Source organism: Variovorax sp. W2I14, from assembly GCF_050435205.1.
Taxonomy (GTDB): domain Bacteria; phylum Pseudomonadota; class Gammaproteobacteria; order Burkholderiales; family Burkholderiaceae_C; genus Variovorax; species Variovorax paradoxus_C.
This window is the reverse complement of the sequence record NZ_JBNDJX010000001.1, coordinates 4,280,548-4,335,908: the sequence shown is the minus strand read 5'-3', so window position 1 is coordinate 4,335,908 and position 55,361 is coordinate 4,280,548. Positions and strand designations below refer to the sequence as shown.

Genomic DNA, 55,361 nt, shown 5'->3' with positions numbered 1-55,361 from the left:
CTGCCGGTGTTCATCGCGGTGTGGGCGCTCGGTGGCCTTTATCTGTCGCTCGCACCATCGCTGATGCTGCATGTGTTCCACATCGACAACGGCGTGGTCAACGGTCTCACGGTGGCGGTGCTCTCGGGCTTCGGCGCGCTCGCGCCGACCTTGCTCGGCCGGTTCCCTGCGCCGCGTACCGTCGTCTTCGGTGCGGCCAGCATCGCGGTCGGCCTCGTGCTGCTGCTGGCGTCGCTGGCGACGAAGTCGCTCGCGCTGTTCTTCGTCGGCACCGCGATTGCGGGTTTGGGCTTCGGCGGTGCGTTCTCGGCGCTGGTGCAGACGCTGGCGCCGCTCGCTGATTCGCACGAGCGCGGCGAGCTCTTTGCCGCCATCTTCGTGGTCTGCTACCTCGCGTTCAGCCTGCCGGCGATGCTCGCGGGCTTCCTGGTGAAGCCGCTCGGCCTGCTGAACACGGTGGAAGGCTACGCGGCCGTGCTGCTGCTGATCGCGGCCTTCGGCATCTGGCGGCAATGGGCGGCGCTGCGCGGCAACGCGCGCAGCCTGCCGGTCAGCGAGTAGCGCGCGCGGAAAGAATCGCGCGCGCCGCTTCGGCAAAGCCCACGCCGCGCTCACCGGCCGTCACGTAGCGCGGCAGGTGCTCCAGCTGCGGCACGAAGCGCGCGACGTTCGCCACGCCGATGCTGCCGGCGAAGGTGCGGAACATCAGCTGGTCATTGGTGGAATCACCCACGTAGGCCCAGTGATCGAGTTCGTCGTCGAGCGCGCGGCCCCAGAGCTCGCGCACGATCCAGCGGGCGCCCTCGAGCTTGTCGTTGTCGCCGTACCAGCCGTTGATGTGGATGCTGCTCACCGTGGCGTGCATGCCTTCGCTGCGCATCAGCGCGACGACGTGCGCGATGGTCTCCTCGCTCAGCTGCACGAACTCGCTGTGGTCAATCGCGATGTCGGTCTCGCGGCCCGCCGAATCGGTGGCGCGCTGCGCACCCGGAATCTCGCGCTCGATGCGTGCGAGCACCGCCTGCATGCGCGCGAAGTTGGCGGCGCGCGTGGGCGCATCCTGCTGGTAGCGCTTTTCGATCTGCCCATCGGCCGTGGGCAGCAGCGCCACCGCGCCGTTCTCCGCCACGATCGCATCGAGCGGCCAGGTGTTGACGAAGGGCAGGCTCCAGCCGACCGGCCGGCCCGTGATCGCCACGATGGCGAAGCCGGCCGCCTTCAGGTCGCCGAGCGCCTGCAGTGCATCGGCCGTGATCGCGCCGTCGGTGGTGAGCGTGTCGTCGATGTCCGTGAACACGCCGACGAGTGCACTTCGCGCCGATGCTGCCCAGCGGTCGAGCGGCAGCAGGTGAGTGGGCGAGGCGGGCAGGGGAGGCGGAGACGACGAAGGCGACATGAGGGATGAATCTCTGGAGAGCCCGAGATCGTACCGGCGCTTTCGTGTAGCATCCCGCCCCCGCCGCGCCTTCCCCGCCGGCGCGGCTCTTTCCCATGCCCCACATCCTCGTCGACCGACTCCTCAAGACCTACCGTATTTCCGAGCGCGACCCGGGCGTGATGGGCGCGCTGCGCGGCCTCGTGCAGCGCCGGCATCGCACGGTGGAGGCGCTGTCGGGCGTGTCCTTCGAGTTGCAGCGCGGCGAGCTGCTCGGCTTCATCGGGCCGAACGGCGCGGGCAAGTCGACCATCATCAAGATCCTCGCGGGCATCCTGCGGCCCGACGGCGGGCGTGTGGAGGTCGACGGCCGCGATCCCTTCGCCGACCGCGAGCGCCACGTCGGGCGCATCGGCGTTGTCTTCGGCCAGCGCACGCAGCTGTGGTGGGACCTGCCCGTGGGCGATGGCTTCGACCTCTTGCGCGACATCTACCGCGTCGATCCGCAGCGCTATCGCAAGACGCGGGACGAACTCGTCGCGCTGCTGCACCTGGAGCGCGTGCTCGACCAGCCGGTGCGCCAGCTCTCGCTGGGCCAGCGCATGCGCGCCGAAATCGCGGCGGCGCTGCTGCACGAGCCCGACATCCTCTTCCTCGACGAGCCGACCATCGGCCTGGATGCGCCATCGAAGCTCGCGGTCCGCGACTTCGTGCGCCGTGCCAACCGCGAGCGCGGCACGACGGTGCTGCTCACCACGCACGACATGCACGACATCGAGGCGCTGGCCCAGCGCGTGATCGTCATCGGCCACGGCCGCGTGTTGGCCGACAGCCCGGTCGAGGCATTGCGCGCACAGGTGATGGCCGAGCGCCGGTTGATCGTCGACTTCGCGCAGGACGCCGCATTGCCCGCGCAGGTGCCCGGCGCCACGGTGCGCGCACGCGAGGGGCAGACGCTGGTGCTCGACTTCGATCCTTCGGTGACCACCGCGCCGGCGCTGATCGCGCGCATCGCCGCCGAGCATGCGGTGGAAGACATCCGCCTCGAAGGCATGGCGATCGAGGCGGTGATCGCGCGCTTCTATGCGATGCACGGAGCGGCCGAAACGTGACGATGAAGCTGCGGACCCTCGCACGCCCCTACATCGCGGCCTTCGCCTCGCGCTTCCTGCAGATGCTGCAGTACCGCACGGCCGCGCTCGCGGGTTTCGCGACGCAGTGCTGGTGGGGCGGCATCAAGGTGATGGTGTTCGCTGCCTTCTATGGCGGCACGGCCATCGCGGGCGCGAGTTCGCCGATGTCGCTCGCGGATGCCATCACCTACACGTGGCTCGCGCAGGGGCTGCTCGTGCTGCTGCCCTGGCTCAGCGACCCGGAAGTGGCGCAGGCCGTGCGCACCGGCGCGGTCGCCTACGACCGGCTCCGCCCGGTGGACGCCTATGGGCTGTGGTTCGCGCGCAGCGCCGGATGGATCGCCGCGCGCGTGCTGCCGCGGGTGGCGCTGATGGCTGCGTTCGCCGCGGTCGCGTTGCCGCTGGCGGGGTTGGGCGAGTGGGCCTGGCAACTTCCAGCGAGCGCGGCGGCGGGGCTCGCGTTCCTCGTGTCCACGGTGCTGGCGCTGCTTCTGTCGGCATCGATGGTGATGCTGCTCAACGTGGCGGCCACCGCTGCGCTCAACGAGCGCGGCATCAGCGCGGTGGCGACGCCCGTGGTCATCGTGCTGTCGGGCAACCTGCTGCCGCTCGCCTTGCTGCCGGACGCCTGGCAGACGGTGCTGTTGGTCCAGCCGCTGGCCGGGCTGATGGACATTCCCGCGCGGCTCTACTTCGGTCAGTTGAGTGGCTGGCATGCGATGGCCGCGCTGGCGCTGCAGTGCTTCTGGATTGCAGTGCTCGTCGCCGCGGGACGCTTCGCGATGGGCCGCACGATGCGCAGCCTTCAGATCCAGGGCGGCTGACCGAGATATGGGCTCGCTTCCACTTTTCTTCCGCCTCGTGCGCGCCTCCATCGGCGGCCAGGCGCGCTATCCCGCCTCGGCGCTGATGCTGACCGTCGGCCAGTTCCTCGGCACCGGCATCGAGGTGGTCGCCGTCTGGGCGCTGTTCCACCGCTTCGGCGAAGTGCAGGGTTGGCGGATCGGCGAGGTGGCGCTGTTCTATGGACTGGTCAACTGCATGTTCGCGCTGGCCGACGCCCTGGGCCGCGGCTTCGACGTGCTCGGCACCGAGTTCCTGCGCACCGGCGCCTTCGACCGCTTGCTGCTGCGTCCGCGCCCGCTGACGCTGCAGTTGATGGGCAACGACTTCCGCATCAGTCGCGCGGGCCGCCTGCTGCAGGGCCTGGCCGTCGTGACGTTTGCGACGCAGCAGGCGGACATCGAATGGAGGTCAGCCACGGTGGCGATCGCGCTGTTCGCGCTGGCCGGCGGCGTCGCGCTCTTCCTCGGCATCCTGGTGCTGCAGGGCACGCTCTCGTTCTGGACCGTCGAGAGCCTGGAGATCGCCAACGTGCTCACCTACGGCGGCGTGCAGGCGGCGCAGTACCCGCTGGCGCTGTATGCGCGGTGGTTCCGCCGGGTGCTGACTTTTGTGGTGCCGCTGGCCTGCGTGGCTTATTACCCGGCGCTGGTGATCCTGGGGAAGGCCGACCCGCTCGGCGCACCGGGGTGGGTCGGCATCGTCTCGCCGGCCACGGGCTTCGTGTTCCTGGCGGCTGCCTTCGGCGTGTGGCGGTTGGGGTTGCGCCGCTACGCGTCGACGGGCAGCTAGGTCTCTTTTTCGCAGCCTTCTTTTTCAATCCACCAGGTTGAGCTGGATGTAGCCCTGCGTGTTGATGTTGGTACGCGCGCCGACCAGCACGCTGAGGCTGGTCGAACGGGCCTCGAAGTACCTGTTGGTTCCGTCGCCGTTCACGGCGCGCAGTGCCATCGGGCCGGCGATCATGCTCACGGGTAAGCTCAGCGTTCCGGTGACGCCATTCCCGCTGGTGATCGTGCGCTGGTTCAGGTTGGCATTCAGCACGGAAGAACCCCATGCGCCATCGGTGGAGTGGCCGTGCGCCGTGACCGAGGGCCACGATGCGGACTCGGGCAATCCGATGCGGAAGATCGCGCTGGCGCCGAATGCACCGCGCAGCTGGATGTTCTGGCCGCCGATGCGGGCCATATGGAAGATCTGGCCCTGGTTCGGATCCGGGTTGTCGAGCCGGATCGCCTGCCAGCGCGCATTGGCGGCGTCCCAGTTGACCGAATACGCGATCTGGGATCCGCTGGGGCACGCATCGATGGCCGAGATGGCGTTGCTGTAGCACAGGACCATGCCCGTGCCCGCACCCTGGAGCTTGAGCGTCGTGATGGAGGAGTCCGCGCCGGCGGCGTTGCGCGTCACGGCCAACTGGTTGTAGGTGCCGTCCAGATCTGCGGCGCGGGTCACGAAGGTCCGGGCCGCAATGAACGGCTGCGCCGCGTAGGTCACCGGATTCGAGAGCGTCACCGCGAACGGGAACCCACCGACGACCGCATCGCCGGAGACCCGGAAACGTGCCGTGTTGTAGGGAGTGTTGGCGACCCGGCCTGTTGCGAAGATATACGTGCCCGCTTCCGCGGCGTCGTCCGCAATCGCCCCGGCCACGGTCGCGCCCGCGTTGTCGATCATTTCGTAGCGCTTCGTGTCCAGGTTGATACGCAACGTCTGCTGCGTGCCATTGGTGGTGAAGACCTTGTAGCGACCATTGCGCGAGTCGCCGGGCGCCCGGCTGTCGACGAGGCCGAGGGCGATGTAGCCCACGGTGCTCTCGATGGTGCGGAAACCGGTCACGATCGCCAGCCCGGCGCCCTGCACGACGTGGTACTTCTCGGTGCCGTTGGTCAACACCCGGATGCCTGCGGGGCCCGATGCCAGCGGGCTGACGGGCACGTTCAGCGTCTTGTAGTTGTCGTCCGCATACGAGGCTGCGCGCAGGTAGGTGGTAGTGTTCAGGGTCGTCGTGCCCCAGGTGCCTACCGTGGAGCCCCCGCGCGTTGTGACGGCCGGCCAGTTGGACGACTCCGGCACGGCCAGGCGGAAGACCTGGGTGTCGGGATCGGCCGTGGTGGCGCCGGCCGACAGGTAGACGTTCTGACCATTGATGCGGGTCACGCGGAACCCGAGCTTGTCGTCGGGGTTGGTGACGTTGGTGCCGGTCCACTTCGAGCTGGCGTCGACGGCCAGCGAATAGGCGCGCTTCGACCCCGTGGGACAGGCGTCGATCGTGTAGATCGTGTTGTCAAAGCACATCTCGAGCAGCGTGCCCGTGCCGGAGATGCGCAGCGGCACGGCTTGCGAGTCGGTGGTGCCGTTGCGGTTATGGCTGATTCCCAGGCGGTTGTAGACGCCATCCAGCGCCGCGCCGGCCGTCACGAAAGTCCGCGCCGCGACAAAGGGCTGCACCGCGTAGGTTGCGGGGGTCGAATAAGCGTTCGCAAACGGAAACTGGCCGACCGCGGCATCGGCGGTGATGCGAAAACGCGCCATATTCACGGCGGAGGGCGCGCGCGTGGTGTCGAAGACGTAGGTGCCGGGCTCGGTGAAATCCTCGGCAAACGCGCCCGATGCCGATTGACCTTCCGGATCGGTCATCACATAACGCTTCGCGTTCATGTCCACGGACAGGGTCAGCTGTGTCCCGTTGGCCGCATAGACCACGTAGCTGCCATTTCGAGGATCCGGGGCATCGAGCCGGGCTTGGGCACCGGACAGATCGGGGCCGGCGTTGTCGCCGATCTGCGCCGAGAACGAAGGAGCCGGCTCGTCACTCAGCGCCTGGAGCGCCGGCGAGGAAAACTCCGCATCGGCCCCGGTCACCTTGCCAAGGCCACCTCCTCCGGAGGAAATTCCAACCGAACCGCCTGAGCCCCCACCGCCGCCACCGCAGCCCGAAAGAACCAGACACATCAGCGCTGCACTCGACAGCGACTTCGACCAACCGATAGCGAACATCAGTCTCCCCCCGCGTGTAAATCGACGAAATCTGCTGCAGCCTCCGCGGGGCCGCGTTGTTTGTGTCGCCGATCGTAACCGGGATGGCCTACTGCTGGCAGGGACTATGCGAATTCACAGTCGGGTTCGCCGTCCTGTTCGACGTTCGCTCAGCCCGCGCTCTGCAGCGCCAGCCCCGCGTGCTCCCGCAGCGGATGGAAGTGGATCTTCGGAAACCGCTCCTGTGCCAGCCGCACGTCGTACGGCGAGGTGCACAGGAAGGCCAGCGTGTCGGCCGCATCCTTGGCCATGCGCACCGGGTAGGCGTTGACGAACTCGCGCAGCTCGGCCGGGGTGTCGGCCGTGATCCAGCGCGCGCCCGTGTACTGGCAGCCTTCGAGCCGCACGTCGGCGTCGTACTCCGCCTTCAGGCGGTGCTGCACCACTTCGAACTGCAACTGGCCGACCGCGCCCAGCAGCATCGGTCCGCCGACTTCGGGGCGGAAGACCTGAATCGCGCCTTCTTCGCCGAGCTGGGCCAGGCCCTGCTGCAGTTGCTTGGTGCGCAGCGGGTTCTTCAGGATCACCGTCATGAACAGCTCGGGCGCGAAGAAGGGCAGCCCGGTGAACTGCAGGCTCGCGCCATCGGTGATGGTGTCGCCCAACTGCACGCCGCCGTGGGTGGTGAAGCCCACGATGTCGCCCGCGTAGGCCTCTTCGACGGCTTCGCGGCGCTGGCTCATGAAGGTCACGACGCTGGTGGGGCGCAGCTCCTTCGACGTGCGCTGCACCTTGAGCTTCATGCCCGGCGTGTACTTGCCCGAGGCCATGCGCACGAAGGCGATGCGGTCGCGGTGGTTGGCGTCCATGTTGGCCTGCACCTTGAAGACCACGCCTGCGAAGTCCTTGTCCTCGGGCTGGATCTCTTTCACTACCGGCTGGCGGTTGACCATGGTGGTGCTGGTGCGCGACTGCGGCGAAGGCGCCAGGTCGACCAGCGCGTCGAGCACTTCCATCACCCCGAAGTTGTTCACGCCGGAGCCGAAGAACACGGGCGTCTGCTTGCCGGCCAGGAAGGCCTCGCGGTCCCAGGTGGGCGAGGCGCCGGTGGCTAGCTCCATGCTGTCCATGGCCGATTCGAAATCGGCGCCGAAGCGCTTGGTGAGCGTGTCGCGCTCGGTCAGCGCGATGGTCTCGAAGTCGTGCGGCAACCGCTCGCTGCCCGACTCGAACACCGTCATCGTCTGCGTGCGCAGGTTCATGATCCCTCGGAAGCTCTTGCCCTGGCCCACGGGCCAGGTCATCGGCACGCAGGGCATGCCGAGCTCCCGCTCCACTTCGTCCAGGAGGTCCAGCGGCTCGCGCACTTCGCGGTCCATCTTGTTGACGAAGGTGATGATGGGCGTGTCGCGCTGACGGCAGACCTCGATCAGGCGGCGCGTCTGCGCTTCCACGCCGTTGGCCGCGTCGATCACCATCAGCGCCGAGTCGACGGCGGTGAGCACGCGGTAGGTGTCTTCCGAGAAGTCCTTGTGGCCGGGTGTGTCGAGCAGGTTGATCACGTGGTCGCGGTACAGCATCTGCATGACCGACGACGCCACCGAGATGCCGCGCTGCTTTTCGATTTCCATCCAGTCGGAGGTCGCATGACGCGAAGCCTTGCGCGCCTTCACCGAGCCTGCGATCTGGATCGCGCCGGAGAAAAGCAGCAGCTTTTCGGTCAGCGTGGTCTTGCCGGCGTCAGGGTGGGAAATGATCGCGAAGGTGCGGCGGCGGCGGGTTTCGGCTACGAAAGGTGATGACACGGGGGACTCCAAGAACCCGCGATTTTCGCAGACTGGATTCCGCAGGCCTCGGTGAGGCCCTCAAATCGTCCCTTGTCAGTCGTTTGGCCAAGGCAACCGCATCAATCGGCAAGTCCGATATGCAGGTACGTGGTGGCTGGATACTCAGGTGCCATGAACAGGATTGCACCGTTCTGCAGGAGGAAGTACTTGTTTCCACTGCTGTCGAGCCCCTGCCGCATCTGGGGATTGCCTGGGACGGGTTGAAGCGTCAATGTCAGTTCAGTCGATGGACCGCCGGGCAGAACATAGCGAGTCGCATAGCTTGTCGTATCAGTCACGGCTGTACCGAAAGACGACATTGTTGAGGCACTGTGCATTTTCAATGCAGGCCAGTTCGCATCACTGGATCCAGATAGCGACTGAGCGAGCCCCGTCAATAGCATGGACGCAGGCATGACATGAGGTGGCCCGATGATGGGAACACTTGTTTCTTTGGACTCCAGCAGAATCTGTTTACCGCCGATTTTTGCGATGCGGATGGCGAAGGATGGCTTTTCTTTGTCGCCGAGAAGCCAGACTCCTGAGGATGCGCCAGGAGATATCGACAAGTCGTAGGAAAGGGGCGGTGTGCCGGGCTGTTGGCAGTTGGACGAGGCGCCTGAGTAGCATTGGGTCGCGAGCGTGCCCGATGCATCGATCTTCAACTGCCAGGCGGCCGCGAGCTGCAAAGGGGTGTCAGGCGTTGCCAGCTTGCTGGTCACCAGTACGTCATACAAGCCTGCCAACTGGCTCCTCTCCGTCACGAAAGAGCGCGCCGCAATGAATGGCTGCATCGCGTAAACAATCGGCTCCGATTTGAAGACGGCAAAGGGGAAGGCGCCGACGATGGCGTCTGTCGTGGTCCTGAAGCGCGCCGTGTTCGTGACCGCGGCGATGCGGCCGCTCGCGAAGATGTAGGTCCCCCGATCGTTCGCATCTTCGCTGAAGGTTCCCGTCACGGCATTGCCACCGGGCAGTGCCATCGAATAACGTTGTGTCTCGAAATCGATGTCCAACGTCTGTTCGGTGCCATTGGCGGCGAACACCGTGTACTGCCCGCTGCGCGCGTCCAGCACGTCCTTGAACAGGTTGACCTGGATATAGCCCTGCGTGTCGGGATTGCGCGTTCCGACGATGACGGAGAGCACGCCGTTCTGTATCGCGTAGTACTTCTTCTGCCCCGTCGCATTCAGGCTTCGGATGCCCTGCGGTCCACCTATCGCGGCAAAGGGAAGGGTGAGCTCGCCGGTGGCGCCTTCCGGGGTGACCGCGGTGCGCATAGAGGTCGCGGCATCGAAGACATTGGTGCCCCAGCTGCCTTCGGTCGATGCGCCGACGTACCTGATCTTCGGCCAGCTGGCAGTGTCTTTCAGTCCGACCCGGAACACGTGGACGTTGGGTGCCGCATCGGTGTAGCCGCCCGACAGCCAGACGTTTTCTCCGCCGATGCGGGCCATGCGGAACTGCAGGAGATCGCTGGGTGTGGCGATGTTGATGGCGGTCCAGACGAAGTCAGGCGAGGCCGTGACGGCATACGTCCGCTTCGAACCGACAGGACACGACTCGATCCGGTAGATCGCGTTGTCGAAGCACATCTCCAATGTTTGACCACCTCCCGAAATCCGCATGGGGAGGATCTGCGAGTCCGACGTGCCGTCGCTGTTGCGGCTGACGCCGAAGCGGTTGTAGGTGCCGTCGAGCTGCGACGGATCGGCGACGAAGGCGCGTGCCGCAACGAACGGCATCACTTGGTAGCCAACAGGATTCGACCACGGCTTTTCGAATGGAAAGGCGCCGACGATGGCATCGGGGGTGAGGCGAAAGCGTGCCGTGTTGACGGTGCTCGTGATGCGATCGCTCGCAAAGACGTAGGTGCCGGGTTCCGCCGCATCCTCGCTGAAGGTGCCGGACGTGGCTCGACCCTGGCTGTCCGTCAACGTATAGCTCTTGGTGTCGAAATTGACGCCGAGCTTTTGCCGCGTGCCGTTGGTGCCGTCGGCGGCGTAGACGTAGTAGACGCCGTTGCGCGGGTCCGCGGCATTCAGGCGCGCGGTGATGGCTTGTGCGTTCAAGGCTGCGCTCGTTGCCGTCTGGGCCGTCAGCGACGGCGCCTCTTCGGCGTCCGCGGCCCGGAGCGCCGGCGAATCTGAAAGGGCGAACCCGCTGGCATCGGCGGCCACTGGCGCGGCGATGCCGTTCCCGCCGTCACTTCCTCCGCCCCCGCCGCAAGCCGTCAGGCCCAGGCACAAAACAACCGCGCTCCACAGCGCAGCGAATGTCGTCTTCATTGTTTTTCTCCGATCTGCTCAACGGTGCAATGCGCACCGACCTCGCGCCCCCTCCGGGGCACCGGCGGATCGTAGCTTTGGATGCGTATTTATTGGATGCTTTTTATTACAAAATTGCCGAACCTCTAAAAAGCCTCCGTCATCCCATACGCCCGCATCTGCGCCTCGAACTGCGCCACGTCGTGGCTCAACACCACGAGGTCGTGCGTCACGCCCTGCTTATCTTTCACATGCTTGCTCAGCAGCGCCTCGGGACGAAAGCCCAGCGCCTGGAAGACGGCGATGGCGCTGCGCTGGTCGACGGTCATGCGCGCGACGAGTTTCTCGGCACCGCGCTCGATGGCCAGCGCGCAGGCCTCCCGCGCGAGCCGATGGCCAAGGCCGCTGCCGCGCAGTTCGGGCGCGGCCAGGAGGCGCAGCTCGGCCACGTGGCTGGACCACGAGTGCGGATCGCGGATCACCGCCGCACAGCCCAGCACCGCGGTGCCGCGCACCGCGAGCACGCTGTCGATGTCGCCGCGCTCGATGGCGCGGACCCAGGCGTTCATCACCTTGGGCTCGGTGATGTCGCGCGGCAGGAAGAGCAGGTCGTGCGCCGGCAGGCCCTGCGCGAAAGCCAGCACGGCAGCCGCGTCGTCCGCGTTCATCAGGCGCAGGACGATGTTGCCTTCGCTGCTCGTCACGGTGCGCGGATAGGTCCGCGAGAAAGAGTCGGAGACAGCGGTGATGGTCATGTCGAGCGCACTCCAAGCCAGTCGTCGAGTTTGGGCCACAGCCGGCGGACTGCATTGGCGCCCGCGGCCAGGCTGACGTGGCCGCCCTTGAGCACCACCTCTTCCTTGTCGGCCGAGCCGATGTTGGCGATCAGCGGCTGGCCAGCCTCGTAGGGAACGATGTGGTCGTGCTGCGCGAGCGCGTGGAGCACCGGCACCTTGATGTTCGCAAGCAGAACCTTGCGGCCGCCGAGCACCAGCTCGCCCTTGAAGAGCTTGTTGTCCCACATCAGCTCCTTGACGGTCTGGCGGAAGTACTCGCCGGCCAGCGGCAGCATCTCGGTGCCCCAGCGGTCGAACATGCGATACGACTTGACGAATTCGTCGTTGGCCATGTTGTCCCAGAGCTGCACCACGCCGGCGCTGCGGCCCGCGGGACGCAGCATGTCGAACGAAGCGAACAGCATCTCTGGCGGCACGTTGCCGATCGTGTCGATGAGCCGGTCGACGTCGAAATAACGCCGGTCCGACCACGCATGGAAGAGCTTCATGCGGCTGAAATCGACGGGCGTGGTGAAGAGCGCGAGGTTCTTGATCGGGCCGTCGGGATGCAGCGCGGCGTAGAGCGTGGAAAGCACGCCGCCCATGCAGTAGCCGACGAGCGTGACGTCTTCCTCGCCCGAGCGCGCCTGCACGCGCCGCAGCGAATCGGGGATGAAGTCGAGCACGTAGTCCTCGATGCGCAACTGCTTTTCCTGCGGGCGCGGCGCGTTCCAATCCATCATGTAGACGTCGTAGCCCTGGAGCAGCAGGTGCTCGACCATGCTCTGGCCCGGCGCGAGGTCGAGGATGTAGCCCCGGTTCGTCGTCGCCATGACGATCAGCAACGGCACGCGGTAGATCTCGTCGACCAGCGGGCGGTAGTGGTACAGGCTCAGCGTGCCGCGGCGGTGGATTTCGTCCCTGGCCGTCTGCCCCATGGCCGGCGCGGCCGAGGTGAGAAAGTCCAGGCCCTTGAGGTTGCGCTGGATCGCGCGCTCGATCTCGGCGCCGATGTCGGGCAGCGCGAACGCGTCCGCGGTGGCGCTCATCGCGCACGCTTTCTGGCAGTGCGCTTCGGGGCGGCCGGAGCCGGGGCGGCTGCCTCAGCCTGCGGGGGCTTCCTGGTGCGGCGCGGCTGGGGCGGCGCATGGGCGGCCGCAGATGCCGCCGGCCCGCGTCCGCTTTCCATCGCGCGGCTGATGTTCGCCAGGTGATCGTCGATGCTTTGCAACTGCTCGCCCAGCGCCTGGATGTCCGCGCGCGTGGGCAGGTTCAGCATCGTGAGGGTAGCGCGCCATCAGGTCGCCCAGTGCTTTCTGCCCGGTGAGCGAGGCGTTCATCCCGCCGTGCATGCCCTGGCGGAACGGATCGGAGGCCATGGTCTCGTTGGCGAATTCGTTGGTGCTCTTTTCCCATTGAGCCGTGAGCTCGCGCCACATGGCCATCGGGTCGAGGGGGGAGAACTTGTTCATGGACAGAGGCCCCGTCGTCCATCGGTCGTTCAATGGTCGCGAAGCTGCCCGGTGTGCGCGGCGATGGCGTCGATGATCTGCGGCCACATCGAAATCGGCAGCGCGTGGCCCATGCGCGGAATGCGCAGCAGCTTCGCGCCGGCGATCGCATCGGCCACGTCCACGCCGCAGGCCACCGGCACGAGCGGGTCGGCATCGCCATGGATCACCAGCGTCGGCACGTGCACATCGCGCAGCGCCGGTTTGCGGTTGCCCGATGCGAAGACCGCCGCGAGTTGGCGCGCCACGCCGCCCGGGTTGAGCCCGCGCAGGAAGATGAGCTGCGCGCGCTCGGCATCGCGGGCCTCGTCGAGCGGGAAGCCGGGGCCGCGCAGCACGCGCCAGATCTTCTTGTAGTGCGCGAGGTAGGCATCGAAGGTCAGCGGCGTCGGCGAGAACAGCACCGCCAGCGCCTCGGGCGTGGGCGGCGGCAGCGCGGGATCGCCGGTGGTCGACATGATGCTGGTGAAGGAGCGCATGCGCTGCGGATGATGGATGGCCATCTCCTGTCCGATGGCGCCGCCCATCGAGGCGCCGACGATGTGCGCGCGCTCGATGCCGAGCGCATCGAGCAGGCCGATGCAGTCGTCGGCCATGTCGCGCAGCGTGTAGGGCACGGAGAGCGGCTTGCCCGCCATGGCCTGCAGCATCAGCGCCTGGATGTCGGGCACGCCCAGGTGCGACAGGTGCGTCGAATGGCCGATGTCGCGGTTGTCGAAGCGGATCACGCGGTGCCCGCCGGCTTCCGCGAGGCGGGCGCAGAACGCGTCGTCCCAGGCCACCATCTGGGCGCCGAGGCCCATGATCAGGACGAGTGGCGATGCCGCGGGATCGCCGAAGCTGTCCCACGCGATTTCAACGCCATTGACCGGCCTGCGCCGCTCGATGGAGGGTGGGGCGGCGGTCATTGCGGCGAGGCCTTTTCTGTTGACTTATTTGCGCTGCAGCATCTTGGTCACTTCGTCCACGTTGGACTGGATGCGCTGGCGCACGACGTCGAAGGCATCGGCCTGCGACTTGGCCGCGAGGTTGGCCAGTTCCTTGATGTCGTCGATGGCGCGCTGGAACGACTGGCGGCCGAGCTCGTCGAGCTTGGCGAGGTTGGCCTTGGCGTCCTTGCCCGGCATTTCCTTGGCGGCCGTCTGCCATTCGGCAATGGCGCTCTTGATCATCTCGGTCTGGCGCTGCACCACGGTCTGCAGGCCCTGGTAGGACTTTTCGTTGGCCTGCATCAGCGCCTCGAGGTCCTTGCGGCCGCTGTCGAGCAGCTTGCCCGCGCCGCCGGTCAGGTTCAGTTCCTGCAGGCGATCGGCCATGCCCTTGAGGTTCTTCATCGGATTGAGCATGTCGGCGGCGCTGGGGGCGGCCGCCTTGGCGCTGCTGGTGCTGCTGCTGGCAGCGGTCTTCTTGGCGGCGGCTTTCTTGGCAGTGGCCATGGTGCGGTATCTCCTGTGTCGGGTGAACGGGTGAATGGCAAACAAGGACCGGCCGGACGGCAAAAGTCCCTCGCCACGATACGCCGCACCGACGCGCCCGCGGTCCCCGCAGCGACAAATTTGCCTGCGGGATTTCCCTTGGGTGACTTGCCTTACATCGGCGCTTACATCGGCGGCGCGAAGCCGTTGCGCCCGGCCGTCACGCGCAGCGCCGTGGGCGTGCCGTTCTTTTCCTGCGCATTGACCAGCACCTTGGCGCCGGGCACCAGCAGCGCCTCGGTGCCGGCGCGGAAGGTCACGACCGGCACATCGGGCGGCACGATGACGGTCTTCTCGCCGCCCTTGTAGGTCAGGCGCAGCTGCTGTCCGCCCTTCACCGACTTCGGCGCCGCGGCCAGGTCGGCGACGGTGGCGTTGGTCATGGTGCTCTCCGGCAGCAGGTCCCACGGGCGATGGCCTTCGCCGGTGCCGCGCGCGGCTTCGGGGAACACCACCACTTCGAGCGCCTTTTGCGAGCCGTCGGCCTGCGGCATGGCGGCGGTGCCGATGAAGCTGCCTTTCTTGATGTCGGCCAGCTTGATTTGGTAGACCTCCGACAGCTGCATGTCGGCAGGCCGCGCGAGGCTGACCACTTCGCCGCCGCGGTCCTGCACGACGAGGGTCTTGGCGTCGACGCGGACGATGGTGCCGCGGATGCGGACTTGTTCGGAAGGGGCTTGCGCGGAAGCGGTGATCGGCAGCGCAGCGGCTGCCAGGCAAAGTGTTGTGGCGGCAAGCAGGGCGCGGTGAGTGCTGGACAGAAGAATCGGCATGTCGGCTTTCGGAGTGCTGGGGATGCGGGCAATGTACGTCGCACCGGCAGAACGTGCAGGGCGCCGAATTAGCTGGAGATGAGGAAGCAAAAAAGGCCACATGCCGCGCGCTGCGGCATGTGGCCCTCATTCATGCGAACCGTGGCGAGGCGATCAGTCGATCAGGTCGATCTCCAGCGTGCCGGCCGTGGCAGGAGCGCGAGAACCGACCATCGCGAAGAGCTTTCCGCTCTGGGTCGCGAAGTGGAACTCGGGTCCGCTGAACGACGCCGAGCGCATGCCGTAGGGGCCGAAGGAGCCCATCGGCGCCAACGTCGCGTTGCGGCTCGCTGTCGTGCCATTGGGAAGCACCTGGGTCCGTGCGTAGCTGGACGTGCCCACGGTCACGACGCCCCAGCTGCCATTGGTTGCGCCGCCGCGCGAGGCGGTGGCCGGCCAGGTCACGCGCTCGGGCAGGCCGATGCGAAACACCGAGGTGGTGGGTGCTGAAGGCAGGGAGCCCGCCGACAGGTAGACGTTGTCGTCACCGATGCGGGCCATCGCGAAGCCGCCGTTGTCCAAAGGATTGGCGACGTTCGTGATCTGCCATGTGTCGACGGTCGCGCCGGCCGTTACCGAGTACGTCCTGACAGAGGCAGCCGGGCAGTTGTCGATGCGGTAGATCGTGTTGTCGTTGCACAGGTAGAGCGTGGTGCCGCCGTTGGTGATCTGGAACTGCGTGATCGTCGAATCGGCGGCAGTGGCGGTCACGTTGATGCCCAGGCGGTTGTAGGTCCCGTCGAGGTCAGCCTGCGTCTTCATGAGCGCACGCGATGCAACGAAGGGGCGCACGCCGTAGCTCGCCGGCGTGACCTGCGCCACCGCGAACGGGAACGCGCCGACGACGGTGTCTTTCGCGAGACGGAAGCGCGCCGTGTTCGTGGAGCTCGTGATCCGGCTGCTGCCGAAAACGAAACTGCCGGCCTCTGCCGGGTCCTCGGCGAAGCTGCCGGTATCCGTCGTGCCGGCGCCGTCGGTCATCTCGTAGCGCTTGCTGTCGAGGTTGAGCGCCAGCGTCTGGCGCGAGCCATTGGTGGCGTAGACCTTGTAGCGGCCGTTGCGTGCATCGGGCGCTGCGCCGGTGTCGATCAGGTTGATCTGGATGTAGCCCTGCGTGTTCGGGTTGCGCGAGCCGACGACGATCGACAGTGGGCCGTTCTGCATCACGAAGTACCTGCGCGTCCCTGTGGCATTCAAGGAGCGGATGCCTGCCGGCTGCGACGAGAAAGTGCCTCCCACCGGCAACGTCAGGCTGCCGTAGCTGCTGTCCGGGTTGGTGGCGGTGCGTACCGAGTTCGCGGCGTCGATGAGGTTGCTGCCCCAGCTCCCCTCAGTCGATGCGCCCAGGCCGCGGGTGGTGGGCCAGCTCGACGATTCGGGCAGGCCGATCCTCAGGAACTGCACAGCCGGCGAGGCATTCACGCCGCCAGCCAGGTAGACGTTCTGCCCGCCGATGCGCGCGACGCGGAAGTTCGCGACCTCGCCGGGGTTGGCCACGTTCGTGCCCACCCAGGTGCTGTCGATGCCTGCGGCGACCGCGTAGGTACGCTTCGATGCGGCAGGGCAGAGGTCGATCCGGTAGACGATGTTGTCGTTGCAGATCTCCAGCACGGTGCCGCTGCCCGACAGGCGCATCGCGAGGATCGTGGAGTCCGACACGCTGCCCGGGCTGCGCGTGACGCTGAAGCGGTTATAGGTGCCGTCCAGCTGCGCCGCGGTCGCGACGAAATCACGCGCCGCCACGAAAGGCTGGGCGGCGTACGCGGCCGGGTTCGAGTAAGCCACCTGGAACGGGAACGCGCCCACGATGGCGTCGGTTGTCACCCGAAAGCGCGACGTGTTGGCCGGCGTGGTGATGCGGCTGCTGGCGAATACGTAGGTGCCCGGTTCGGTGAAGTCTTCGGCAAAGGCGCCGGACTCGGCCTGTCCCAGGTTGTCCGTCATCGTGTAGCTGCCGGCATCGAAGTCGACCGCCAGTTGCTGCTGCGTGCCGTTGGCCGCGTAGACGCGGTAGGTGCCGTTGCGCGCATCGGCAGTGTTTGCTGTCTTGGCCACGGCGACTTCGGGCTTGGCGTTGCCGCCTGACACCGGAAATCCGGCGCCTCCCGACCCCGATCCTCCGCCCCCTCCGCATGCGGCCAGCAGTATGGCCAGCCCCCAACCCACAAGATGTCCTGTCATCTTCATGTTGTGCCCTCTTCTTTTTGAAATGAGGCCCGGCAGCAAGCCGATTGGCTCCTGAACCGAACCGGGGCCGATCGTAACCAGAGGTCATTGCAGCCATGAGGACGGCGAATGACAGCCAAAACCCGCGGATTGGCGCCGGCTTTCGCCCCGTCTACAATCCGCCGTTCCGAGGAGCGTTGCAGCGCCATCAAGGCGTGAGGCTCGGACCACATCGCAACCACGCTCACCCGCTGTTCTCGCGGTGAGTCCCTTTTCCGTCAGACCCCCGTACGCAGTGGCATCTTTCAAACCAGTTTTGGAGTTCTCATGAGCGCCGTTCTCAAGCCCACCCCCGTTTCAACTGCCGACCAGGCGATTGCCGACCTGTCCCTCGCCGCCTGGGGCCGCAAGGAAATCCGCATTGCGGAAACCGAGATGCCCGGCCTGATGGCCATCCGCGAAGAGTTCTCGAAGGCGCAGCCGCTCAAGGGCGCGCGCATCACGGGCTCGCTGCACATGACCATTCAAACGGCCGTGCTGATCGAGACGCTGCAGGCCCTCGGCGCTACCGTGCGCTGGGCCTCGTGCAACATCTTCTCGACGCAGGACCACGCCGCCGCAGCGATTGCCGCTTCGGGCACCCCGGTCTTCGCGATCAAGGGCGAGTCGCTGGAAGACTACTGGGGCTACACCCACAGCATCTTCGACTTCGGCCCTAAGGGCTCGAAGGGCGAAGGCCCCAACATGATCCTGGACGACGGCGGCGATGCCACGCTGCTGATGCACCTGGGCCAACGCGCCGAGAAGGACCAGAGCGTGCTGGCCAATCCGACCAGCGAAGAAGAACGCATCCTGTACGCCGCGATCAAGGCCAAGCTGGCGGTCGATTCGACCTGGTACACCCGCAAGTCCGCCGAGATCATCGGCGTGACCGAAGAGACCACCACCGGCGTGCACCGCCTGAACGAAATGAGCGCCAAGGGCACGCTGCTGTTCCGCGCGATCAACGTGAACGACTCGGTCACCAAGAGCAAGTTCGACAACCTGTACGGCTGCCGCGAATCGCTGGTGGACGGCATCAAGCGCGCGACCGACGTGATGATCGCCGGCAAGGTGGCCTGCGTGGCCGGCTACGGCGACGTGGGCAAGGGCTCGGCCCAGGCCCTGCGCGCACTGTCGGCGCAAGTGTGGGTGACTGAAATCGACCCGATCAACGCCCTGCAGGCCGCGATGGAAGGCTACAAGGTCGTGACGATGGAATACGCCGCCGACAAGGCCGACATCTTCGTGACGACCACGGGCAACAAGGACGTCATCACGCACGACACCATGGTCAAGATGAAGGACCAGGCGATCGTCTGCAACATCGGCCACTTCGACAACGAGATCGACGTCGCGTCGATCGAGAAGTACGAGTGGGAAGAAATCAAGCCGCAGGTCGACCACATTACCTTCCCGGACGGCAAGAAGATCATCCTGCTGGCCAAGGGCCGCCTGGTGAACCTGGGCTGCGGCACGGGCCACCCGAGCTTCGTGATGTCGTCGTCGTTCGCGAACCAGACCATCGCGCAGATCGAGCTCTTCACCAAGCCCGACGCCTACCAGGCCGGCAAGGTCTACGTGCTGCCCAAGCACCTGGACGAGAAGGTCGCGCGCCTGCACCTGAAGAAGGTCGGCGCCATGCTGACCGAACTGACCGACGCGCAAGCCGCCTACATCGGCGTGAGCAAGAACGGCCCGTACAAGCCCGACACGTACCGCTACTAAGCGTCCATGCGCGCTGATCAACTGTTGGTGGAGCGCGGCCTTGCCGCGTCGCGTTCGCAGGCCGTGCGGCTCATCGCCGGCGGCATGCGCTGGCGCGATGCGGGCACGAGCGACGCATGGCGTTCGGTCGTCAAGAACAAGGACGAAGTGCCTGCATCCGCCGAGCTCGAGCTCGACGATGCGGCCGAGGCGCGCTACGTCTCGCGCGGCGGGCTCAAGCTCGAAGGCGCGCTGAATGTGAGCGGTGTCGATCCCGCCGGCAAGCTGTGCTTCGATGTGGGCCAGTCGACCGGCGGCTTCACCGATTGCCTGCTGCAACGCGGTGCGGCGAAGGTCGTGGGCGTCGATGTCGGCCATGGGCAACTGCATGCGAAGTTGCGCGAGGACGAGCGCGTGGTCGCCATCGAAGGCGTCAATGCGCGGGCGTTGTCGCCGGCCGATCTGCAAGTGGACGATGACGAGGACGCCGAGGCGCAGGATGCCGCAGAGGTCGACGAAGCAGCCGAGGCCCCGGCCGAGCCGCGCTTCGACCTCATCGTCGGCGACCTGTCGTTCATCTCGCTCACGCTGGTGCTGCCGGCGGTGGTGCAGTTTCTGGCCGACGACGGCCAGCTGCTGATGCTGGTCAAGCCTCAGTTCGAACTGCAGCCCGGCCAGGTCGGCAAGGGCGGCATCGTGCGCGACGACGCGATGTACCCCGTCGTCGAAAAGCGCCTGCACGATGCCTGCGCAGCGCTCGACCTGAAGGTGCTGCGCTGGTTCGACAGCCCGATCGCCGGTGGCGACGGCAACCGCGAGTTTTTCATTCACGCCGTGCGCGCGTCCGGCGCGAACGGTTCCTAAGGAGACGCAGGTGCGCCTTCCGCTGAGTTTCGAATTCTTCCCGACCAAGACGCCCGAAGGCGCGGTCAAGCTGCGCGCGGTGCGCCAGCAGCTGTATGCGCGCAAGCCGCAGTTCTGCTCGGTCACTTATGGCGCAGGCGGCTCCACGCACCAGGGCACCTTCGGTGCGGTGCAGGAGATACTGAACGAGGGCGTCGATGCCGCCAGCCACTTCTCTTGCATCGGCGCCACGCGCGCCACGGTGCGGGAGCAATTGGCCGAACTGAAGGCAATGGGCGTCAAGCGCCTCGTGGCGTTGCGCGGCGACCTGCCGAGCGGCTACGGCATCGGCGGCGAGTTCCACTATGCGAGCGATCTCGTGGCCTTCATTCGCGAGGAAACGGGCAGCGACTTTCACATCGAGGTGGCGTGCTACCCCGAAGTGCACCCGCAGGCCCGCTCGCCCGAAGCCGACCTGCAGGCTTTCGCCGCCAAGGTGAAGGCGGGCGCCGACTCGGCCATCACGCAGTATTTCTTCAGCCCCGAGGCCTACTTCCGCTTCGTCGACGACGTGCGCAAGCTCGGCATCGACACGCCGATCGTGCCGGGCATCATGCCCATCACGAGTTCGACGCAGCTCATGCGTTTCTCGGACGCCTGCGGCGCTGAAATTCCTCGCTGGATCCGCCTGCGCCTGCAGGGCTTTGGCGACGACATCGCATCGATCAAGGCCTTCGGCCTGGACGTGGTGACCGACCTCTGCGCGCGACTGCGTGACGGCGGCGCACCCGCGATCCACTTCTACACAATGAACCAGTCGACGGCGACGCTGGCCCTGCTGGAGCGCCTCGATTGAGAGGGCGCACCGCAGGTTCGCCGCTGCGCACGGGGTTTCGCCTCGTGCTTGTCGCGGCCACCTGCGTGCTGGCGGGCTGCGCCATGCCGCCCGCCACCGAAGGGGGCGCCGATCCGGGCGCGGCGGCGGGCTCGCGCCTGCGGCCGCTGTCCTCCGGGCTGGCGATTCCGCCAGGGGTCTCGGCGCGATCGAACGTGCCTTCGGTGCGCTATGACCTCGCGGTCTCGGGCACCGGCGAACTGACGCCCGACGACGGCGTGCCCGGCGACAGCGGCCCGCGCGAGATCTTCGAACGCGGCGGGGCGTCCTGGTACGGCATCCAGTTCCACCAGCGCAAGACGGCGAGCGGCGAACGCTTCGACATGTCGGCCCTGACGGCCGCCCACAAGACCCTGCCGTTCAACACGCGCGTCTGCGTGCGCAGCCTCGTCAACGGCAGCGAGGTGCTGGTGCGCATCAACGATCGCGGGCCCTATGCGCAAGGCCGCGTGATCGACCTGAGCCGGGCCGCGGCCGAGCGGATCGGACTGATCGGGCTTGGAATCAAGCAGGTGGCGCTGTCGGTCGTCGGCCCCGAGGGCATGCGCTGCGGCGGTGTCGATGTGGAACCGGGCGATGCGGCTGCACCGGTGGCGCCTGGGGCCGATCGCACCAAGGCCACGGTGCCGGCGCGCCGCAAGGTGGTCGTGCCGCAGCGCCGCCGCCGCTGAAAAAAGAGCGGGTCAGCCGCCGCTGTCGAGCGAGAAGGTCGCGTTCCGGTCCTGCGCCAGCTTCTCGGCCCAGTTGCGGCAGCGCCGCCGCGAGCAGCGGCTTCAGGGTGTAGGGCGGGTTGATCAGGAACATGCCGCTGGCCGGCAGCCCGGGCCGCTTGGTCTCGCCGGTCGGCGTGGCCGTCAGCTTGCTCGACTTGACCGTCAGCGTGGCATGCAGCCACGGCTTGCCGGCCTTGGTCGCCATGGTCTTGAGCCGGCGCGGCAGGTCGTGCGCCTCGGGCCGCGGAATGATCGGATACCAGACGGCGTAGGTGCCCGTGGCAAAGCGCTTGAGCGCCTCGGCCGCGAAGTCGAGCACGCGGCCGTAGTCGCTCTTGATTTCGTAGCTGGGGTCCATCAGCACCAGCGCGCGGCGCGACGGCGGCGGCAGGAACTTGGTGGCGCTGCCGAAGCCGTCTTCGCGCAGCACGGCGATCTGGCGGCCGGCTTCCAACTGGGCGATGTTGGCGTCGAGCGTGCGGGCGTCGGTCGGATGCAGTTCGAACAGCTTGAGCTTGTCGTGGTCGCGCAGCAGGTGCTGCACGATGAATGGCGAACCCGGGTAGACGCGGGCGCCGCCCTTGGGGTTGAAGTCGTGGATGACGCTGAGGTAACGCGCGATCGCGTCCGCCAGAGGCGCATCGGCTTCCGGCGCCACTTTCTTGGCTGCCGACTTCGCGGCGGGCGCGGCGGTGGCGGGCTCCTTGGGAGGGGCGAGCAGGCGCAGGATGCCGTCGGCCGCTTCGCCGCTGGTGTCGGCGTAGTCGCCGTCGAGCCGGTACAGGCCCGCGCCGGCGTGGGTGTCGACGACCGTGAGGGCGGCGTCTTTTTCCAGCAGGTGGTCGAGCGTGGCAATCAGCACCGTGTGCTTGAGCACGTCGGCGTGGTTGCCGGCATGGAAGGCGTGGCGGTAACTGAACATGAGGGATTCCGGGATAGGTGGCAGATGCGCAACAGCCTCTTCAATGAAGCCGCGGTAACATCAAATTACAAAACTAGAGGGAAACAGGATGAGTCCGTCGAACTGGAGATTTTGGGGCCTCGCGGCCACGATGGGAATTTTGTCGATCCTGGGCGGCTGCGCCGCCGTCAGCCAGGGGCTCGATCAGCCGATGCGCGTCGACGTCCTGTCGCAGACCGGGGAGGTCATTCCCGATGCGAGATGCAGGGCCGTCAACGACAAGGCCAAGGTGAGGATGAGGTCCGGCCGCGTCATCGGTGTGCGCCGCTCGCGGGCCGACCTGATGATCCAGTGCACCGTCGACGGGCAGGGTGTGGCCACCGGCCAAGCCATCTCGCGCCCCAACATCGGTTTCCTGGGCAACTTCGTCGTGGCCGGTGGCGTGATCGGCGCGGCGGTCGACGACAGCGCCGGTACTGCCTACACCTACCCGACCTGGATCCAGATGGTCATCGGCGAAGAACGCCTGTACGACCGCAGCGGGCACCGCGATGAAAGCCTGGACACGGGCATGCTGGTGCGCAAGCTCGATGTCCCGGCGACAAAGGCCGCGGTGCTGACGGGACCGGTGGCAGCTCCGGTGCGCTGAACGGCTCGGCCGGCCCTCTGCCGAGGCCCGGAATTGGCCAGATCGGCCAATACTTCATATAATCGCGGGCTTCGCAGCGTTTTTGTGGCCCCGCGGCGAAGGCACGCAATCCGTCCGTCATTGGGCGGGAGGCGCGTGAACCCCACCTAAGAGATTCCCATCAGAGGAACGCCGACCGTGGAAAAGGGCTCGCCAAACCCTCTTTTCAAGAGAAAAACTCATGACCAAAACGTTCAGCGCCAAGCCCGCTGACGTGACGCACGAGTGGTTTGTGATTGACGCGACCGACAAGGTCCTCGGACGAGTAGCCAGCGAAGTTGCTCTCCGTTTGCGCGGCAAACACAAGGCCATTTACACGCCTCACGTCGATACCGGTGACTTCATCGTCATCATCAATGCCGCGCAACTGCGCGTCACCGGCGCCAAGTCGATCGACAAGGTGTACTACCGTCACTCGGGCTACCCGGGCGGCATCAGTGCCACCAACTTCCGCGACATGCAATCCAAGTTCCCGGGCCGCGCCCTGGAAAAGGCCGTCAAGGGCATGCTGCCCAAGGGTCCGCTTGGCTACGCGATGATCAAGAAACTCAAGGTCTACGGTGGCGCAGAGCACCCGCATACCGCCCAACAGCCCAAAGTGCTGGAACTGTAAGGAGCCTTGAGAATGATTGGTGAATGGAACAATGGCACCGGCCGTCGCAAATCCAGCGTCGCCCGTGTGTTTCTGAAAAAAGGCACCGGCAAGATCACGGTCAACGGCAAGGACATCCAAGAGTTCTTCGGCCGCGAAACCTCGATCATGATTGCCAAGCAGCCCCTGGCGCTGACCAACAACCTCGAAGCTTTCGACGTGATGGTCAACGTGAATGGCGGCGGCGAATCGGGTCAAGCCGGCGCCACGCGCCACGGCATCACCCGTGCCCTGATCGATTACGACGCAACGCTCAAGCCCGTCCTGAGCCAAGCCGGCTTCGTGACGCGCGATGCGCGTGAAGTCGAACGTAAGAAGGTCGGTCTGCACTCCGCCCGTCGCCGCAAGCAGTTCAGCAAGCGCTGATCCTGTTCGTTGCGAACCAAAGCCGCCTTCGGGCGGCTTTTTCGTTGCCAGTACTTGGCGAGCGCGGCATTCGACCCCACTTGCGTTGGGGTGCACGCCACAGTCCGTCTGCCGGAAATGCGGCATTGCAGTAGCATTCGTTCCCTTGGCCGCATGTCCGGCCACCTCCCAAGGAGTTACCTCTCATGAGCGCCGTAGCCGAAAACATCCAGACCCAGATGCCCGAGCCGATCGTCTTCACCGACAGCGCGGCAGCCAAGGTGGCCGACCTGATCGCCGAAGAAGGCAACCCCGAGCTGAAGCTGCGCGTGTTCGTGCAGGGCGGCGGTTGCTCCGGCTTCCAGTACGGTTTCACCTTCGATGAAATCACCAATGAAGACGACACCACCATGACCAAGAACGGCGTGTCGCTGCTGATCGATGCCATGAGCTACCAGTACCTGGTCGGCGCCGAAATCGACTACAAGGAAGACCTCCAGGGCGCCCAGTTCGTGATCAAGAACCCGAACGCCACCAGCACCTGCGGCTGCGGATCGAGCTTCTCGGCCTGATGCCTGGATGCCGCTGACAAGGCTCCTACAAGAAAGCCGCCTCCGGGCGGCTTTTTGCTGCCCGTCGTTTTCCGCTTTCCTTTTCCTTCTTCCATGACGTCCGAAGCCGCCGCCGCCGTCGACCCCTCCCGCAAGAGCCTGCTGTGGCTCGTGGCCGTCGGCTTCTTCATGCAGACGCTGGACGCCACCATCATCAACACCGCATTGCCGGCCATGGCCGCGAGCCTGAACGTGAGTCCGCTGCGCATGCAGTCGGTGGTGGTGGCCTATGCGCTCACGATGGCGATGCTGATCCCCGCCTCGGGCTGGATCGCCGACCGCTTCGGCACGCGGCGCATCTTCTTCGCCGCCATCGTGCTGTTTGCCGCCGGGTCGGTGCTCTGCGCGCTGTCTCAGGGGCTAGGGCAGCTCGTGGCCGCGCGGGTGGTGCAGGGCCTGGGCGGCGCGTTGCTGCTGCCTGTGGGGCGCCTGGCGCTGCTGCGCACGGTGCCGCGCGGCGAATTCCTGCAGGCGATGAGCTTCGTCGCGATCCCGGGGCTCATAGGCCCCTTGCTGGGGCCCACGCTGGGCGGTTGGCTGGTGCAGTACGCCTCCTGGCACTGGATCTTCCTGATCAACGTGCCGGTAGGGCTGGCGGGCTGCATCGCCACGCTCAAGTACATGCCGGACCTGCGCGGCGCCACCCAGAAGCGCTTCGACAGCGTGGGCTACGCGATGCTGGCCTTCGGCATGGTGGCGATTTCGCTCGCGCTCGACGGGGTGTCTGAACTCGGCTTGCGTCAGGGCGGCGTGATGGTCGTGCTGATCTTCGGCTTTGCGAGCGTGGTGGCCTACTGGCTGCGCGCCGCGCGCACACCGGAACCCCTGTTCGCGCCGTCGCTGTTCGGCGTGCCCACGCTCAGCATCGGCCTGATCGGCAACCTGTTTTCGCGCCTCGGCAGCAGCTGCATGCCCTTTCTCGTGCCGTTGCTGCTGCAGGTGTCGATGGGCTATTCGCCGGTGCGGGCCGGCTTGATGATGTTGCCGATCGCGCTCGCCGGCATGGCCATGAAGCGCTTTGCCACGCCGCTGATCACCCGCCACGGCTACCGCAAGGTGCTGGTCGTCAACACGGTGCTGGTGGGCTGCACGATGGCCAGCTTCGGGCTGACAGCGCCCGGCCAGCCCATCGCGTTGCATGTGCTGCAGCTGCTGGCCTTCGGCGCGGTCAACTCTCTGCAGTTCACTGCAATGAACACCATCACCCTCAAGGATCTGGACGGCAGCATGGCCAGCAGCGGCAACAGCCTGCTGTCGATGGTGCAGATGCTGGCGATGAGCCTGGGTGTGGCAGCCGCGGGCGCTGTGCTGGCGGGCTACAACGGAATCTTCGGCACCGAGACGGCCGCCCACACGCTCGATGCCTTCCAAGCCACTTTTGCGAGCATGGGGTTGATCACGGTGGCATCTGCGCTGATCTTCTGGCATTTGCCCGCGGAAGTGCGCGCGGCACAACCTGCCCAGCCGGAAGTTTCCGGCCAGGGTTGAGGCTCAGGCCGGGTAGATCGCGCCCAGCACCCGTGCGCCGCGCGCCCCGGTTACGCTGGCCAGATTGCCCGCTTCGCGCCGCACGGTGCAGCGCGCGAGCCAGGCAAAAGCCGCGGCTTCGACCTGCTGCGGCGGCAAGCCCTGGTCGGTCGATGCCACCACCTTCACACGGGGAAGCAGCGCGCGGAGGCGTCCGAGGAGGTGATCGTTCAGCGCACCGCCGCCACACACGATCAGCAGCTTGCTATCTTTTCCGTAGCTGAGGAGGTCGGCGGCGCAGGTGCTGGCCGTCAGTTCGGTCAGCGTGGCCTGTACATCGGCTGGCGCCATGGCCGTGGTGCCGAGTTGCGAAGCCAGCCAGGTTGGATTGAACAGGTCCCGGCCCGTGCTCTTTGGCGGCGCCTTGGCGAAATAGGGATCGGCCCGCAGCTGAGCGAGCAACTGGGGCAGCACCTGCCCGCTCGCCGCCCATTGGCCGCCTCGATCGAAGGGCTGGCCCTGGTAGGTCTGGCACCAGTGGTCCATCAGCGCATTGCCGGGGCCGCAGTCGAAGCCCAGCACGACGGCGCCGTCGAGGGCATCGGTGGCCGGAAGCAGGCTCAGGTTGGAAATGCCGCCGATATTCAGCACCGCGACGGTCTCGTCGGCGCGCGCGAACAGGGCGCGGTGAAACGCCGGCACCAGCGGTGCGCCCTGGCCGCCTGCGGCAAGGTCGCGGCTGCGAAAGTCGCCGACCACATCGATGCCGGTCAGTTCGGCCAGCAGCGACGGGTTGTTGATCTGAAGGGTGTAGCCGACGTCGTCGAATTCGAGTGGCCGGTGGCGCACCGTCTGCCCGTGTGCGCCGATGGCGGTGACCGCACCGGCGTCGATGCCGCTGTCCGCCAGCAACTGCTGCACCACGCCGGCATAGGCCCGGGCGAGCCCGTTGCCGGCCAGTGCCGCGCGGTGCAATTCGTTGTCGCCGGGGGTGTTGAGCGCCAGGAGCTCCGTGCGCAAGGCCACGGGAAACTCCGCGGTCGCGTAGGCCTTCACCGCGATCCGGCCGTCGGAAAAGTCGGCGAGCACCCCATCGACGCCGTCGAGCGAGGTGCCCGACATCAGGCCGATGAAAAGTTCGGCGGCCATCTCAGGATCGGTGTCTGGAGAAGACCGCCGCGATCGTGATCAGTCGGCGCTGGCCTGGATGACGGAGAAGGCGGCTGCCAGTTCGGTGCGGGCGCCGACGGCGATTCGTTCGAACGCCGGGCGCAGGGCCGCGGTGATCGGGGCGCCGCCTTCTTGCGCGATGGTGGCGGGGTCTTGATAGACGCCGCCCACGCGGAATTCGAAGTGCAGGTGCGGACCGGTCGCCCAGCCCGTGGAGCCCACCGCGCCGATCGCCTGGCCCTGGCTCACGCTCTGGCCGGCCTTGACGTCGATGCGGCTCAGGTGCGCATACGCCGTCTGCTGGTTGTTGCGGTGGGTGATGATGACGATGTTGCCGTAGCCGCTCTGCGTGCCGGCGAAATCGACCGTGCCGTCGCCGACCGTGCGCACCGCGGTGCCGGTGGGCGCTGCGTAGTCGATGCCGTTGTGCTGGCGCCAGCTGTTCAGGATCGGGTGCATGCGCATTGCGAAGCCGCTGGACACGCGCGAGAACTCGACCGGCGTCGCCAGATAGGCCTTGCGCAGGCTGTCGCCGTTCGGGCGGTAGTAGCTGCCCTTCTGGTTTGGGCCCGGGGGCTGGAACCAGACGGCCTGGTGGATCCTGCCGTTGTTCTCGAACTCGGCTGAGAGCACACGGCCGCTGCGCAGCGCCTGGCCGTCGGCTTCGAAAGTCTCGTAGACCACGGCGAAACGATCGCCCTTGCGCAGAGCGCGCACGTCGACGTCGCCTGCAAAGATGTCGGCCAACTGGCTCGCCACCGCGTCGGGAATGCGCGCGTCGTCGGTGGCGGCGAACAGCGAGGTGCGGATGGTGCCGCTTGCCAGGCGCGTGCCCGGCGTCAGCGTGTCGCGCTCGGTGAGGGCGACGAAGCCGACCGGCGTGCGCTCGATCACGAAGCGCTTGAAGCCGCCGTCGCCATCGGGAATCCAGCGGGCGCTGAGCTTCTTGAGCTGGTTTTCCTGGGTGGCTTCGGCCGTGACCGTGCGGCCGACGCGGGCGAACAGCGCGCCGCGGGCTTCGCCGCTGCTGCGCACGAAGGCGGTGGCGGCGGGGTCCGAAATGCCCAGGCGCCGGAGCAGGGCCTCGGCCGTGTCGCTGGCGCGGGTGGTGTCGGTGCGGAACAGCGTGAAGCTGAAGCCTTCGAGCGACGCGCTCTGGTCCACGAAAGACTGCGGCGCGGCAGTGGCTTCGAGGATCTGGTGGACCGGAAGGTCGGAAGCGTCCGGACCCAGCGAGGCCACCGCGAGGGTGCCGGCGCTCAACATCGCCGCGGCGATGATCGCGGTGATCTGCTTGGGGTAGGTACGGAACGTATAGGCCACGCGAGAAGCGAGAAGCTCCTCGGCGGCAAGAATGCCGTTGATCAAACTATGAATTCCAGCTCAGGTTCTGCAAATCCGTGCTGCAAGGCCCAGTGCGTTCAGGGCGGCAGGAGACGGTGCGGAAAAAGCGCCGCTTAGAATTCGGCGCTTGAAAAGTCGGGCTGAGTATAGCTTCGGCATCCCAAAAGTCAGCCAAAAAAGCCCGTAAAGGCCGAATCTGTTACATCCATGAGCCTCTCAAATAGTGTAGGACGCGCGCTCGAAATATCCCTCCGTGGGGCTGACGAGCTGCTGCCGCAGGACGAGTGGGTGCGCAAGCTGCAGCGCTCCGAAGCCACCGGCACCCCCCTGCGCATCAAGCTCGGGCTCGACCCGACCGCCCCGGACATCCACATTGGCCACACCGTGGTGCTCAACAAGATGCGCCAGCTCCAGGACCTGGGGCACCGGGTGATCTTCCTGATCGGCGACTTCACCAGCACGATCGGCGACCCCTCCGGCCGGAACAACACTCGCCCGCCGCTGACCCGGGAGCAGATCGAGGCCAACGCCCAGACTTACTACAAGCAGGCCAGCCTGGTGCTGGACCCCGAGAAGACCGAGATTCGCTACAACTCCGAATGGAGCGACCCGCTGGGCGCCCGCGGGATGATCCAGCTGGCGGCCAAGTACACGGTCGCCCGGATGATGGAGCGGGACGACTTCAACAAGCGCTTCAAGACCGGCCAGTCGATTTCGGTGCACGAATTCCTCTACCCGCTGATGCAGGGCTACGACTCGGTGGCGCTCAAGAGCGACCTCGAACTGGGCGGCACGGACCAGAAGTTCAACCTGCTCGTCGGCCGTCATCTCCAGCAGGAATACGGGCAAGAGCCGCAGTGCATCCTCACTATGCCGCTGCTTGAAGGGCTCGACGGCGTCGAGAAGATGTCCAAGAGCAAGAACAACTACATCGGCATCAGCGAAGACGCCAACACCATGTTCGCCAAGGTGCTGTCGATTTCCGACGACCTGATGTGGCGCTGGTACACGCTCTTGAGCTTCCAGTCGCTGGAGCAGATCGAGGCGCTGAAGGCGGAGATCGCAGGCGGCCGCAATCCGAAGGACGCGAAGGTCGCGCTGGCCAAGGAAATCACCGCGCGCTTCCACAGCGCGGCGGCGGCCGAAACTGCGGAGCAGGATTTCATCAACCGCAGCAAGGGCGGCGTGCCGGACGAGATTCCCGAGGTGTCGCTGGTTGGCGCGCCGCTGGGCATTGCCCAACTCCTGAAACAGGCGAACCTGGCGGCATCGGCGTCGGAGGGTAGCCGCCTGATCGACGGCGGCGGTGTGCGCGTTGATTCGGTCGTGATCAGCGACAAAGCACTGAAACTGCCGATGGGCACCTACGTTGTGCAGGTGGGGCGGCGCAAGTTCGCCCGCGTGACCCTGAGCTGACCCCAAAGAAAAAGGCCCCTCGGGGCCTTTTCTCTTGGTCAGCGGACTTCGATGGTGACCCGCCTGTTGCGCGGCTCGTCCACCTCGTCGGCGGTCGGCACGGCCAGATCGCGCTCGCCGCGGCCCACAGCCTCGACGCGGTTGGCCGGGAACTGCCGCTCGACGAACAGCTGAACCACTTCCTGCGCCCGGCGGCGCGACAACTGGTCGTTCGATTCGCCGGTGCCCTTGGTGTCGGTGTGGCCCGTCACCACGATGTCGCCGCCGCTGCGTGCCAGCGCCGCGGCGAGTGCCTCGGTCATGATCTGCTGCGAAGCCGGCGTCAGCGTGGTGCCGCCGACTTCGAAGAACACGGTGTAGCGCTGCGGCGGAGGCGGACGCATGTCGAAAAGCGGCTTGTTTTCCGCCTGGACCTTGGCCGCATCGGCTTGGTCGACCACCGGCGCGCCGCTGGCGCCCACCGCGGCCGTTGCACGCTGGTAGGGCTTGGAAAGGACTTCTTCCCCGTCCTTGGCGCGCACCACGACGGCGGAGGGCTTGCCGTCGGCCTGCGGCAGCAGCACCACGCGCGTGCCCGGCGTCGAGCAGGCGGCGAGCCATGCGGTGATCAGTGCGGTGGAGAGAAGAAGGAGCGGGCGGGGCGACATGCTCGTCGGCATCATGGCTTTCCGTCGGTTTGAACGATGAAATCGGTGCCGCGAATGCCGATGGTCGCGGTCTGCGTCTCGACCCGAACCGCGTCGGGGTTGGTCTTGCCGATGAGGCCCGTGATCATGCGCATCGAGCCGCGCAGCAGCGAGACCAGCAGGCCGCCGTCGCGGGTGGTGGCGTCGAAGTGGAATTCCTTCAGGTCCAGCCGCGAGGAGGGACCGACCACCAGCGTCGTGTCGTCCCGCAGGACCACGGCGGCCGAAGAGTCGGGGCCGGTCACGATGCGGTCTACGGACCCGAGGGCATCGCCAGCGGCAGCGGTTCGGGTGGTGCCGGCGGCACTGAGCAGCTGCACATTGCCGCGCACCGATTTCACGAAACCCGCCTGGAGGTCGGCAACCGCAGCGGCCGGCGTGGCCGGCTGCTGCTGCGGAGGTGTTTGGGCTTGGGCGATCGCGGTGGCGCCCAGCAGGGCGAGGCCGCCCAGAATGTTCAAAAAGGTTTTCATCGTCCCGACTCTCTGCGAAGAATGTTTCGCAATAGCCAAAATATTAAGCCCAAGGTGTTACATATAGACACTACGTCGATAATTCAGCGCCATCTTGCGGCCTTTTGCCGTTTTTTGCGTCGTCTTTTGTCGATTCAGCTCCCGCTTGCCCATGACGCTCACTCCCAAAACACTGCTCCGCGTTTCTGTGGCCGTTGCCCTGGCCACCATCGTGCTCAAGGGGCTGGCGGGCTACATGACGAATTCGATGGGCCTGATCTCCGATGCGATGGAGTCGTTCGTCAATCTTGCCAGCGCCATGTTCGCCTTGGCAATGGTGACCATCGCCGAGCGGCCGGCCGACGACGACCACCCCTACGGCCACCACAAGGCCGAGTATTTCTCCTCCGGCTTCGAAGGCATCCTGATCGTCGGCGCCGCGGTGGCGATCCTCTGGGTGTCGGTGCAGCGGCTGCTGTCGCCCCAGCCGCTCGAGCAACTGGGCTGGGGCCTGGCGCTGTCGGTGGTCAGCTCGGGCCTCAATGCGGCACTGGCGGTGGTGCTGTTCCGCGCGGCGCGCACCCATCGCTCCATCGCGCTGGAGGCCGACGGCCGACACCTGATGACCGACGTGTGGACCTCCGCCGCCGTGGTCGTCGGCATCGTCGCCGTGCACTTCACCGGCTGGCTCTGGCTCGATCCGGTGCTGGCCGTCGGCGTGGCGCTGAACATCGTGCGCGAGGGCGTCAAGCTGGTGTGGCGCTCCTCGCAGGGCCTGATGGACGAAGCGCTCGATGCCGAAACGCTCGCCACCGTGCGCGCCACGCTCGACGCCTTCGCTGCGCGCCAGCCCGACGGCGGCCGGCTGCGCTTCGACGACATGGTGACCCGCGGCGCCGGCCAGCGCCGCTTTGCCGACCTGCACATGCACGTGCCCGGCGACTGGACCCTGCAGCGCGCGGCCAGCCTCCGCGACGAGCTCGAGCAGGCCCTGATGGACGCCGTGCCCGGCCTGCGCGTCACCATCCAGCTCTTGCCGCTGACCATGGAAGCGCGCGCCACCCAGATCGTGAAAGAACACGAACACCCATGAAAGCCATCCTTCAGCGCGTCGCTAACGCCCGCGTCGACATTGCCGGCCAGACCGTCGGCGCCATCGATGCCGGCCTCTTGATCCTCTTGTGCGCGGAACGCGGCGACGTCGATGCGCTCGCCGACCGCATGCTCGCCAAGATCCTCAAGCTGCGCATCTTCTCGGACGACGCCGGCAAGATGAACCGCAGCGTGCAGGACATCGGCGGCGGGCTGCTGGTGGTGAGCCAGTTCACGTTGGCGGCCGACGTGAGCGGCGGCAACCGCCCCAGCTTCACGCTCGCGGCGCCGCCCGACGAGGGCCGGCGCCTCTACGAGTACTTCGTGGCGCAGGCGCGCGCCGCGCACCCGGTGGTGGCGACCGGCGAGTTCGGCGCCGACATGCAGGTGCACCTCGTCAACGACGGGCCGGTCACGATCCCGCTGCAGATGTCGGCGTAGCAGCAGCTACTTGCCGTACGGATCGCGGATGCCCAGCTCCGCGAGGATCTGGATTTCGTACGCCTCCATCTCGTCGGCGTCGGCTTCGCTGGTCTCGTGGTCCCAGCCCTGCGCGTGCAGCGTGCCGTGCACCAGCAGGTGTGCGTAGTGCGCGGCCAGCGTCTTGCGCTGCTCCTTCGCTTCGCGCGCGACCACCGGCGCGCACAGCACCAGGTCGGCCATGGCGACCGGGCTCTGCGCATAGTCGAAGGTCAGCACGTTGGTCGCGTAGTCCTTGCCGCGAAACTCGCGGTTCAGGCGCTGGCCTTCGTCGGCATCGACGATGCGCACCGTGATCTCGCCGTCGATGTCCAGCGCATGGCGGATGCAGCGCGCAACGCGGTGGCGCGGCAGCGCGATGCGGTGCCGCTCGACGCCCTTGAAACGACCGAACTGCAGCGAAAGAGAAAGTGCCGGCAGCGCCATCTCAATTCGCGCCGCTGCGCTTGCGCTGCCCGTCGTAGGCGTCGACGATCTTCGCCACCAGCGGATGCCGCACCACGTCGGCACTCGTGAAGTGCGTGATCGCGATGCCGCTCACGCGCCGGAGCACGCGCTCGGCGTCGATCAGGCCGCTCAGTTGCTGCTTGGGCAGGTCGATCTGGCTCACGTCGCCGGTCACCACCGCCTTCGCGCCGAACCCGATGCGCGTGAGGAACATCTTCATCTGCTCGACCGTGGTGTTCTGCGCTTCGTCGAGGATCACGAATGCGTTGTTCAGCGTGCGCCCGCGCATGAAGGCCAGCGGCGCGATTTCGAGCGCATTGCGTTCGAAGGCCTTCTGCACCTTCTCGTACCCCATGAGGTCGTAGAGCGCGTCGTACAGCGGACGCAGGTACGGGTCGACCTTCTGCGTCAGGTCACCCGGCAAAAAGCCGAGCCGCTCGCCCGCTTCCACGGCCGGCCGCGTGAGCACGATGCGCTGCACCGCCGCGCGCTCCAGCGCATCGACCGCGCAGGCCACCGCGAGGTAGGTCTTGCCGGTGCCGGCCGGGCCGATGCCGAAGGTGATGTCGTGCTTGGCGATGTTGTCCAGGTACAGCGCCTGTGTCGGCGTGCGCGCACGCAGGTCGGCGCGGCGGGTGACGAGCATGGCCGCGTCCTCGTCGCTCATCGAGCCGTCGCCGGCCAGCGTGAGCTGCACCACGGCCGGATCGATCGGGCGCTGGGCAATTTCGTACAGCGCCTGCAGCACGTCCATCGCGCGCTGCGCCGAGGCCTTGGGGCCGTCGACCTTGAACTGCTCGTGGCGATGCGCGATCTTCACGCCCAGTGCTTCCTCGATGCGGCGCAGATGGGCATCGAGCGGGCCGCACAGGTGTCCGAGGCGCGAGTTGTTCGGTGGGGTAAAGGTGTGTCGCAGAATCACGCCGGACATTTCAAGGAAAAAGGGCACCCATGATAGGCAAACTCACCGGCATCCTGGCCGAGCGCAACCCACCGCAGGTGGTGGTCGATTGCAACGGCGTCGGCTACGAGGTCGATGTGCCGATGAGCACGTTCTACAACCTGCCCGGCACCGGAGAGCGCGTTTCGCTGCTCACGCACTTCGTGGTGCGCGAGGACGCGCAGATTCTCTACGGTTTCGGCACCGCCGAGGAGCGTGCGGCTTTCCGCCAGCTCATCAAGATCACCGGCGTGGGCCCGCGCACCGCGCTCGGGCTGCTCTCGGGCATGAGCGTGGGCGAGCTGTCGCAGGCGATCACCACGCAGGAGCTCGGCCGGCTCGTGAAGATCCCGGGCATCGGCAAGAAGACAGCCGAGCGGCTGCTGCTCGAACTCAAGGGCAAGCTGGGCGCCGACATCGGCCTGCCGACGCATGCGGCCTCCGACGCGCAGGCCGACATCCTGCAGGCCCTGATCGCGCTGGGCTACAGCGACAAGGAAGCCGCACTCGCGCTCAAGGCGCTGCCGAAGGACGCGACGGTGAGCGAAGGCATCAAGCTGGCGCTGAAAGCCCTGGCCAGGTGAACCTGCGAGCAGCGTGGTCGCGCGTCGAGGCGCTGCGCCACGAGTCGGTCCACAGCGACTCGCTGCTCATGCGCGCGGCGCTGATCGGCTGCGTGCCGATTCTCCTGGCCTACGGATGCGCAGGCGTCGTCTACGGCAACCTGCCGATGATGACGCCGGTCGGCCTCATCGACATGCCGGGCGCCTGCGCATGGCTCAACGCCGCGATGGCGTTCGCACTGGCGATCCTTGCGGTCGACTGGCTGGTCCGCGGCGACCTGACACCGCCGCAGCCGCAGGCCATCGTCGTCACCAAGCGCTGGAGCCGCGGCAGCTACACGCAGGCCGTCATGCCGCCGCATGTCTTCCCCGAGCCTCGTTCGTCCCTGCTGCGCATCGGCTGCCTTGGCGTTGCGGCGGTCGCCTGCGCATCCGCGCTGGTGGGCCGCGCCACGCTGGCGCTGGGGTGGCAGGCCTTTGCGCGGCCGGGCGGCCTCGCGCCGCAGGCGGAGTGGCCGCTCTATCCGCTGCAATGGGTCTGGCCCTGGCTGCTGCCGCTGGCCCGGCGGCCCATCGTGCTCGGATTGATCGGGGCGGGCGCCGTGCTGCTGGCGGCCGCCTACTTCATGAACTGGCGCAAGGTGCGCGGTGCGTGGTTTCCGTTCCTGACCGTGCTGCCAATGCTGCTGACGCTGAACTACCTGGGCGATGCGGGCTTTGATTTCGCGGCCGCGCGAAGCCTGGGCGGGCTGGTCGAGCCGGAGTTGGCGAGAGAACTGGCGCAGCAGCCGGGCCGCTACAACGTCTTCAATTTCCTGAGCCTCTGGGGCGCCATCGGCTTCGGCACGGTGGGCTTGATCCTGGGCTTCTGGTTGGGCCGCTCGCGGGTGATGGACGAAGACTAGGACCGCCTTCGCCTCAAGGGTGGATCTTCTCGCCCTTTGCCAGCATCTCCACGAACTGCGCAATGCGCCGCGCACGCGTCTCGGCCTTCTTCGCGCCCTGCGTGCGGAACAGCACCGCATAGCGATTGCGCGAATCCAGCGTGGCGAAGAACTTCGCGGCCTTCTTGTTCGCATCGAGCGCAGCCTGCAGGTCGGGCGGCACTGTCGCCACGCTCGCGGCGTCGTAGGCGGCCTCCCAGCGGCCATCGGCCTTCGCGCGTTCGACCTCGGCCAGCCCGGCGGTCTGCATGCGCTCTTCGTCGATCAGCTTCAGCGCCTTGTCGCGGTTGATCTTCGACCAGGTGCTGCGCGCGGTGCGCGGCGTGAAGCGCTGCAGAAAATACTGTTCGCCATCGCTCTTGTCACTCTTGCGCTGCCCGTCGATCCAGCCGAAGCACAGTGCGATCTCGAGCGCCTCGGGGTGGTCGACAGAGGCGATGCCGCTGGCCTTCTTCGCGATGCGCAGCCACACGCCGGCATGCGTGCCGTGATGGTGCTTGTACCAGCGCGTGAGCGCCGCAGCGTTCGCGAATTCGACAGGCACGTCATCGACGATGCGCTCTGCTTTCGCTGCCGGTTTTGCAGCCTTTTTGGCAGCCGCCGCGCTCACGGCACCCACCAATAGCGCAGCGCGTGGAAGTAGATCGGTGCCGCGAAGATCACCGAGTCGAGCCGGTCGAGCATGCCGCCGTGGCCTTCGATCATCGAGCCCCAGTCCTTCACACCGCGGTCGCGCTTGATGGCCGACATGACCAGCCCGCCGAAGAAGCCCATCAGGCAGATCGTGAGCGCCATCAGCGCGGCCTGCCACGGGTTGAACGGCGTGGCCCAGTAGAGCGCGGCGCCCAGCGCGGTGGCGCTCGCCACACCGCCGATCAGGCCTTCCCAGGTCTTGGAAGGCGAGAGTTCCGGCGCCACCTTGCGCTTGCCGAGCAACTTGCCCCACACGTACTGCAGCACGTCGCTGCCCTGCACCACGATCACCAGGAAGGCGATCAGCAGCAGGTTGCGGCCCTCGAAGCCCGGAATCTGCAGCGTGAGCAGCGCGGGCACGTGGCTGATGCAGAACACGCACACCATCAGGCCCCACTGGATTTTCGAGGTGCGCTCCAGAAAGCGCTGCGTGTCGCCCCCCATCGTCGCCAGGATGGGCAGGAGCAGGAAGGCGTAGACCGGGATGTAGATCGAATAGAGCCCGTACCAGTCGATCCAGATCAGGAAGTACTGGCCCGGCAATGCGACGAAGAAGGCCAGTGCGATGGCCCCGTGGTCGCCGCGCCGCGTATAGGCCAGGCTGATGAACTCGCGCAGCGCGTAGAACGAGATCAGGTAGAACAGCACGATCACGCCGCCCTTGCCGAGCGCGAAGGCCACGCCGATCACCGCCACCATCACCCACCACGCATTGACGCGCGAGTTGAGGTTGTCGATCACCGAATGCGGTTGGCCGTGCGCCACGCGCCACTTGAGCAGGGCGCCGATGGCCGAGGCCAGCACCAGCACACCGAAGACGCCGCCGAAGAGCTTGAGCGTGGTCCAAGCGAAAGGAGACAGTTCGATCATGATGCGGCGCCCTCGGCCTTGTCGTTGCGGTCGTATTCAGGGCGCAGGTCGAGCATGGCTGTTCGCGCGCGGGCGATGAAGGTGTTCTTGTCTTCGCCTTCTTCCAGCTTGATCGGCGTGCCGAAGCGCACCGTGCAGGCCAGCGGAATCGGCACCAGCGTGCCCTTGGGCAGCACGCGCTTGAGGTTCTCGATCCACACCGGCACCAGCCGCACGTTGGGGCAGGCGCGGGCCAGGTGAAAGAGACCGCTTTTCAGCGGCAGCAGGATCTCGTCGCCGGTGTTGCGCGTGCCTTCGGGGAACATGATGAGCGAGTCGCCGCCTTCCAGCGCGTCCTTCATCTGGTCGACCGGGTTGCCGCCCTGGCCCGAGCCGTCGCGCCGGATCATCAGCGCGTTGAACACGTCCTTGCCGATGAAGTTGCGCAGCTTCGAGGCTTCCCAGTAGTCCTGCCCCGCAACCGGCCGCGTGAGCGCGCGCAGGTCGGGCGGAAGGGTCGCCCACAGCAGCACGAAGTCGCCGTGGCTCGTGTGGTTGGCGAAGTACAGCGTCTGCTCGGCCTTGGGGCTGGTGCCCGACCAGATCGCGCGCACCCCGGTCAGCAGCCCGGCCGCGCCGATGATCAGCTTGCCCGCGACGATGGCCAGCCCGCGCCGCAGCGCCGTGCTTTCGGGCGCCTGGGCGGGCGCGCTGTCGTTCTTGTTGTTGTCTTCTTCGTTCAAGAGATGTCCTGTGTCATCAAGGCAAGGAGAAACATGGCGCTCTGGCACGCGACCACGATGGCATGGCGCTGCATGAGCTGGCGGGTGCCCTGCACGCGATCGTCGAGCGGCCGTGTGGACGGCGGCGGCGACGCATTGCGAAGGCCCAGGCGGTCCAGCGCGCGGTCCAGGGCGTCCAGCGAGGCGATGGTGCCGCGCGCCAGGTCGCCGAACAGCGTCTGGTCCAGCCGCAGCCGGAACGCGAAATAGCGCTCGAGCACGCCGAGGATCACGACTGCGCCGAAGCCCATGGCGGGCGTGGTCGGGAGCGAGCGCAGCGTGAGCGCGAGCACCAGCGCCGCGATGCATGTCAGCGCGAAGCCCCAGATCGCCAGCACCGTGAAGGCGCGCAGCAGTCCGGCGAGTGCGGCGCAGGTGGCGCGGTCGTTGTCAGTCATGGGGCGGCGCCTTCGGTATGACTTCCAGGGTTTTCAGCGGCGCGAGCGACAACCGCCATGCGGGCCGCAGCACGATCTGCGGCCGGGCGCGGCGCACCGCGTCCTCGGCCTGCGCTATTCCGCCGGTCGACCCGTAGCGGCCCAGCCAGGCGATCACCGCCGCGGCGCTGCGCGAAAAGCCGAGCGCGCAACAAACCCACACCGGCGCACCATCGGCGTTGCGGCGCTGGCCTTCGATGACCGCGGCCGCGCGCTGCAGGCGAACCGTCGGCGGCACCGTCAGGTCGAGCAGGGGCACGCAGCGCGCGTGCGGCACATCGGCCGGCATCTGCAGCTCGGCGCAAAGACTCACGAGCCGCGGCTTGCCGGCAGCGAGCCATTCGGCGTGCGTGGGCCGCCGGCCGAGCCGCAGGCCGGGCACCACCTCGACCGAAGCGGGCAGCTTGCGCGTCCAGAGCCAGGCGTTGATCGCGGCGCCGAGCCGGTAGGGCGCGAAGATCCAGCGCGCCGCCCAGCCCATGCGGCCGCGTCCATTCATCTGGAAGCCGCGCGCGCCGAAGCCGATGTAGTTGAGCGCCACGAAGGCGAACGATGCGGCTGGCCATGCGAGCCACAGCCACACGCCGCCGCCGTACAAGGCCGCGGCGAGAAACAGCACCGCACCCACCGCATAGAACCCGGCGAGCTTCCATCGCTGTGCATCGCGTGTGACCTGCCAGGCGCGCCGCATCGACACCACGCGCTCCAAAGGCCAGAGCCACACGCACACCAGCCCGAGCAGCGCGCCGGTCGGAATGTCGATGAAGTGGTGCTGCCACGTCGTGAGCACCGATGCGCAGATCGCGAACGCCCACACATGCAGCACCAGCCGTGCCCACAGCGGGCGGATGAATTGCCGGTACCAGTCCCAGAGGATCACGGCGAGTGCGATGTGCAGCGACGGCGCCTGGTTGAACGGTTGGTCGAAGCCACGCAGCGCATTGAAGAGAAACGCCGGCGCGCCGTCGACCGGCGGCTGCCCGAAGCTGAAGTGCAGCGGCCAGACGATGAAGCAGGTGCAGGCGATCAAGGTCGCGGTAACGAGCCGCAGCGCATGCCGGTCCAGCGTGTGCTTGCTGGGCGCGAGGAACAGCGACAGCGCGTAGAACACGTTGATCGTCCAGTACGGAAAGATCGTCCACGGCCAGAACGGCACTTGCCGTTCCCAGTCGAAGGCCATCGACGGCACGTTCGCCCGCGTGGTGGCCCACCAGTTGGCGAAGCCGTAGGTCGCGTAGAACAGCGGCCCGAGGATCACCAGCCATGCGGCTGCGCGCTTCCACGGTCGCTGTTCGAACCAGGCTTTCATCTGCCGGTGCGCACCGCCAGCGATACCGTGAAGATCCCCCACTCATCGACCCGCTGGTCGATCTTGCGGAAGCCCGCTTCCTCCACCAGCTGGTCCATCTCGACCTGCGTGCGGCGGCGCATCACCCAGGCCTCGCCCTGGCGGTGGCTGGTGAGCGCGCGCGCGATCATCTCGAGCTGCGGATGCCACGGCTGCCCGGTGTAGACGAGGTAGCCGCGGTCTTCCACCGCATCGCCCACGCCGGCGAGCGAGCGCTGCACCATCTCGTTGTCGGGGAAGAGTTCGTACAGGCCCGACACCACCGCCAGCGTGGGCCGCGGCGTCACCGTGGCGAGGCTGATGCGGTCGAAGGCATCGGCCTGCACGAACTGCGCGGTGTCCTGCAGCCCCTTCTCGGCGATGAGGGCGCGGCCGTCGCGCACGTTGATGTCGCTGTAGTCGCGCAGCAGGATCGAGGCGGCCTTCACGGGGCTCGCGAGCACCGCGTCGAGCACGTAGCGGCCGTGGCCGGCGGCGATGTCCATCACCCGCACCTCGCGGTGCATTTCGGCCAGGCGCTCCATCGCGATGCGGATCAGTTCCTCGACGTGGATCTTGCGCTGCCGGATGCCGCGCCAGCCGATCGAGTTGAGGTACGTGTTGTCGATGTTCCGGCCGAGCGGGCCCTTGCCTTCGGGATGGTTGCGGTAGACGTAGTCGAGCGTGCTGCCCGAGTCGAAGCCGGTCTTGTGGCCGAGCGCGATGCCGCTGGAGAGCTTGCCGCCGATTTGCAGCCCGCCACGCGTCAAGGCCCAGTAGGCGCCGCGCGGCGACAGGGGCGAGAGCGGCTCGGCCAGCGCGCGCGATTCGTCGGCCGTGTCGCCGGCGAGGTGCGCCGCGGTGCGGTCGACCGGCACGGCCGGCGCGTCGAAGCGCTGCAGGATGAATTCGCGGATCTGCGCCACGGCCGGCGCACGGTCTTTTTCGCCCAGCGTGTCGTGGAAGAAGCCCGGCAGTTCGGTCTTGGTCTTCACGGCGCTCCCCAGCCGCTCGAAGAACTGGTGCTGCGGCTTGTGATGCACCACCCAGTCGGCGCCGGAGATCAGCAGTTGAACCGGCAGCGTGATCGCGTTCGCGTCGGTCACCACGCGGTCGGCCGCTTCATAAAGGCCCAGCAGGATGTTGACCGCGATGGGCCGCGAGATCAACGGATCGCTTTCGTAGCTCGCGATGCGCTCCGGGTCGTGCGTGAGGAACTTCGCCTTCACATAGCTGTTGACGAAGAAGAGACCACGCAGCTTGTGCATCAGCCCGAGCCCGGCGCGCGCGAAGGGCACGTAGAGCTTCACCTTGAAGGCGGGCGAGGCCAGCGTGAGTCCGCGCACCTTGGGCGCGTAGTCGTGCGCCCAGGTGGCGATGAGCACCGCGCCGACGCTCTGCGCGACGACGTGGATGTCCTGCTCGGCGACGCCGTGTGCGGTGCCGATGTGATGCACGAAGGTCTGCACGTCGCGCACCGAGGTGCCGAAGCTCGGGCTGTAGCCGCGCTGGCCCGGCGAGCGGCCGTGGCCGCGTGCGTCCCAGGCGTAGAAGTCGAAGTCGGGCAGGTCGAGTTCGTCGACCAGGTGCGCCATGCGCGCGCCGTGCTCGTGGCCGCGGTGGAACAGCACGATGGCGCCGCGGCGCACGGCGCCCGTGGCCGGCCAGCGGCGATAGAAAAGCGATTCGCCGTCGTGCGTCTGGAAATGAAGCTCTTGGGCTGTGCGTGAAGTGATGTCGGTCATTGAATCCCTGTCGATATCTGTCTGTTTGTAGGTATGTGTTCAGCGGCCGGCGGCATCGGCTTCGGCCAATGCGCGGCGAATGCGGTTGACGATGGTCCAGGCCACGAGCACCGCCAGCAGCGGCATCAGCCAGGCCGTCCAGCCCGCGAGCGGCCAGCCCAGCGCCACGTAGAGGCCGAGCGCGCCGAAGACGAAGGCCCGGTCGCTCTTGCCCAGCGGGCCGTCGTAACGGCGCGAGGCGCCCACCGTGGGGCCGAGCGCGCCGGCGAATTCGCTGAGGCCGGCCAGCACGATCACCGTGCCGATCCAGAACGGGCTGAAGGGCGCGACCAGCGCAAAGGGCAGGTAGAGCGCGGCGTCGGAAACCACGTCGGTCAGTTCGTTGAGGAAGGCGCCCAGCTTGCTTTGCTGGTGGTGTTCGCGCGCCAGCATGCCGTCGATGGCGTTGAAGGCCATGCGCAGGAACATCCAGGCCGGTATGAGCCCGAAGGCCGCAAGCGAGGGGGCTGCGAAGAAAAGCCAGAGCCCGAGCGCGACCGAGACGACGCACGCTGCCAGCGTGACCTGGTTGGCCGTGACGCCCATGGCATGCAGCCGGACCACCAGCGGCCGGAGCAGGGCCTGGAAACGCGGCTTCAATTCGTAGATCGACACGTGCTGCCTTCCCCTCGTTCGTTATATGGCCGAAGCATTCTGCCAGTGAAGGGCAGGTACTAAACTCAAGCCCAAACCCCCTCCCATGACCATCCAGACAGACGATTTCGCACCCGCCCCCCAGCGCGTGGTGTCAGCCGCCCCCGCCTCGCCCAACGAGGAGGCCATCGAACGGGCCCTTCGCCCCAAGCTGCTCGACGAATACGTCGGCCAGGCCAAGGTGCGCGAGCAGCTCGAAATCTTCATCGGCGCCGCGCGCAAGCGCAAGGAGGCGCTCGACCACGTGCTGCTGTTCGGCCCGCCGGGCCTCGGCAAGACCACGCTGTCGCACATCATCGCGGCCGAGCTGGGCGTCAACCTGCGCCAGACCTCCGGCCCGGTGCTCGAGAAGCCCAAGGACCTCGCGGCGCTGCTGACCAACCTCGAGCCCAACGACGTGCTCTTCATCGACGAGATCCACCGCCTGAGCCCGGTCGTCGAGGAAATCCTCTACCCCGCGCTGGAGGACTACCAGATCGACATCATGATCGGGGAGGGCCCCGCGGCGCGCAGCATCAAGCTCGACCTGCAGCCGTTCACGCTGGTGGGCGCCACCACCCGCGCCGGCATGCTCACCAACCCGCTGCGCGACCGCTTCGGCATCGTCGCGCGGCTGGAGTTCTACACGCCCGAGGAGCTGGCGCTCATCGTGACCCGCAGCGCCCGCCTGCTCAAGGTGGAAACCGACGACACCGGCGGCTTCGAGATCGCCCGCCGCTCGCGCGGCACGCCCCGCATCGCCAACCGCCTGCTGCGCCGCGTGCGCGACTACGCCGAGGTCAAGGGCAACGGCCGCATCACCGAGGAAATCGCCCACAAGGCGCTCGCGATGCTCGATGTCGATCCGCAGGGCTTCGACCTCATGGACCGGAAGCTGCTCGAGGCAGTGATCCACCGCTTCGACGGCGGCCCGGTGGGCCTGGACAACGTCGCGGCCAGCATCGGCGAGGAGCGCGACACCATCGAGGACGTGATCGAGCCCTACCTCATTCAGCAGGGCTACCTGCAGCGCACGCCGCGCGGGCGCATCGCCACGCTGGCAGCCTACCGGCACCTGGGCGTGACGCCGCCTTCGAGCCGTTCGGACGGACAAGACCTTTTCGGAGTTTGAAGACCCATGCACACCCATGACCTGAGCGCCTGGCAGCACGACCACCAGTTCGGCGCCGGCAACGCCTCCGCCGAGCGCAGCACGCGCCTCGTGATGTGGATTACCGCCGCGATGATGGTGATCGAGATCGGCGCTGGCTGGTGGTTCAACTCGATGGCGCTGCTGGCCGACGGCTGGCACATGAGTTCGCACGCGCTGGCCATCGGCCTGAGCGCTTTTGCCTATGCGGCCGCGCGCCGCTATGCACGCGACCCGCGCTTTGCGTTCGGCACCTGGAAGATCGAAGTGCTCGGCGGCTTCGCGAGCGCGCTGCTGCTGCTCGGCGTGGCGGCGCTGATGGTGGTGGGCTCGCTGGAGCGGCTGTGGTCGCCTTCCGCGATCCACTACCCCGAGGCGATTTCGGTGGCGGTGCTGGGGCTGGTGGTCAACCTGGTCTGCGCGCGGCTGCTGGGTGGCACGCACCATGACCATGGGCACGATCACGGACACCACCAGCATGGTCACGCTCACGACGATCACTCGCACGAGCACGGCCACGACCTCAACCTGCGCTCCGCCTACCTGCACGTGGTCGCTGACGCCGCCACCTCGGTGCTCGCCATCGCGGCGCTGCTCGGCGGCTGGTTCTACGGCTGGGCCTGGCTCGACCCGGCGATGGGCATCGTCGGCGCGGTGCTGGTCGCCAGCTGGGCCCGGGGCCTCTTGAAGGAAACCGGCAAGGTGCTGCTCGACCGCGAGATGGACCATCCGGTCACCGAAGAAATCCGCGAAGGCGTGGAGACCACGCTGGCCGATTCGGAAACCCGCGTGGCCGACCTGCACGTCTGGCGCGTGGGGCGCGATGCCTATGCCTGCGCGCTCACGGTGGTGACCCACTCGCTCACGCTCACCGCCGACGAGGTGCGTGCCTGCTTCTCGATGCACGAGGAGATTCGCCACTCGACGGTGGAAATCCAGCGCTGCGCGGATTAGGTTTTTGCTCCTTCCCCCTCTGGGGGAAGGTTGGGATGGGGGCAGCAGAGCGCCCGATGGATCCGCCGCTTGCCCCCACCCCAGCCCTCCCCCAGCGGGGGAGGGAGCCAGTCAGGCAGAGGGGCAGCGAACGTGCCGCACGATCAGCATCTGCGCCGCGTAATAAGTCGCCAGCACCCACAACTGCGCCAGTGGCAGCGGCGAGACAAAGCGATTGGTCGCCAGCAGCGCATCGCTCAGCATGAAGAAGCACGCGCCCACCGCCACCCACACCGCTGACGGATCGGCTGCACGCAGCACCGCCGCCCGCCCGATGGCCTGGGCCGCCATGCAGGCGATCACCACCACGTAGACCCCGACCGGAATGCGCAGCGCAGGCGGCAGCCCGCCCTGCCAGAGAAACGCATACATCCCCGCGCCGATCAGGAGCGTCGCCGCCAACACCGCGCGGCGCGGGAACATGCCCACGCCGATGCGAAACAGCGCGATGTACGTCAGGTGCGCGAGCAGGAAGCAGATGAGCCCGGGCACGAACAGCGCCGCAGAACCCATCAGCAGCACGTCGCCTGCCAACGAGGCGGCCAGCCCTGCCAGCAGCAATCCGTCGAAGCCTGTCACACCGCCCGCCTTCATCGCACGCCGCGTGGCGAAGACGATGGCAATCGACAGCGCCAGCGGCTTGCAGATGTGATGCAGCCAGTCGATGCCCAACGCCGCGCTCGCCGTCGCCAGCGCCGCGGCCTCGATCAGCAGCACTTCGGTGACCGACAGCCGCCCCTGCAGCACCGCCCCGATGGCCCAGAGAACAGAAGTCAGCGTGGCCAGCCACACGGCCGCCTGCCGCATCGGCATGTCGTCCGAGAACCAAAGGAAGACCACCACCCCGCCCAGCATCAGCAAGAACTGCACGCCCGCGAACCACTGCACCGCGTGACTCACGACAGGCTCGTAGCGCGTGACCTTCGCGATGTCGAACGCTGGCTTCGGAAAGCGCGCCGCCACGTCGGCCGGCCGCCAGCCGGGCGGCTTGAGCCACACGCGCAGCTTGTCGGCCCAGCTGCGCGCATGCCACGAGTCCTTGGCAAGCGCCCAGTACACCTCGGCATTGGCCCACAGCGGGTCCCAGCTTTTCAGCTCGCCGCGTGTGCCGTAGACGCAGCGTTCATCTTCTTCGCGGAAGGTGCCAAACATGCGGTCCCACACGATCAGCACGCCGCCGTAGTTGCGGTCCAGGTACGTGTCGTTCACCGCGTGATGCACCCGATGGTTCGACGGCGAACAGAACCAGCGGTCGAACCAGCCCAGCTTGCCCACCTGCTCCGTGTGCACCCAGAACTGGTAGAGCAGATCGATGAGCGCCACCACCACGAACACCAGCGGCGGCACGCCGGCCACCGCCATCGGCAGATAGAAGATCCAGCCGAGCAGCGCGCCGCTGGAGGTCTGCCGCAGCGCGGTCGACAGGTTGTAGTGCTGGCTCTGGTGATGCACCACGTGCGCCGCCCACAGCACCGCCGACTCGTGGCCCATGCGGTGCAGCCAGTAGTAGCAGAAGTCGTAGAACACCAGCGCCAGCAGCCAGCCGTACCAGGTGGTCCAGAAGTCGCTGGCCGCCTCCTTCGGAAAGAGCGCCACGGCCGAATACACCGCGGTGTAGATGCCGATGCGCAGGAGCCCGGTGAGCACTGCGCTGATCTGGCTCAGCATGCCGAGGCCGATGCTGTTGACCGCATCGGCCAGCCGGTAGGTGTCGTGCCCCGTGCCGCGGCGCGCCCGCGCGCGACCCACCGCGAATTCGATCGCGATCAGCAGGAGGAACAAGGGGGTCGCGAGAACGATGATCTGGCCAGGTCGCATCGCGCGATTGTGGCGTTGCCGGGCCTGTTGATGCTATTTCCGGCGTCGCGTTGGCTGTCCAAGGGGCTGGCTGCAAGGCGCCCAAGCGCAACAAGGCTTTGCCTTGCAAGCGCGGGCAACGCCGCAGACGGCCCCTTGGACAGCCAACCCTGCGGGAAGGTATGCCAGGGCAGCCCACTCTGCGTTGCGCTCCTTGCGTGTGCATATGCACACGCGGCGTCGCGCGCCTTGATTGGCCCGCCCTGGCATACCTTCGCCACGCCGGAAATAGCATCAACAGGCCCTGGGCCACGCGTCACCGGGATGTCACGGGTGTGCCATCGCGGCGTCATGCGCGGGTGGGAGCCTACCCGTCCATGCAACGCGACGACGCTTTCCTTCGCGCATGGCGCGACACCGCGACCGGGACTCCTGAGCCGGAGGACGACGATCGCCAGCGTCCACCGCTGCAGTTCCGCACCCTCTGGATCTCCGACCTGCACCTGGGCACGCCCGGCTGCCAGGCCCGTGCCCTGCTCGACTTTCTGAAGCACACCGAGTGCGAGACCCTGTTCCTGGTCGGCGACATCATCGACGGCTGGCAGCTCAAGCGCCACTGGTACTGGCCGCAGGCGCACAACGACGTGATCCAGAAGCTGCTGCGCAAGGCGCGCAAGGGCACGCGGGTGATCTTCATTCCGGGCAATCACGACGAGTTCGCCCGCAAGTACCTCAACCACAACTTCGGCGGCATCGACGTGGCCGACGAATGGATCCACGAGACCGCCGACGGCCGCAAGCTCTGGATCATTCACGGCGACCTGTTCGACGGCGTGATCCAGTGCGCCAAGTGGCTCGCCTACGTGGGCGACTCGCTCTACGAATTCACGCTCAAGCTCAACCGCCACCTCAACTCGCTGCGTGCGCGCATGGGGCTGCCGTACTGGTCGCTCTCCAAGTACCTCAAGGGCAAGGTCAAGCGCGCAGTGAGCTACGTCGGCGATTTCGAGAACGCCGTGGCGCGCGAGGCCCGCAAGCGCGGCGCGCAGGGCGTGGTCTGCGGCCACATCCACCATGCCGAGATGCGCGACATCGACGGCATTCTTTATTGCAACGACGGCGACTGGGTGGAAAGCCTCACGGCGCTGGCCGAGCATGCCGACGGCACGCTGGAAATCATCGACTGGGCCGAGCACATGCCGGTGCCGTCGAAGGCGACGCCGGTGCGGGAAGCTGTCAGCGCCTGAGCCGGCGAGCCGAATTCAGCCGCGGCGCGTCGGGCCCTTGGCTGAGGGGGTGAGGTGCTCCCGCCAAGCATCGTAGTGCCGCCACATGCTCTTGTTCATCTCGTCCATCCACAGCCACCAGTTCAGCGCGAGCTTCTCCGGGTCGTGGGCGTTGACGGACAGCGATGCGGCCAGCGCAGTGCGGGCCGGCGGATCGGGCAGTTCGTAGTCGCACAGCCGCTCGACGCTGGCGTGCGAGAAACCGGGTGTGGTGGTCGCGTGCATGGTGCTCTCCATCGAGCGCAGCGCATTCTCTGGCGCGTAGGGCCTCCCGGCTGGTAATTCTGCGTGGTTGCCAGGCGGCCCCGGAGAGGGCTATCCCGGGTGCGCGCGCGAACTACGGAATCCGGTGAATCTTCGTCCGATCCGGTCGGCTTCATGCGCGCCTGCCGGAGGGAGACACAGAAGGAGCCTGCAACCGCATTCGTCGCTTTGGACGATGCACCCCCGCCGCCCCCGCGCCAAGATGCCTCCCAACACAGGAGACACAGACCATGGCAGGTCCATTGCAAGGCCTTCGGGTGATCGAGATGGCGGGCATCGGCCCGGGGCCGTTCTGCGCGATGCTCTTTGCCGACATGGGCGCGGAGGTGGTCCGCATCGAGCGCCCCGGCACGCGCACCGCGCCGCACGACATCCTTGCGCGCGGGCGCAGCACGCTGCAGATCGACCTGCGCGCGGAAGGTGCGGCCGGGAACGTGCTCGACGCCATCGCGAAGGCCGACGTGCTCATCGAAGGCTTTCGCCCCGGCGTGATGGAGCGCCTGGGCCTCGGACCGGCCGAATGCCATGCGCGCAACCCGCGCCTGGTCTACGGCCGGATGACCGGCTGGGGCCAGCACGGCCCTCTCTCGCATGCGGCGGGCCACGACATCAACTACATCGCCATCAGTGGCGCGCTGCACGCCGTCGGCCGCGCGGGCGAGCCGCCGGTGCCGCCGCTCAACTACGTGGGCGACTTCGGCGGCGGCGCGATGCTGCTGGCCTTCGGCATCCTCGCCGCGCTGCACGAGGCCAAGGGCTCGGGCCAGGGGCAGGTTGTCGATGCGGCGATGACCGACGGCGCGGCGCTCCTGTCTTCGATGATGTACGGCTTCAAGTCGACCGGCATGTGGAGCAACCAGCGCGGCGAGAACATGCTCGATGGCGGCGCGCACTTCTACGACACCTACGCCTGCGCCGACGGCAAGTACGTGGCCGTGGGCGCCATCGAGCCGCAGTTCTACGCGCTGCTGCGCGAGCGCTGCGGCATCGCCGACGACACCGCCTTCGATGCCCAGATGGACGCCGACCGCTGGCCCCTGCTCAAGCTGCGCATGGCCGACCTGTTCCGCACCCGCACGCGCGACGAATGGTGCGTGCTGCTCGAAGGCAGCGACGCCTGCTTCGCGCCCGTGCTCGACTGGGACGAGGCGCCGGCGCACCCGCACAACGTGGCGCGCGGCACCTTCGCGAACGTCGGCGGCGTGGTGCAGCCCGCGCCCGCGCCGCGCTTCAGCCGCACCGCGCCCGTGATGCCGCCGGCCACCGCGCACGACGACGGCGAGGCCATGCTCCGCCGATGGGGCGCGACAGTCGCACCCGTCGCGGCCGGCTGAGCGCGCCTGCACAAAACAAACAAAAAAGGAAAACACCCATGCCCATCGACTTCCGCCGCTCCTGGAGCGATGAAGACCTGGACCTCTACCGCGACAACGTGGTGCGCTTCGTCGAAACCGAAGTGCTCCCGCACGATGAAGAGGCCCGCAAGCGCGGCCACGTCGGCCACGAGGTCTGGCGCAAGGCCGGCGCGCTCGGCCTCCTGTGCGCCGACATCCCCGACGACTACGGCGGCGCCGGCGGCGACTTCCGCCACGAGGCCGTGGTGTACGAGGAGATGTCGCGCCGCGGGCTCACCGGCATGGCGACCTCGGTGCACGCCATCGTGGCGCACTACATCCTCAACCACGGCACCCAAGAACAGAAGCAGCGCTACCTGCCCCGCATGGCGAGCGGCGAGATGGTCGGCGCCATCGCCATGACCGAACCCGGCGCCGGCTCCGACCTGCAGGGCGTGCGCACCCGCGCCGAGAAAAAAGACGGCGGCTATCTCATCAACGGATCGAAGACCTTCATCACCAACGGCTACCTCGCCGGCCTGGTGCTGGTCGTGTGCAAGACCGACCCTGCGCAGGGCGCCAAGGGCACCTCGATCCTCATCGTCGAGACCGAGGGCTGCAAAGGCTTTCGCGTGGGCCGCGTGCTCGACAAGATCGGCATGAAGGCGCAGGACACCTCCGAGCTCTTCTTCGACGACGTGCGCGTGCCCGCCGATGCGCTGCTCGGCGGCCAGGAGGGGCAGGGCTTCTTCCAGTTGATGAGCGACCTGCCCTACGAGCGCACCATCATCGGCGTGAGCGCGCTCGCGGCCATGGAAGGCGCCTACGAGGCCACGCTCGACTACGTGCGCGACCGCAAGGCCTTCGGCAAGCCGATCGCCGAGTTCCAGAACACCAAGTTCAAGCTCGCCGAAATCGCCACGCAGATCAAGGTGGGCCGCGCTTTCATCGACCGCTGCGTCGAAGACCTCGTGGCCGGCCGGCTCGACACCGCCACCGCCTCCATGGCCAAGCTCTGGGGCACCGAGGCGCAGGGCCGCGTGATGGACGAATGCCTGCAGCTCTTCGGCGGCTACGGCTACATGAACGAATACATGGTCGCGCGCATGTACGCCGATGCGCGGGTGCAGCGCATCTACGGCGGCACCAACGAGATCATGAAAGAGGTGATTTCTCGGGCGCTGTGAATGCCCGGCCGCGCATTGACCAATTAACCAGCTGACTAAGTCAGCCGGCGGATTTCAGCCCGCGCGATTTCGCGGTGATGGTACGAAGGCGAGATGCCGATGAACCGCGTGTAGCGCTCCACCGCGGCCACCGTGTTGCCCGTGTCTTCCAGCTCCAGCGCTTCGAGCATGAACTGGGTGAAGAGCTTGTTGGCGTCGGCCTCGCGGTCGGACGCCGCCAGCGTCTTGGGCCGCAGCTCGGGCCGCACCGCGAAGATCTTGCGCTGCACCTCCATCACCTCGAGGAGCGCGCGGCCGATGCCCTCGATGTTTTCGGGGATCGGCTCCAGTTGCGTGTCGCGCACCTCCGTGGCGGCCTGGTCGAGCAGATGCGAAGCCACCCGCAGCAGCTGATGAAGGGGTTTGAGGTTCGTCATGGCCGGGCCGTCTGGCCGCCGGCCCTGTGCTGGAAGGAGAGTTCGGGCAGTAGTGCCTGCGACGGTGCTTGCGGCTGCGGTTGCTGCCGCTCCTGTGCATCCTTGAACTTCTGTTCGAGCTGGCGCGTGCGTTCGGCAATGGCGAGGCTCTTGGCCATGTCGTAGCCGTGCTCCTTCACCGAGAAGGCCTTGCACACGCTGCCCTTGCCCGCGGTGAACGTGGTCGCCAGCCAGTAGCCCGGATGGCCGGCGTTGGGCATCTTGAACTGCACCCCGCTCACGCCGCTGGAGTTGGTGATGCGCGTGATTTCGGACTTGGAGCGCTTGGTGACGCGCGGCCCCGGCGGCTGCAGTGTCAGGCCCTGGCGGATCGCTTCTTCGGCCGGATGCAGCCGCGCCAGTCCCGACATGCGGGCCAGTTGCTTTTCGCGCTCCTCGATGGCGAGCGCCAGCGCCCCGCCGCCCATCGCATCGACCGGAAAGTCGGTGCGCAGGATCTCGTCCTGCCCGATGTAGGTTTTAGCGACCCATGCCCGCACCCGGCCGCCGGACGCGACCTGGCAAAAGACGCCGGAGACGCCGGTCGTGTTGTTGGCCCGCAGCTTTTCGGCCCGCGCCCGCCGCGCCACCGGCGGCACGCTGCGCACGACCTCGTCGCGCCAGTCCTGCGCCTGCAGCAGCGCCTGCTCCAGGCCGCCGTAGCTGGCCTTGCCGAATTGCCGGTAATAACGGGTGCCGTTGCGCACGAGCGAGACTTCGAAGCCCCAGGGGCGAGGGGCGATGCCGTACATGGCGGCTGGGTTGGGGATACCTCTGGGCATTTCGGACGCGCTGCTTTGTTCAGCATTTCTGCTGGGGGCTCCCTGGCGGGCTGGGCTGTTCTGTCGGCCATGCTAGGGATTGCGCGGGGGGGGCGGTATCACCGATTTCCGTAGTACTGAGGCGACTGGAGGGAAGGCCGCAGGGGCGCGCCGGCAGCGCGCAGCCTCGCGGCAACGCTGCGCCATTGCGGCGAAATGGGGTGACGGGACGCTGGAACTACCGAATCACGCCCAGCCGTCGCGCAATCGCCACCGCCTGCGTCCGACTCTTCGCATCCAGCTTCATATTGATATTCCGCAGGTGCGTGCGCACCGTGCTGTCTGACACGAACAATTTCTCCGCCATCGCATTGTTCGAATACCCCTCCGCCAGCAGCTGAAGCACCCGGATCTCCTTGCGCGTCAGCGGCTCCTTGATCGCATCGCCGGCAGCAGGTGCCGCTTCGGCATCAACCGCCGCCATCGGCCCCATCGCCTGCAGCAACCGCTGCAGGTAGTCCGCAAGGATCGGGTCACCACGCGTCGAAGGGGACGTGGCAGCTTCCTGGGCAGCCGCATTCGCATACCGCTGCACCAGCATCCCCATCGCCGGCCCTTCATCCAGGATGAGCCGCATGAATCCTTCCTGGCTCGCCGTCTGCAGCACGGCGCTGATTTCATCGATCGCGGCAGCGACATCGCCTGCGCGTTGCAGCGCCATCGCGCGCAGAACGCGCAGCTTGAGCACGCGGCGATAACGGTTCGATGCGACAGCCGCGTGCATCTCGGCATCGAGCGCCGTCAGCGCCGCGCGCGCATCGCCGAACGCGATCTCCCAGCGCGCCTTCGCCAGCGCCAGGTAGTCTAGGTCGTGCGCGGGCAGGCGCTGGCGCCGCTCGCGTTCCCACAGTTCCGGATCGTCTGCACGCAACAACTCGTCGCGTGACGCGGGCCCGTTGCCCTGCAGCAGCAACATGCGCGAGCGCTCCAGCTTCGCGCCGGCCACCACGCGCGGCAGTTGCCGGTGGTGCCCGAGGTATTCGAGCTCGGTCAGCGCCTGCACGGCCGCGTCGATGTCGCCCGCATGGAACGCGATGCGCGAGCGCATCACGTGGCTCAGGATCATGTGGTCCGGCAGGCCCACGTCGCGCGCGAGCGGCAGGTACACGTTCAACAAGTGATCGGCCTGCGGCAGCTGGTTCGATTCGTACACCACGCCGGCGTACAGCACGCCGGCCCAGGCGTTGCCGTGGCTGTGGTTGTAGGACACGGCATGCGTCGTATCGACGGCCATGCGCAGCCGCGCGGTCGCCTGGCGCAGCCGGCCTTCGTGCAGGTCGAACAAGCCCGCGAGCGACTCGGTGTACATGCGGTTGAAGGTGCTGTTGCCTTGCTCCCGACGCGCGGCATCGAGCAGGCGCTGCGCTTCGCGCTGGTCGCCGCGCACCGCGAGGATGTGCGCCATCGCGTTGAGCAGCACGCTGTCGGCAAACGCGAGGCCGGTCGGCAGCCGTGCAAGGCAGGGGCCGCCGACTTCATACGCCTCGTCGTGCCGGTCCTGCATCGCGAGCAGCAGCGGCACGAGGGTGTGCGCACTCGCGCGCACTGCGGGGATCTCGCTGTCGAGGCAGCCCGATTGCTCGAGCATCTGCATCGCCTCCCACGGCCCGTGGGTGAAGCAGGTGGCCCACAGCGCGATGGGTTGCAGGAACGGGTGCGCGCGCAGCTGGTGCTCCGGAATCGCGGAGAACCAGCGCGCGAGCATGCGCATGCGGCCCTGTTCGAGGAACTGCCCCGCGTAGCTGTCGAGCAGCGTCAGCGCATGCGGGTGGTCGCCGCCTTCGATGGCGTGGTCGATGGCAGGAACGGGCCGGTCGTGCGATTCGTACCAGCCGGAGGCCGCCAGGTGCAGCCGCTCGATCTCGCCGGGTTGCTCCCGCGCCAGTTGCGCACGCAGGAAGTCGGCGAACAGGCTGTGATAACGCCACGCGCGGCCGTCGCCGCTCACGGGCGTCAAGAAAAGATTGGCCGCGGCCAGTTGCTCCAGGATGGCCGCGCAGTCGATGCGCTGGTTGAGCGCCTGGCACACCGAGGCGTCGAGCTGGCGAAGGATGCTGGTGCGCAGCAAAAAGTCGCGAATCTCCTTGGGCTGGTGCGCGAGCACGTCTTCGGCGAGGTACTCGGCCACGGCGCGGTCGGAGCCCGAGAAGCGTTCGACAAAACCGGTCTCGGTGCCGTGCCGCTCCAGCGCCATCGACGCGAGCCAGAGGGCGGCCACCCAGCCTTCGGTCTTGCGGTGCAGTTGCGAGAGCAGGTCGGCCGGCAGTGTTTGCAGGCCTTGCGATGTCTGCTGCGAAGCGTGGGCCTGCCGCAGGCCGAAGAAGGCGCTGGTTTCCTCCAGCGTGAAGCGCAGGCGGTCGGTGTCGATTTCCATCAACTGGCCGCGCGCGCGCAGCCGGCCGAGGCTGAGGTCGGGCAGGCTGCGCGAGCCGATCACGATCTGCCCGCGGCGCGGCAGCTGCTCGATGATCTCGCGCACGAGGCCGAGCACGGCGGGCTCCTGGACCACCTCGAAGTCGTCCAGAAAGAGCGTGAAGGGCGCGTCGTGCGCGGCCAGTGCGGCGACGGCGTCGAAGGGACCGTTGGTGCGGGGCTCCTCCACGCCCAGGCGCTGCGCGGCTTCGGCCAGGCAGTTGAGAAAGCGCGAGACGTCGTTGTCGGCGCGATCGAGCGTGAGCCAGGCGGTGGCGGTGCCCTGCGCCTCCATGCGCTCGCGGATCTGCGCCATGGCGGTGGTCTTGCCGAAGCCGGCCGGTGCGCGCACGAGCACCAGCTTCGCGCCGGCCGCGGCAATCGCCTCGCCGATGGCGGTGCGCGGCACCTGCGTGGCCACGAAGGCGGGCGGGTTGAGCTTGGTCTCGAGAATCCTGGGGGAGGACGGGGGAGGAAGAGAAGAAGCAGGAGAAGGCATCGCAAACGGGGAGTGAGCGCCTTGAAATTCCGTCGCTTCCGACGATTCCGGCGGGTGATTCTGCTGCCTAAACTGGTTTTCGAACAACCTTCCGGAGACACCCCAAGATGCAACTCGATGCCAGTATTTCCGCCGTCGTGACCGGCGGCGCCTCGGGCCTGGGCGCCGCCACCGCGCGCCGCCTGGCCGGCCACGGCGTGAAGGTCGCGCTGTTCGACCTCAACGCGGAGCAGGGCGAGGCGCTCGCCAAGGAGCTGGGCGGCGTGTTCTGCAAGGTCGACGTGACCTCCGAGGAGCAGGTCGACGCCGCCTTCGCCAAGGCCCGCGCGGCGCACGGGCAGGAGCGGGTGCTGGTCAACTGCGCTGGCACCGGCAACGCGGTGAAGACCGCGAGCCGCGACAAGGCGACGGGCGAGATCAAGCACTTTCCGCTCGCCAACTTCGACCGCATCATCCAGATCAACCTGGTGGGCACCTTCCGCTGCATCGCCAAGTCGGCGGCCGGCATGCTGACGCTCGACATGCTGCAGGACGGCGAGCGCGGCGCCATCGTCAACACCGCCTCGGTGGCCGCGCAGGACGGGCAGATGGGGCAGGCGGCCTACACCGCGTCGAAGGCCGGCATCGTCGGCATGACGCTGCCGATTGCGCGCGACCTGATGAGCGAGGGCATCCGCGTGAACGCGATCCTGCCGGGCATCTTCGACACGCCGCTGCTGCAGGGCGCGCCGGACAACGTGAAGGCGGCGCTCGCGGCCTCGGTGCCGTTCCCCAAGCGACTCGGAAATCCGGCGGAGTACGCGACGCTGGCGGAGCTGATGATCACCAACGGTTATTTCAATGGCGAGAGCGTGCGGCTGGACGGTGCCATCCGCATGGCGCCGCGGTAAGACAATCTTTCGCAAACCAACAACTGGAGACCCGAATGCCCGAAGCCTATATCGTCGCCGCCGCCCGCACCGCAGGCGGCCGCCGCAACGGACGCCTGTCCGGCTGGCACCCTGCCGACCTCGCCGCGCAGGTGCTCAACGCGCTGGTCGAGCGCACCGACGTCGACCCCGCGCAGGTCGAAGACGTCATCATGGGCTGCGTCGGCCAGG

At 67.2% G+C, this 55,361-nt stretch carries 54 protein-coding genes, 1 pseudogene and 1 riboswitch (2 of these 56 only partly in view); of the genes and pseudogenes, 25 read left to right on the top strand and 30 right to left on the bottom strand.

The annotated features are described in order from the left end of the window. Window positions 1-561, top strand: the final stretch of a protein-coding gene (locus tag QF040_RS20455; protein ID WP_429612575.1) for an MFS transporter. 705 nt of this gene lie to the left of the window's left edge; 561 of the gene's 1,266 nt are visible here — the last part of the coding sequence; the start codon falls outside the window, past its left edge; it ends in the stop codon at window positions 559-561. Here the strand turns inward: QF040_RS20455 and QF040_RS20450 are convergent. Continuing rightward, the gene (locus QF040_RS20450) at window positions 551-1,396 is read right to left on the bottom strand and encodes an HAD-IIB family hydrolase (protein ID WP_429612574.1); all 846 of its coding nucleotides are present in this window, start codon (window positions 1,394-1,396) and stop codon (window positions 551-553) included. The genes QF040_RS20455 and QF040_RS20450 overlap by 11 nt on opposite strands. A 95-nt stretch (window positions 1,397-1,491) precedes the next feature. Here QF040_RS20450 and QF040_RS20445 point away from each other — a divergent pair, with 95 nt between their 5' ends. From QF040_RS20445 to QF040_RS20435, 3 genes are read left to right on the top strand one after another with little or no spacing between them, the layout of a single operon-like run. Next, window positions 1,492-2,487, top strand: coding sequence for an ABC transporter ATP-binding protein (locus tag QF040_RS20445; RefSeq protein WP_429612573.1), 996 nt, complete (start codon window positions 1,492-1,494; stop codon window positions 2,485-2,487). A gap of 2 nt (window positions 2,488-2,489) precedes the next feature. Continuing rightward, window positions 2,490-3,332 (top strand): ABC transporter permease, encoded by an 843-nt coding sequence (locus QF040_RS20440; protein ID WP_429612572.1) that lies wholly within the window; start codon window positions 2,490-2,492, stop codon window positions 3,330-3,332. 7 nt (window positions 3,333-3,339) lie between these two features. Further along, on the top strand, window positions 3,340-4,143 hold the full coding sequence (locus QF040_RS20435) for an ABC transporter permease (protein ID WP_429612571.1): 804 nt from the start codon (window positions 3,340-3,342) through the stop codon (window positions 4,141-4,143). Window positions 4,144-4,167: 24 nt separating this feature from the next. On the opposite strand, the gene QF040_RS20430 is transcribed toward QF040_RS20435, so the two are convergent. The 10 genes from QF040_RS20430 to QF040_RS20385 form a co-directional block, all read right to left on the bottom strand. Continuing rightward, window positions 4,168-6,216, bottom strand: a complete 2,049-nt coding sequence (locus tag QF040_RS20430) for a hypothetical protein (protein WP_429612570.1) — start codon at window positions 6,214-6,216, stop codon at window positions 4,168-4,170. A gap of 284 nt (window positions 6,217-6,500) precedes the next feature. Beyond that, a complete protein-coding gene (locus QF040_RS20425) occupies window positions 6,501-8,135 on the bottom strand; it encodes a peptide chain release factor 3 (RefSeq protein ID WP_429612569.1) in 1,635 nt (544 codons plus the stop codon). 101 nt (window positions 8,136-8,236) lie between these two features. Beyond that, window positions 8,237-10,444 carry a hypothetical protein gene (locus tag QF040_RS20420; RefSeq protein ID WP_429612568.1) on the bottom strand — a complete coding sequence of 736 codons (2,208 nt, stop codon included), beginning with the start codon at window positions 10,442-10,444 and terminating at the stop codon, window positions 8,237-8,239. Between the two features lie 125 nt (window positions 10,445-10,569). Then, window positions 10,570-11,178, bottom strand: coding sequence for an N-acetyltransferase family protein (locus tag QF040_RS20415; RefSeq protein WP_429612567.1), 609 nt, complete (start codon window positions 11,176-11,178; stop codon window positions 10,570-10,572). After that, on the bottom strand, window positions 11,175-12,248 hold the full coding sequence (locus QF040_RS20410) for an alpha/beta fold hydrolase (RefSeq protein ID WP_429612566.1): 1,074 nt from the start codon (window positions 12,246-12,248) through the stop codon (window positions 11,175-11,177). The genes QF040_RS20415 and QF040_RS20410 overlap by 4 nt, the downstream gene beginning before the upstream one ends. Before the next feature lie 54 nt (window positions 12,249-12,302). Further along, entirely contained in the window at window positions 12,303-12,671 is a 369-nt protein-coding gene (locus tag QF040_RS20405) for a hypothetical protein (protein ID WP_429612565.1), read from the bottom strand. Between the two features lie 29 nt (window positions 12,672-12,700). Next, window positions 12,701-13,618 carry an alpha/beta fold hydrolase gene (locus tag QF040_RS20400; RefSeq protein WP_429612564.1) on the bottom strand — a complete coding sequence of 306 codons (918 nt, stop codon included), beginning with the start codon at window positions 13,616-13,618 and terminating at the stop codon, window positions 12,701-12,703. Window positions 13,619-13,642: 24 nt separating this feature from the next. Continuing rightward, on the bottom strand, window positions 13,643-14,146 hold the full coding sequence (gene phaP, locus QF040_RS20395) for a TIGR01841 family phasin (RefSeq protein ID WP_429612563.1): 504 nt from the start codon (window positions 14,144-14,146) through the stop codon (window positions 13,643-13,645). A gap of 164 nt (window positions 14,147-14,310) precedes the next feature. After that, window positions 14,311-14,958: a hypothetical protein gene (locus QF040_RS20390; protein WP_429612562.1), complete on the bottom strand. Its 648-nt coding sequence runs from the start codon at window positions 14,956-14,958 to the stop codon at window positions 14,311-14,313. A 153-nt stretch (window positions 14,959-15,111) separates the two neighbouring features. Next, the gene (locus QF040_RS20385; RefSeq protein ID WP_429612561.1) at window positions 15,112-17,052 is read right to left on the bottom strand and encodes a hypothetical protein; all 1,941 of its coding nucleotides are present in this window, start codon (window positions 17,050-17,052) and stop codon (window positions 15,112-15,114) included. A gap of 294 nt (window positions 17,053-17,346) precedes the next feature. Then, window positions 17,347-17,416: riboswitch (S-adenosyl-L-homocysteine riboswitch) on the top strand. Between the two features lie 74 nt (window positions 17,417-17,490). On the opposite strand from QF040_RS20385, the gene ahcY reads away from it, so the two are divergent. The 4 genes from ahcY (at window position 17,491) to QF040_RS20365 (ending at window position 21,318) form a co-directional block, all read left to right on the top strand. Further along, on the top strand, window positions 17,491-18,930 hold the full coding sequence (gene ahcY, locus QF040_RS20380; protein WP_429612560.1) for an adenosylhomocysteinase: 1,440 nt from the start codon (window positions 17,491-17,493) through the stop codon (window positions 18,928-18,930). A gap of 6 nt (window positions 18,931-18,936) precedes the next feature. Then, complete coding sequence (locus tag QF040_RS20375; RefSeq protein ID WP_429612559.1) at window positions 18,937-19,773, top strand: TlyA family RNA methyltransferase; 837 nt, start codon at window positions 18,937-18,939, stop codon at window positions 19,771-19,773. A gap of 10 nt (window positions 19,774-19,783) precedes the next feature. Continuing rightward, window positions 19,784-20,608, top strand: a complete 825-nt coding sequence (gene metF / locus QF040_RS20370) for a methylenetetrahydrofolate reductase [NAD(P)H] (protein ID WP_429612558.1) — start codon at window positions 19,784-19,786, stop codon at window positions 20,606-20,608. Between the two features lie 83 nt (window positions 20,609-20,691). Continuing rightward, window positions 20,692-21,318, top strand: coding sequence for a septal ring lytic transglycosylase RlpA family protein (locus QF040_RS20365; RefSeq protein WP_429614678.1), 627 nt, complete (start codon window positions 20,692-20,694; stop codon window positions 21,316-21,318). Window positions 21,319-21,330: 12 nt separating this feature from the next. Here QF040_RS20365 and QF040_RS20360 read toward each other — a convergent pair. Further along, window positions 21,331-22,282, bottom strand: a pseudogene (locus tag QF040_RS20360) (23S rRNA (adenine(2030)-N(6))-methyltransferase RlmJ). 88 nt (window positions 22,283-22,370) lie between these two features. Here QF040_RS20360 and QF040_RS20355 point away from each other — a divergent pair. The 5 genes from QF040_RS20355 (at window position 22,371) to mdtD (ending at window position 26,045) form a co-directional block, all read left to right on the top strand. Next, on the top strand, window positions 22,371-22,910 hold the full coding sequence (locus QF040_RS20355; protein ID WP_429612557.1) for a hypothetical protein: 540 nt from the start codon (window positions 22,371-22,373) through the stop codon (window positions 22,908-22,910). 220 nt (window positions 22,911-23,130) lie between these two features. Beyond that, window positions 23,131-23,562, top strand: a complete 432-nt coding sequence (gene rplM, locus QF040_RS20350) for a 50S ribosomal protein L13 (protein ID WP_013543664.1) — start codon at window positions 23,131-23,133, stop codon at window positions 23,560-23,562. A 12-nt stretch (window positions 23,563-23,574) separates the two neighbouring features. After that, window positions 23,575-23,967 (top strand): 30S ribosomal protein S9, encoded by a 393-nt coding sequence (rpsI, locus tag QF040_RS20345; protein WP_007827948.1) that lies wholly within the window; start codon window positions 23,575-23,577, stop codon window positions 23,965-23,967. A gap of 185 nt (window positions 23,968-24,152) precedes the next feature. Then, window positions 24,153-24,518, top strand: a complete 366-nt coding sequence (gene erpA, locus QF040_RS20340) for an iron-sulfur cluster insertion protein ErpA (protein ID WP_013543663.1) — start codon at window positions 24,153-24,155, stop codon at window positions 24,516-24,518. 93 nt (window positions 24,519-24,611) lie between these two features. Then, window positions 24,612-26,045, top strand: a complete 1,434-nt coding sequence (gene mdtD, locus QF040_RS20335; protein ID WP_429612556.1) for a multidrug transporter subunit MdtD — start codon at window positions 24,612-24,614, stop codon at window positions 26,043-26,045. Window positions 26,046-26,048: 3 nt separating this feature from the next. On the opposite strand, the gene QF040_RS20330 is transcribed toward mdtD, so the two are convergent. Beyond that, window positions 26,049-27,173 (bottom strand): anhydro-N-acetylmuramic acid kinase, encoded by a 1,125-nt coding sequence (locus tag QF040_RS20330; protein ID WP_429612555.1) that lies wholly within the window; start codon window positions 27,171-27,173, stop codon window positions 26,049-26,051. Window positions 27,174-27,212: 39 nt separating this feature from the next. Further along, complete coding sequence (locus QF040_RS20325) at window positions 27,213-28,562, bottom strand: peptidoglycan DD-metalloendopeptidase family protein (protein WP_429612554.1); 1,350 nt, start codon at window positions 28,560-28,562, stop codon at window positions 27,213-27,215. A gap of 183 nt (window positions 28,563-28,745) precedes the next feature. On the opposite strand from QF040_RS20325, the gene tyrS reads away from it, so the two are divergent. Then, complete coding sequence (gene tyrS / locus QF040_RS20320; protein ID WP_429612553.1) at window positions 28,746-29,954, top strand: tyrosine--tRNA ligase; 1,209 nt, start codon at window positions 28,746-28,748, stop codon at window positions 29,952-29,954. A 38-nt stretch (window positions 29,955-29,992) separates the two neighbouring features. Here tyrS and QF040_RS20315 read toward each other — a convergent pair whose 3' ends face one another. Together QF040_RS20315 and QF040_RS20310 are read right to left on the bottom strand one after the other, a co-directional pair. Further along, a complete protein-coding gene (locus QF040_RS20315) occupies window positions 29,993-30,616 on the bottom strand; it encodes an OmpA family protein (RefSeq protein ID WP_429612552.1) in 624 nt (207 codons plus the stop codon). Next, window positions 30,613-31,113 carry a FecR family protein gene (locus QF040_RS20310; protein ID WP_429612551.1) on the bottom strand — a complete coding sequence of 167 codons (501 nt, stop codon included), beginning with the start codon at window positions 31,111-31,113 and terminating at the stop codon, window positions 30,613-30,615. Before QF040_RS20310 ends, QF040_RS20315 begins: the two co-directional genes overlap by 4 nt. Window positions 31,114-31,264: 151 nt before the next feature. Here QF040_RS20310 and QF040_RS20305 point away from each other — a divergent pair, with 151 nt between their 5' ends. Both QF040_RS20305 and dtd read left to right on the top strand, forming a co-directional pair. After that, window positions 31,265-32,185 carry a cation diffusion facilitator family transporter gene (locus QF040_RS20305; RefSeq protein WP_429612550.1) on the top strand — a complete coding sequence of 307 codons (921 nt, stop codon included), beginning with the start codon at window positions 31,265-31,267 and terminating at the stop codon, window positions 32,183-32,185. Next, window positions 32,182-32,625: a D-aminoacyl-tRNA deacylase gene (gene dtd, locus QF040_RS20300; RefSeq protein WP_013543655.1), complete on the top strand. Its 444-nt coding sequence runs from the start codon at window positions 32,182-32,184 to the stop codon at window positions 32,623-32,625. Before QF040_RS20305 ends, dtd begins: the two co-directional genes overlap by 4 nt. Window positions 32,626-32,631: 6 nt before the next feature. On the opposite strand, the gene ybeY is transcribed toward dtd, so the two are convergent. Together ybeY and QF040_RS20290 are read right to left on the bottom strand one after the other, a co-directional pair. After that, window positions 32,632-33,090 carry an rRNA maturation RNase YbeY gene (ybeY, locus tag QF040_RS20295; protein WP_013543654.1) on the bottom strand — a complete coding sequence of 153 codons (459 nt, stop codon included), beginning with the start codon at window positions 33,088-33,090 and terminating at the stop codon, window positions 32,632-32,634. 1 nt (window position 33,091) lies between these two features. Then, a complete protein-coding gene (locus QF040_RS20290) occupies window positions 33,092-34,042 on the bottom strand; it encodes a PhoH family protein (protein WP_013543653.1) in 951 nt (316 codons plus the stop codon). A gap of 20 nt (window positions 34,043-34,062) precedes the next feature. On the opposite strand from QF040_RS20290, the gene ruvA reads away from it, so the two are divergent. Both ruvA and QF040_RS20280 read left to right on the top strand, forming a co-directional pair. Next, on the top strand, window positions 34,063-34,635 hold the full coding sequence (gene ruvA, locus QF040_RS20285; protein WP_429612549.1) for a Holliday junction branch migration protein RuvA: 573 nt from the start codon (window positions 34,063-34,065) through the stop codon (window positions 34,633-34,635). Next, on the top strand, window positions 34,632-35,519 hold the full coding sequence (locus QF040_RS20280; RefSeq protein ID WP_429612548.1) for a hypothetical protein: 888 nt from the start codon (window positions 34,632-34,634) through the stop codon (window positions 35,517-35,519). Before ruvA ends, QF040_RS20280 begins: the two co-directional genes overlap by 4 nt. A gap of 13 nt (window positions 35,520-35,532) precedes the next feature. On the opposite strand, the gene QF040_RS20275 is transcribed toward QF040_RS20280, so the two are convergent. The 7 genes from QF040_RS20275 to QF040_RS20245 form a co-directional block, all read right to left on the bottom strand. Beyond that, the gene (locus tag QF040_RS20275; protein ID WP_429612547.1) at window positions 35,533-36,102 is read right to left on the bottom strand and encodes a YdeI/OmpD-associated family protein; all 570 of its coding nucleotides are present in this window, start codon (window positions 36,100-36,102) and stop codon (window positions 35,533-35,535) included. Between the two features lie 62 nt (window positions 36,103-36,164). Next, the gene (locus QF040_RS20270) at window positions 36,165-37,121 is read right to left on the bottom strand and encodes a phosphatidate cytidylyltransferase (protein WP_013543649.1); all 957 of its coding nucleotides are present in this window, start codon (window positions 37,119-37,121) and stop codon (window positions 36,165-36,167) included. Next, the gene (locus QF040_RS20265) at window positions 37,118-37,843 is read right to left on the bottom strand and encodes a lysophospholipid acyltransferase family protein (protein ID WP_013543648.1); all 726 of its coding nucleotides are present in this window, start codon (window positions 37,841-37,843) and stop codon (window positions 37,118-37,120) included. The genes QF040_RS20270 and QF040_RS20265 overlap by 4 nt, the downstream gene beginning before the upstream one ends. After that, on the bottom strand, window positions 37,840-38,280 hold the full coding sequence (locus tag QF040_RS20260; RefSeq protein ID WP_429612546.1) for a hypothetical protein: 441 nt from the start codon (window positions 38,278-38,280) through the stop codon (window positions 37,840-37,842). The genes QF040_RS20265 and QF040_RS20260 overlap by 4 nt, the downstream gene beginning before the upstream one ends. Further along, on the bottom strand, window positions 38,273-39,628 hold the full coding sequence (locus tag QF040_RS20255) for a phosphatase PAP2/dual specificity phosphatase family protein (protein ID WP_429612545.1): 1,356 nt from the start codon (window positions 39,626-39,628) through the stop codon (window positions 38,273-38,275). The genes QF040_RS20260 and QF040_RS20255 overlap by 8 nt, the downstream gene beginning before the upstream one ends. Next, window positions 39,625-41,391 (bottom strand): bifunctional alpha/beta hydrolase/class I SAM-dependent methyltransferase, encoded by a 1,767-nt coding sequence (locus QF040_RS20250; RefSeq protein ID WP_429612544.1) that lies wholly within the window; start codon window positions 41,389-41,391, stop codon window positions 39,625-39,627. The genes QF040_RS20255 and QF040_RS20250 overlap by 4 nt, the downstream gene beginning before the upstream one ends. 39 nt (window positions 41,392-41,430) lie before the next feature. Then, entirely contained in the window at window positions 41,431-42,045 is a 615-nt protein-coding gene (locus tag QF040_RS20245) for a CDP-alcohol phosphatidyltransferase family protein (protein ID WP_429612543.1), read from the bottom strand. An 85-nt stretch (window positions 42,046-42,130) separates the two neighbouring features. Between QF040_RS20245 and ruvB the strand changes: the two genes are divergently transcribed. Together ruvB and dmeF are read left to right on the top strand one after the other, a co-directional pair. Further along, complete coding sequence (ruvB, locus tag QF040_RS20240) at window positions 42,131-43,195, top strand: Holliday junction branch migration DNA helicase RuvB (protein WP_307649148.1); 1,065 nt, start codon at window positions 42,131-42,133, stop codon at window positions 43,193-43,195. A 6-nt stretch (window positions 43,196-43,201) separates the two neighbouring features. After that, a complete protein-coding gene (gene dmeF, locus QF040_RS20235) occupies window positions 43,202-44,167 on the top strand; it encodes a CDF family Co(II)/Ni(II) efflux transporter DmeF (RefSeq protein WP_429612542.1) in 966 nt (321 codons plus the stop codon). Window positions 44,168-44,278: 111 nt separating this feature from the next. Here the strand turns inward: dmeF and QF040_RS20230 are convergent, their stop codons facing one another. Then, window positions 44,279-46,024: a lysoplasmalogenase family protein gene (locus tag QF040_RS20230; protein ID WP_429612541.1), complete on the bottom strand. Its 1,746-nt coding sequence runs from the start codon at window positions 46,022-46,024 to the stop codon at window positions 44,279-44,281. 356 nt (window positions 46,025-46,380) lie between these two features. Here QF040_RS20230 and QF040_RS20225 point away from each other — a divergent pair, with 356 nt between their 5' ends. Beyond that, complete coding sequence (locus tag QF040_RS20225; protein ID WP_307601376.1) at window positions 46,381-47,250, top strand: UDP-2,3-diacylglucosamine diphosphatase; 870 nt, start codon at window positions 46,381-46,383, stop codon at window positions 47,248-47,250. 15 nt (window positions 47,251-47,265) lie between these two features. On the opposite strand, the gene QF040_RS20220 is transcribed toward QF040_RS20225, so the two are convergent. Beyond that, entirely contained in the window at window positions 47,266-47,514 is a 249-nt protein-coding gene (locus tag QF040_RS20220; RefSeq protein ID WP_429612540.1) for a hypothetical protein, read from the bottom strand. 269 nt (window positions 47,515-47,783) lie between these two features. Between QF040_RS20220 and QF040_RS20215 the strand changes: the two genes are divergently transcribed. Both QF040_RS20215 and QF040_RS20210 read left to right on the top strand, forming a co-directional pair. Further along, window positions 47,784-48,887 carry a CaiB/BaiF CoA transferase family protein gene (locus QF040_RS20215; RefSeq protein WP_429612539.1) on the top strand — a complete coding sequence of 368 codons (1,104 nt, stop codon included), beginning with the start codon at window positions 47,784-47,786 and terminating at the stop codon, window positions 48,885-48,887. 38 nt (window positions 48,888-48,925) lie between these two features. Then, window positions 48,926-50,074 carry an acyl-CoA dehydrogenase family protein gene (locus tag QF040_RS20210; RefSeq protein WP_429612538.1) on the top strand — a complete coding sequence of 383 codons (1,149 nt, stop codon included), beginning with the start codon at window positions 48,926-48,928 and terminating at the stop codon, window positions 50,072-50,074. Window positions 50,075-50,109: 35 nt separating this feature from the next. Here QF040_RS20210 and QF040_RS20205 read toward each other — a convergent pair whose 3' ends face one another. The 3 genes from QF040_RS20205 to QF040_RS20195 all read right to left on the bottom strand — a co-directional run bounded on the left by QF040_RS20205 (window position 50,110) and on the right by QF040_RS20195 (window position 54,261). Further along, a complete protein-coding gene (locus QF040_RS20205) occupies window positions 50,110-50,490 on the bottom strand; it encodes a hypothetical protein (RefSeq protein WP_429612537.1) in 381 nt (126 codons plus the stop codon). Next, complete coding sequence (locus tag QF040_RS20200; RefSeq protein ID WP_429612536.1) at window positions 50,487-51,311, bottom strand: AP2 domain-containing protein; 825 nt, start codon at window positions 51,309-51,311, stop codon at window positions 50,487-50,489. The genes QF040_RS20205 and QF040_RS20200 overlap by 4 nt, the downstream gene beginning before the upstream one ends. A 217-nt stretch (window positions 51,312-51,528) precedes the next feature. Then, window positions 51,529-54,261, bottom strand: coding sequence for a LuxR C-terminal-related transcriptional regulator (locus QF040_RS20195; protein ID WP_429612535.1), 2,733 nt, complete (start codon window positions 54,259-54,261; stop codon window positions 51,529-51,531). 107 nt (window positions 54,262-54,368) lie between these two features. Between QF040_RS20195 and QF040_RS20190 the strand changes: the two genes are divergently transcribed. Together QF040_RS20190 and QF040_RS20185 are read left to right on the top strand one after the other, a co-directional pair. Next, on the top strand, window positions 54,369-55,151 hold the full coding sequence (locus QF040_RS20190; protein WP_429612534.1) for an SDR family NAD(P)-dependent oxidoreductase: 783 nt from the start codon (window positions 54,369-54,371) through the stop codon (window positions 55,149-55,151). A 35-nt stretch (window positions 55,152-55,186) separates the two neighbouring features. Next, a protein-coding gene (locus tag QF040_RS20185; protein ID WP_429612533.1) for an acetyl-CoA C-acetyltransferase crosses the window boundary here: on the top strand, window positions 55,187-55,361 show its 5' end (the start). The gene runs 1,004 nt beyond the window's last position; only the first 175 of its 1,179 coding nucleotides appear in the window; it begins with the start codon at window positions 55,187-55,189; its stop codon lies off the right edge, out of view.

Bases quoted from the DNA above. Each gene is read 5' to 3' on its own strand.
- QF040_RS20255 (WP_429612545.1), bottom strand. From the start codon at position 39,628: ATGAAAGCCTGGTTCGAACAGCGACCGTGGAAGCGCGCAGCCGCATGG.
- QF040_RS20215 (WP_429612539.1), top strand. From the start codon at position 47,784: ATGGCAGGTCCATTGCAAGGCCTTCGGGTGATCGAGATGGCGGGCATC.
- mdtD (WP_429612556.1), top strand. From the start codon at position 24,612: ATGACGTCCGAAGCCGCCGCCGCCGTCGACCCCTCCCGCAAGAGCCTG.
- QF040_RS20330 (WP_429612555.1), bottom strand. From the start codon at position 27,173: ATGGCCGCCGAACTTTTCATCGGCCTGATGTCGGGCACCTCGCTCGAC.
- QF040_RS20400 (WP_429612564.1), bottom strand. From the start codon at position 13,618: ATGACCGCCGCCCCACCCTCCATCGAGCGGCGCAGGCCGGTCAATGGC.
- ahcY (WP_429612560.1), top strand. From the start codon at position 17,491: ATGAGCGCCGTTCTCAAGCCCACCCCCGTTTCAACTGCCGACCAGGCG.
- QF040_RS20415 (WP_429612567.1), bottom strand. From the start codon at position 11,178: ATGACCATCACCGCTGTCTCCGACTCTTTCTCGCGGACCTATCCGCGC.
- QF040_RS20450 (WP_429612574.1), bottom strand. From the start codon at position 1,396: ATGTCGCCTTCGTCGTCTCCGCCTCCCCTGCCCGCCTCGCCCACTCAC.
- QF040_RS20410 (WP_429612566.1), bottom strand. From the start codon at position 12,248: ATGAGCGCCACCGCGGACGCGTTCGCGCTGCCCGACATCGGCGCCGAG.
- erpA (WP_013543663.1), top strand. From the start codon at position 24,153: ATGAGCGCCGTAGCCGAAAACATCCAGACCCAGATGCCCGAGCCGATC.
- QF040_RS20230 (WP_429612541.1), bottom strand. From the start codon at position 46,024: ATGCGACCTGGCCAGATCATCGTTCTCGCGACCCCCTTGTTCCTCCTG.
- QF040_RS20250 (WP_429612544.1), bottom strand. From the start codon at position 41,391: ATGACCGACATCACTTCACGCACAGCCCAAGAGCTTCATTTCCAGACG.
- rplM (WP_013543664.1), top strand. From the start codon at position 23,131: ATGACCAAAACGTTCAGCGCCAAGCCCGCTGACGTGACGCACGAGTGG.
- QF040_RS20225 (WP_307601376.1), top strand. From the start codon at position 46,381: ATGCAACGCGACGACGCTTTCCTTCGCGCATGGCGCGACACCGCGACC.
- QF040_RS20435 (WP_429612571.1), top strand. From the start codon at position 3,340: ATGGGCTCGCTTCCACTTTTCTTCCGCCTCGTGCGCGCCTCCATCGGC.
- QF040_RS20205 (WP_429612537.1), bottom strand. From the start codon at position 50,490: ATGACGAACCTCAAACCCCTTCATCAGCTGCTGCGGGTGGCTTCGCAT.
- QF040_RS20305 (WP_429612550.1), top strand. From the start codon at position 31,265: ATGACGCTCACTCCCAAAACACTGCTCCGCGTTTCTGTGGCCGTTGCC.
- rpsI (WP_007827948.1), top strand. From the start codon at position 23,575: ATGATTGGTGAATGGAACAATGGCACCGGCCGTCGCAAATCCAGCGTC.
- dtd (WP_013543655.1), top strand. From the start codon at position 32,182: ATGAAAGCCATCCTTCAGCGCGTCGCTAACGCCCGCGTCGACATTGCC.
- QF040_RS20315 (WP_429612552.1), bottom strand. From the start codon at position 30,616: ATGATGCCGACGAGCATGTCGCCCCGCCCGCTCCTTCTTCTCTCCACC.
- QF040_RS20405 (WP_429612565.1), bottom strand. From the start codon at position 12,671: ATGAACAAGTTCTCCCCCCTCGACCCGATGGCCATGTGGCGCGAGCTC.
- ybeY (WP_013543654.1), bottom strand. From the start codon at position 33,090: ATGGCGCTGCCGGCACTTTCTCTTTCGCTGCAGTTCGGTCGTTTCAAG.
- QF040_RS20260 (WP_429612546.1), bottom strand. From the start codon at position 38,280: ATGACTGACAACGACCGCGCCACCTGCGCCGCACTCGCCGGACTGCTG.
- QF040_RS20195 (WP_429612535.1), bottom strand. From the start codon at position 54,261: ATGCCTTCTCCTGCTTCTTCTCTTCCTCCCCCGTCCTCCCCCAGGATT.
- QF040_RS20355 (WP_429612557.1), top strand. From the start codon at position 22,371: ATGAGTCCGTCGAACTGGAGATTTTGGGGCCTCGCGGCCACGATGGGA.
- tyrS (WP_429612553.1), top strand. From the start codon at position 28,746: ATGAGCCTCTCAAATAGTGTAGGACGCGCGCTCGAAATATCCCTCCGT.
- ruvB (WP_307649148.1), top strand. From the start codon at position 42,131: ATGACCATCCAGACAGACGATTTCGCACCCGCCCCCCAGCGCGTGGTG.
- QF040_RS20210 (WP_429612538.1), top strand. From the start codon at position 48,926: ATGCCCATCGACTTCCGCCGCTCCTGGAGCGATGAAGACCTGGACCTC.
- QF040_RS20420 (WP_429612568.1), bottom strand. From the start codon at position 10,444: ATGAAGACGACATTCGCTGCGCTGTGGAGCGCGGTTGTTTTGTGCCTG.
- QF040_RS20220 (WP_429612540.1), bottom strand. From the start codon at position 47,514: ATGCACGCGACCACCACACCCGGTTTCTCGCACGCCAGCGTCGAGCGG.
- QF040_RS20445 (WP_429612573.1), top strand. From the start codon at position 1,492: ATGCCCCACATCCTCGTCGACCGACTCCTCAAGACCTACCGTATTTCC.
- phaP (WP_429612563.1), bottom strand. From the start codon at position 14,146: ATGGCCACTGCCAAGAAAGCCGCCGCCAAGAAGACCGCTGCCAGCAGC.
- dmeF (WP_429612542.1), top strand. From the start codon at position 43,202: ATGCACACCCATGACCTGAGCGCCTGGCAGCACGACCACCAGTTCGGC.
- QF040_RS20440 (WP_429612572.1), top strand. From the start codon at position 2,490: ATGAAGCTGCGGACCCTCGCACGCCCCTACATCGCGGCCTTCGCCTCG.
- QF040_RS20390 (WP_429612562.1), bottom strand. From the start codon at position 14,958: ATGCCGATTCTTCTGTCCAGCACTCACCGCGCCCTGCTTGCCGCCACA.
- QF040_RS20365 (WP_429614678.1), top strand. From the start codon at position 20,692: ATGCCGCCCGCCACCGAAGGGGGCGCCGATCCGGGCGCGGCGGCGGGC.
- QF040_RS20310 (WP_429612551.1), bottom strand. From the start codon at position 31,113: ATGAAAACCTTTTTGAACATTCTGGGCGGCCTCGCCCTGCTGGGCGCC.
- QF040_RS20290 (WP_013543653.1), bottom strand. From the start codon at position 34,042: ATGTCCGGCGTGATTCTGCGACACACCTTTACCCCACCGAACAACTCG.
- QF040_RS20375 (WP_429612559.1), top strand. From the start codon at position 18,937: ATGCGCGCTGATCAACTGTTGGTGGAGCGCGGCCTTGCCGCGTCGCGT.
- QF040_RS20190 (WP_429612534.1), top strand. From the start codon at position 54,369: ATGCAACTCGATGCCAGTATTTCCGCCGTCGTGACCGGCGGCGCCTCG.
- QF040_RS20270 (WP_013543649.1), bottom strand. From the start codon at position 37,121: ATGATCGAACTGTCTCCTTTCGCTTGGACCACGCTCAAGCTCTTCGGC.
- QF040_RS20200 (WP_429612536.1), bottom strand. From the start codon at position 51,311: ATGCCCAGAGGTATCCCCAACCCAGCCGCCATGTACGGCATCGCCCCT.
- ruvA (WP_429612549.1), top strand. From the start codon at position 34,063: ATGATAGGCAAACTCACCGGCATCCTGGCCGAGCGCAACCCACCGCAG.